This is a genomic window from Proteiniphilum propionicum (genome assembly GCF_022267555.1).
GTDB classification, from domain to species: Bacteria; Bacteroidota; Bacteroidia; order Bacteroidales; family Dysgonomonadaceae; genus Proteiniphilum; species Proteiniphilum propionicum.
Genome location: NZ_CP073586.1, coordinates 173,015 through 230,685 on the forward strand (window position 1 = coordinate 173,015; position 57,671 = coordinate 230,685).

42 protein-coding genes (1 of these 42 cut by a window edge) are annotated in these 57,671 nt (G+C 42.5%); 25 read left to right on the top strand and 17 right to left on the bottom strand.

The genetic code is table 11. The features are described 5' to 3' along the window. Positions 1-70: 70 nt before the first annotated feature. From KDN43_RS00590 to KDN43_RS00605, 4 genes are all read right to left on the bottom strand, one after another. Positions 71-1,369, bottom strand: coding sequence for a M23 family metallopeptidase (locus KDN43_RS00590; protein WP_238867768.1), 1,299 nt, complete (start codon positions 1,367-1,369; stop codon positions 71-73). Between the two features lie 463 nt (positions 1,370-1,832). Next, positions 1,833-3,188, bottom strand: a complete 1,356-nt coding sequence (locus KDN43_RS00595) for an alpha-amylase family glycosyl hydrolase (protein ID WP_238867769.1) — start codon at positions 3,186-3,188, stop codon at positions 1,833-1,835. A gap of 53 nt (positions 3,189-3,241) precedes the next feature. Further along, positions 3,242-4,771, bottom strand: coding sequence for an MFS transporter (locus KDN43_RS00600; RefSeq protein ID WP_238867770.1), 1,530 nt, complete (start codon positions 4,769-4,771; stop codon positions 3,242-3,244). Between the two features lie 59 nt (positions 4,772-4,830). Continuing rightward, a complete protein-coding gene (locus KDN43_RS00605; RefSeq protein WP_238867771.1) occupies positions 4,831-5,883 on the bottom strand; it encodes a LacI family DNA-binding transcriptional regulator in 1,053 nt (350 codons plus the stop codon). A 170-nt stretch (positions 5,884-6,053) separates the two neighbouring features. On the opposite strand from KDN43_RS00605, the gene KDN43_RS00610 reads away from it, so the two are divergent. Then, positions 6,054-7,319, top strand: a complete 1,266-nt coding sequence (locus tag KDN43_RS00610; protein ID WP_238867772.1) for an arginine deiminase — start codon at positions 6,054-6,056, stop codon at positions 7,317-7,319. Here KDN43_RS00610 and KDN43_RS00615 read toward each other — a convergent pair. The 5 genes from KDN43_RS00615 to KDN43_RS00635 form a co-directional block, all read right to left on the bottom strand. Next, positions 7,309-8,001 carry a YjjG family noncanonical pyrimidine nucleotidase gene (locus KDN43_RS00615; protein ID WP_238867773.1) on the bottom strand — a complete coding sequence of 231 codons (693 nt, stop codon included), beginning with the start codon at positions 7,999-8,001 and terminating at the stop codon, positions 7,309-7,311. The genes KDN43_RS00610 and KDN43_RS00615 overlap by 11 nt on opposite strands. A gap of 62 nt (positions 8,002-8,063) precedes the next feature. Continuing rightward, positions 8,064-8,924: a Cbp1 family collagen-binding glycoprotein adhesin gene (locus KDN43_RS00620; protein ID WP_238867774.1), complete on the bottom strand. Its 861-nt coding sequence runs from the start codon at positions 8,922-8,924 to the stop codon at positions 8,064-8,066. A 328-nt stretch (positions 8,925-9,252) separates the two neighbouring features. Further along, positions 9,253-9,921: a 16S rRNA (cytidine(1402)-2'-O)-methyltransferase gene (gene rsmI / locus KDN43_RS00625; protein ID WP_238867775.1), complete on the bottom strand. Its 669-nt coding sequence runs from the start codon at positions 9,919-9,921 to the stop codon at positions 9,253-9,255. A 15-nt stretch (positions 9,922-9,936) separates the two neighbouring features. After that, positions 9,937-10,728 (bottom strand): hypothetical protein, encoded by a 792-nt coding sequence (locus KDN43_RS00630; protein WP_238867776.1) that lies wholly within the window; start codon positions 10,726-10,728, stop codon positions 9,937-9,939. A gap of 79 nt (positions 10,729-10,807) precedes the next feature. Next, positions 10,808-12,235: an ATP-dependent DNA helicase gene (locus KDN43_RS00635; RefSeq protein WP_238867777.1), complete on the bottom strand. Its 1,428-nt coding sequence runs from the start codon at positions 12,233-12,235 to the stop codon at positions 10,808-10,810. A gap of 115 nt (positions 12,236-12,350) precedes the next feature. On the opposite strand from KDN43_RS00635, the gene KDN43_RS00640 reads away from it, so the two are divergent. The 5 genes from KDN43_RS00640 to KDN43_RS00660 all read left to right on the top strand — a co-directional run bounded on the left by KDN43_RS00640 (position 12,351) and on the right by KDN43_RS00660 (position 18,004). Further along, positions 12,351-13,055, top strand: a complete 705-nt coding sequence (locus KDN43_RS00640; protein WP_238867778.1) for a hypothetical protein — start codon at positions 12,351-12,353, stop codon at positions 13,053-13,055. 22 nt (positions 13,056-13,077) lie between these two features. Beyond that, positions 13,078-13,893 carry a DUF3822 family protein gene (locus KDN43_RS00645; RefSeq protein WP_238867779.1) on the top strand — a complete coding sequence of 272 codons (816 nt, stop codon included), beginning with the start codon at positions 13,078-13,080 and terminating at the stop codon, positions 13,891-13,893. Further along, positions 13,884-14,417: an RsmD family RNA methyltransferase gene (locus KDN43_RS00650; RefSeq protein WP_238867780.1), complete on the top strand. Its 534-nt coding sequence runs from the start codon at positions 13,884-13,886 to the stop codon at positions 14,415-14,417. Before KDN43_RS00645 ends, KDN43_RS00650 begins: the two co-directional genes overlap by 10 nt. Positions 14,418-14,604: 187 nt before the next feature. Then, positions 14,605-16,647, top strand: a complete 2,043-nt coding sequence (locus tag KDN43_RS00655) for a TonB-dependent receptor plug domain-containing protein (RefSeq protein ID WP_238867781.1) — start codon at positions 14,605-14,607, stop codon at positions 16,645-16,647. A 460-nt stretch (positions 16,648-17,107) separates the two neighbouring features. After that, on the top strand, positions 17,108-18,004 hold the full coding sequence (locus KDN43_RS00660) for an NAD(P)-dependent oxidoreductase (protein WP_238867782.1): 897 nt from the start codon (positions 17,108-17,110) through the stop codon (positions 18,002-18,004). A gap of 69 nt (positions 18,005-18,073) precedes the next feature. Here KDN43_RS00660 and KDN43_RS00665 read toward each other — a convergent pair whose 3' ends face one another. Then, positions 18,074-18,862, bottom strand: a complete 789-nt coding sequence (locus KDN43_RS00665; protein ID WP_238867783.1) for an aspartate dehydrogenase domain-containing protein — start codon at positions 18,860-18,862, stop codon at positions 18,074-18,076. Positions 18,863-19,052: 190 nt separating this feature from the next. On the opposite strand from KDN43_RS00665, the gene KDN43_RS00670 reads away from it, so the two are divergent. The 12 genes from KDN43_RS00670 (at position 19,053) to KDN43_RS00720 (ending at position 36,819) form a co-directional block, all read left to right on the top strand. Continuing rightward, positions 19,053-19,595, top strand: a complete 543-nt coding sequence (locus tag KDN43_RS00670; RefSeq protein WP_238867784.1) for an RNA polymerase sigma factor — start codon at positions 19,053-19,055, stop codon at positions 19,593-19,595. 277 nt (positions 19,596-19,872) lie between these two features. Then, positions 19,873-21,057, top strand: a complete 1,185-nt coding sequence (locus tag KDN43_RS00675; RefSeq protein WP_238867785.1) for a FecR family protein — start codon at positions 19,873-19,875, stop codon at positions 21,055-21,057. 193 nt (positions 21,058-21,250) lie between these two features. Next, positions 21,251-24,646: a SusC/RagA family TonB-linked outer membrane protein gene (locus KDN43_RS00680; RefSeq protein ID WP_238867786.1), complete on the top strand. Its 3,396-nt coding sequence runs from the start codon at positions 21,251-21,253 to the stop codon at positions 24,644-24,646. A gap of 15 nt (positions 24,647-24,661) precedes the next feature. Beyond that, positions 24,662-26,371, top strand: coding sequence for a RagB/SusD family nutrient uptake outer membrane protein (locus tag KDN43_RS00685; RefSeq protein ID WP_238867787.1), 1,710 nt, complete (start codon positions 24,662-24,664; stop codon positions 26,369-26,371). A gap of 20 nt (positions 26,372-26,391) precedes the next feature. Next, a complete protein-coding gene (locus tag KDN43_RS00690; RefSeq protein ID WP_238867788.1) occupies positions 26,392-26,841 on the top strand; it encodes a DUF5018 domain-containing protein in 450 nt (149 codons plus the stop codon). A gap of 55 nt (positions 26,842-26,896) precedes the next feature. Next, a complete protein-coding gene (locus KDN43_RS00695; protein WP_238867789.1) occupies positions 26,897-28,354 on the top strand; it encodes a DUF5018 domain-containing protein in 1,458 nt (485 codons plus the stop codon). A 12-nt stretch (positions 28,355-28,366) separates the two neighbouring features. Continuing rightward, positions 28,367-28,594 carry a hypothetical protein gene (locus tag KDN43_RS00700; RefSeq protein WP_238867790.1) on the top strand — a complete coding sequence of 76 codons (228 nt, stop codon included), beginning with the start codon at positions 28,367-28,369 and terminating at the stop codon, positions 28,592-28,594. 29 nt (positions 28,595-28,623) lie between these two features. Further along, on the top strand, positions 28,624-29,943 hold the full coding sequence (locus KDN43_RS00705; RefSeq protein WP_238867791.1) for a family 10 glycosylhydrolase: 1,320 nt from the start codon (positions 28,624-28,626) through the stop codon (positions 29,941-29,943). A gap of 296 nt (positions 29,944-30,239) precedes the next feature. Next, entirely contained in the window at positions 30,240-32,516 is a 2,277-nt protein-coding gene (locus tag KDN43_RS00710) for a DUF6259 domain-containing protein (protein WP_238867792.1), read from the top strand. 121 nt (positions 32,517-32,637) lie between these two features. After that, entirely contained in the window at positions 32,638-34,122 is a 1,485-nt protein-coding gene (locus tag KDN43_RS00715) for a sodium:solute symporter (protein ID WP_238867793.1), read from the top strand. A 232-nt stretch (positions 34,123-34,354) separates the two neighbouring features. Further along, positions 34,355-34,480 carry a hypothetical protein gene (locus KDN43_RS16380; RefSeq protein WP_256448716.1) on the top strand — a complete coding sequence of 42 codons (126 nt, stop codon included), beginning with the start codon at positions 34,355-34,357 and terminating at the stop codon, positions 34,478-34,480. Positions 34,481-34,620: 140 nt separating this feature from the next. After that, positions 34,621-36,819, top strand: a complete 2,199-nt coding sequence (locus tag KDN43_RS00720; RefSeq protein WP_238867794.1) for a GH92 family glycosyl hydrolase — start codon at positions 34,621-34,623, stop codon at positions 36,817-36,819. Between the two features lie 7 nt (positions 36,820-36,826). On the opposite strand, the gene recG is transcribed toward KDN43_RS00720, so the two are convergent. Together recG and glyA are read right to left on the bottom strand one after the other, a co-directional pair. Then, on the bottom strand, positions 36,827-38,923 hold the full coding sequence (gene recG, locus KDN43_RS00725; RefSeq protein WP_407681799.1) for an ATP-dependent DNA helicase RecG: 2,097 nt from the start codon (positions 38,921-38,923) through the stop codon (positions 36,827-36,829). Between the two features lie 143 nt (positions 38,924-39,066). Beyond that, a complete protein-coding gene (gene glyA / locus KDN43_RS00730) occupies positions 39,067-40,347 on the bottom strand; it encodes a serine hydroxymethyltransferase (protein WP_238867796.1) in 1,281 nt (426 codons plus the stop codon). A gap of 202 nt (positions 40,348-40,549) precedes the next feature. On the opposite strand from glyA, the gene KDN43_RS00735 reads away from it, so the two are divergent. After that, entirely contained in the window at positions 40,550-41,932 is a 1,383-nt protein-coding gene (locus KDN43_RS00735; protein ID WP_238867797.1) for a tyrosine phenol-lyase, read from the top strand. 30 nt (positions 41,933-41,962) lie between these two features. Here KDN43_RS00735 and rfbB read toward each other — a convergent pair whose 3' ends face one another. The 5 genes from rfbB to KDN43_RS00760 form a co-directional block, all read right to left on the bottom strand. Next, positions 41,963-43,018 (bottom strand): dTDP-glucose 4,6-dehydratase, encoded by a 1,056-nt coding sequence (gene rfbB / locus KDN43_RS00740; protein WP_238867798.1) that lies wholly within the window; start codon positions 43,016-43,018, stop codon positions 41,963-41,965. A 63-nt stretch (positions 43,019-43,081) separates the two neighbouring features. Next, positions 43,082-43,618, bottom strand: coding sequence for a dTDP-4-dehydrorhamnose 3,5-epimerase (rfbC, locus tag KDN43_RS00745; RefSeq protein ID WP_238867799.1), 537 nt, complete (start codon positions 43,616-43,618; stop codon positions 43,082-43,084). A 15-nt stretch (positions 43,619-43,633) separates the two neighbouring features. Next, positions 43,634-44,506: a glucose-1-phosphate thymidylyltransferase RfbA gene (gene rfbA, locus KDN43_RS00750; protein WP_238867800.1), complete on the bottom strand. Its 873-nt coding sequence runs from the start codon at positions 44,504-44,506 to the stop codon at positions 43,634-43,636. Positions 44,507-44,635: 129 nt separating this feature from the next. Beyond that, positions 44,636-45,310, bottom strand: a complete 675-nt coding sequence (gene trmD / locus KDN43_RS00755; protein WP_238867801.1) for a tRNA (guanosine(37)-N1)-methyltransferase TrmD — start codon at positions 45,308-45,310, stop codon at positions 44,636-44,638. A 96-nt stretch (positions 45,311-45,406) separates the two neighbouring features. Continuing rightward, entirely contained in the window at positions 45,407-47,815 is a 2,409-nt protein-coding gene (locus KDN43_RS00760; RefSeq protein WP_238867802.1) for an outer membrane beta-barrel family protein, read from the bottom strand. A gap of 206 nt (positions 47,816-48,021) precedes the next feature. Between KDN43_RS00760 and KDN43_RS00765 the strand changes: the two genes are divergently transcribed. The 6 genes from KDN43_RS00765 to KDN43_RS00790 form a co-directional block, all read left to right on the top strand. Then, on the top strand, positions 48,022-50,598 hold the full coding sequence (locus KDN43_RS00765; RefSeq protein ID WP_238867803.1) for a CARDB domain-containing protein: 2,577 nt from the start codon (positions 48,022-48,024) through the stop codon (positions 50,596-50,598). Positions 50,599-50,731: 133 nt separating this feature from the next. Beyond that, positions 50,732-52,306: a right-handed parallel beta-helix repeat-containing protein gene (locus KDN43_RS00770; protein ID WP_238867804.1), complete on the top strand. Its 1,575-nt coding sequence runs from the start codon at positions 50,732-50,734 to the stop codon at positions 52,304-52,306. Positions 52,307-52,513: 207 nt separating this feature from the next. After that, positions 52,514-52,963, top strand: a complete 450-nt coding sequence (locus tag KDN43_RS00775) for a hypothetical protein (protein ID WP_238867805.1) — start codon at positions 52,514-52,516, stop codon at positions 52,961-52,963. A 38-nt stretch (positions 52,964-53,001) separates the two neighbouring features. Then, complete coding sequence (locus KDN43_RS00780; protein ID WP_238867806.1) at positions 53,002-54,168, top strand: glycoside hydrolase family 27 protein; 1,167 nt, start codon at positions 53,002-53,004, stop codon at positions 54,166-54,168. A 44-nt stretch (positions 54,169-54,212) separates the two neighbouring features. Continuing rightward, the gene (locus KDN43_RS00785; RefSeq protein WP_238867807.1) at positions 54,213-56,555 is read left to right on the top strand and encodes an alpha/beta hydrolase family protein; all 2,343 of its coding nucleotides are present in this window, start codon (positions 54,213-54,215) and stop codon (positions 56,553-56,555) included. Positions 56,556-56,592: 37 nt separating this feature from the next. Beyond that, positions 56,593-57,671 carry the 5' end (the start) of an alpha-amylase family protein gene (locus KDN43_RS00790; RefSeq protein ID WP_238867808.1) on the top strand. 1,165 nt of this gene lie beyond the right edge of the window, so only the first 1,079 of its 2,244 coding nucleotides appear in the window; it begins with the start codon at positions 56,593-56,595; the stop codon falls past the right edge of the window.

Sequence of the window (57,671 nt, forward strand, 5' to 3'; positions counted from 1 at the left end):
GAGAGTGGTATTTCCCTAACTATGTAGTAGGAATTATATTATGTTTAAAATTACAATTCATGTTGTATAATCAGGAACGGGACGATGCAAGGATCAGCGAGTCTCCTTTCAATGCTAAAACCTGTTGTGCGCTTTGCAGGCTGTCCAGTTGAAGCATCACCCGTTGCTGAACAACCCGGAAGCTATCCATCAGCTCCTGTTTCACAGGTCGACTGGGTGGTGACTCTATTGTGAGAGGGTTCACCGGACGGTTGTGCTTATGTACACGAAAGTCGAGATGAGGCCCTGTTGACAATCCGCTTGATCCTACATAACCTATAACCTCTCCCTGCTTCACGGAACTACCCCTGCCGATTCCTGAGGCAAATCGGCTCAGGTGCATGTAGGTGGTAGTATAGGTTGAATTATGGCGTATCTTTAAATAGTTCCCTGCCCCACCGGACTGATACCCTTTTTCTATAACCAGTCCATCGCCTATTGTTTTGACGGGTGTACCCCTGGGCGCAGCATAGTCCACCCCATGATGAGGCCGGTACCGCTTGAGTACCGGATGATAACGTGAATTGGAAAAACGGGACGAAATACGAAAAAAATCGAGTGGCGCTTTCAGAAATTCTTTCCGCAAGCTGTTTCCACTCACATCAAAATACTCCCTTGTGGAATCCTGTTCGAACGGAATCGCCGGGAACATCTCACCCCTATGCGTGAAGACAGCACCCTCTATTGATGATATTTCCACCATTGTGGTATCATCGATGTATGCTACATCGTACATCAAACGGAACGAATCGCCCTTCTTAATATCAAAAAAATCGATCTGCCAGGCGTACAAATCAGAAAGCGCCAGCGCGAGCAATGCCGAAGCACCGGAATCTACTATGGCGTTCCACATGGAGGAGGTGATCACCCCTTCGGTATATTCCCGCCTGAGAGTCACCGGTTTTGTATCTTCATAGGCTACAATATCACTGGAACTGAGATCCACGACTGCATAAGCTGTCCGCGATTTTTCAAACACAAGGTACTGAATAGTTGCCAGAGAGTCCCGTGTGGTAATGGTTGCGTACTTGTTCCCTATTTGTAATTTTGAAAGAGGCAGAAAGGGTGAAACTACCTGTGTTATCTCCTCACTTTCTTTACCCGTAAATCCTAAATTTACGAGTATAGTGGAGAGCAATTCTCCTTTTTGAATGGTAAAATGGTTTACTTCCAGGGAATCCAAGCAGATCCCGTATTCGGATACCAAACATGTTTCTTCCGGAGTTTCTGTCTCCTGTTGTCCCTTGTCCCGTGGAACACAAGCACCTAAAGCCGCAACCAACCATATAAACGCAACCCAAACCGATGTTTTTCTTCTTCTCTGAAACATTATATTATTGCTTTTACCAAATTCCCGACTTTCAACTGGAATCAACTAATAATAAATGAGATACGATAAAATACATACCCCAAAAATCGGGAATAAAAATGACTTAAAACAAATCATTCTTGTTTAGAAATAGAAAATAACAAGTTCAAAGATGCAAAAAATTATCCGAAAAAGAGACAAAAAAACATTTTTTTCATTTCTGCGACTTTTGTTATATGTTAAAAAAACCTCCACTCTCTTTTTTTACCTCGAACGGACCTCTTTCCTCATGAACGAAATATATGCCAGTTTGAAAAAGAGAAGCGTTATTGCAAGCAAGCCAGTCAGCTGCGGCTACACCAACTGAAGGCTTTGATCCACAGAAGGCTTTGATCCAAGGGAAGCGGACAATCTGGCCAGGCATTGCCATGGGCTATGGCCCCAACAATTTTCCTGCCACGTTGAGATTGTAAGCCATAACATTCTACTTGGAGTAGATTCGGTATCCCCATGGCACTAACTCCATTTCATCAACTGATACCGCCTGACAGGCATCGGGAAAAGATGAGAATCCTTCTCCCGGAATTTTTTCGTTGAACTTTACTGTAACCGACTTGTTGCTGAAATTGAAAACGCATACCACCTCGTTTCCGTTGTTTACACGGCGGAACGACCAGACATGTATGGGACAATCGTTGGTTATCTCCAACATTTCACCATCATGCTCGGGCGCCATCAACGCATTGTTATCCTTTTTAAATGCGTTTAATCGCTTGTAAAAAGAGGTAAATCCCCCGGTATCGGCCCAATCGATTGAATCTTTCTCAAAGAACTGTAACCGGCGGTTCAAGCCCACCTCTTGTCCGCTGTATATCAACGGCATACCCGGAAGCATATAGGTTAGCACGGCAAATGTTTCTGCAGCATCGTCGCCCATACGCTCAAACTCAGTACCGTTCCAGGAATTCTCATCGTGATTAGAGGTGAAAAACATCGGGACAGCATCGGGTGAAAAACGGTTGTTCATTCTCAAAAGAGATAATCGCAGTGAGTCTGCATTCTCCTTGCCCTGTGCCACCATATTCATCTTATGATGAAAGTCCCATGCATAATAGGCATCAAAAACGGTCTCATTTAGTTCCGGCTTTTCGGCCTCAGCCAACAGAAAAATATCAGGATTCAGAGAGAGTAATGAATCTTTGGCCTCCTCCCAGAAGCCAGTAGGTACTTCGCCTGCCACATCGCAGCGGAACCCATCGATACCGGTTTCACGAACCCAGAACATCATCGCCTCTATCATTGCTTTTCGCATCTCATGTTGACTATAATCCAGCTGAGCAATATCGGTCCAGTCGTACATGATACTCAAGTCCCCCAGGCTGTCTCTCAAGTACCAGCCAGGGTTAGCCTCAACCCACACGGCATCGCGCGATGTGTGGTTTGCAACCCAATCGAGAATCACCTTCATTCCCATCTCCTGCGCCTGCCTTACAACCGACTTAAAATCATCAAATGTGCCAAACTCGCTGTTTATCTGAGTATAATCCCTGACAGAGTAATAACTGCCGAGAGTACCTTTTCGGTCTTTTTCCCCAATACTCTGTACCGGCATAAACCACAAGATATCAGCGCCCAGCTCCTTTAACCTTTGCAGTTGCCCAGAGAAAGCGCTGAATGTACCTTCCGGTGTAAACTGACGGATATTAACTTCATAAATGACTGCATTGTAAACCCATTCGGGATGCGCATTATTTATGGTTATTTCATTCTCCGCTTTATTTTTATTTCCACACGAAAGCAATAGTGAAAGCGTGAGAAGTGATAGAAATAATTTCTTCATATGATAATTCATTTTTCCTTTTTTTCTATTATTATTAGCCATGTATGGCCAGATTAACTTTTCTTTAACCTGTATACATCATCCCTATCCTGTACAAAAAAGATGCTAAATGCACCAAGGATAAGAGAAAAGCCCGCCAGAACCATCGTCTTTATAACTTGTCCCTCGAAAATCTCACTGGTAATATATCCAAGGATACTCGCCGCCAGGATTTGGGGAATTACAATAAAAAAATTGAAAATACCCATATATGTCCCCATCTTATCGGAAGGGAGAGAGCCGGTAAGTATGGCATAAGGCATAGATAGGATGCTGCCCCAGGCAAATCCTACGCCTATCATCGGTATAAGGAGCATGGTTGGGTCTTTGATAAAAAAGAGAGAGATAAAAGAGATTCCGCCTGAAGCAAGAGCTATTGAATGGGTAGACTTTCTGCCGATCTGTTTTGCAATAACCGGAAGCAGAAAGGCACTAACGGCAGAGACTGCATTATAAACAGCGAACAGTACCCCCACCCAGTTAGCTCCCTGATTATACAATTCTGATGAAGAATCGGTTGTTCCATACACATGTTGCGTTATCGCCGGAGTGGTATAGATCCACATTGCATAAAATGCCAGCCAGGAAAAAAATTGAACTATAGCAAGTTGCCCCATGGTACCTGGCATGTGAAGCAGGTCGTTCATTATACCTACCATACCTTTCGGTTCGGGCGATTTTTTAGTTATAAGTCCCGACAACAGCAAGATAATTCCAAAAACAAGAAGCAGGCCGCCAACAATGTAGAGTTGTTTATTCTGATCTGCTAATCCCGAAAACATAATAAGCAATGTGGCAGCAAGTCCCACAACCGTCCATATAAGCCCCTTTCTAAAAAACTGAGGAGATGTAACCGGTGGCTTCACTACAGCTTTAACACCAGTGGCCTCCTCTTTTTCTTTCTCAAATGCTGCCAGTTCTTCGGGGGAGTACTCTTTAGAGGTTAGTACAGTGTACAACACCGAAGCAAAAAGCACCACGCCACCAATATAGAATGACAGCTTGACCGATTGTGGGATAACCCCTTCCCCGGCAGTATTTGAAACACCAAACCAGTTTGTGAGAATGTAGGGCAAAGCGGAAGCAATTACGGCACCGGTACCAATAAAGAAACTCTGCATTGCAAACCCCATTGTTCTCTGCCCGGACGGAAGATTGTCACCTACAAAAGCCCTGAAAGGTTCCATAGAAATGTTGATTGATGCATCCATGATCCACAGCATACCTGCAGCGATCCAAAGATGTGGAGAGTTGGGCATAACAAACAGCGCCATCGTGGTAAAGATTGCTCCTATCATGAAATAAGGCCGGCGCCGGCCAAAACGGTTCCAGGTTTTATCACTAAAATGGCCGATAATTGGTTGAACTATGAGTCCTGTAATAGGTGCGGCAATCCAAAGGATAGGTATGTCTTCCACCCTTGCACCCAGGGTCTCAAAAATACGGCTTACATTTGCGTTTTGCAGAGCAAAACCGAATTGAATGCCAAGAAATCCGAAACTCATATTCCAGATTTCCCAAAAGGAAAGATGTCTCTTCTTCATATTAGAATATTTGGAACAAATATAGCGAGCATTCTACACTAAAACCATAATAACAGATATCAATAGCTTATTTTCCCACTGCAATCGAGTGCATTATCTGACGGCTGCCTGGTAGAGTCTTTAACCACCAGTTCGGTTTTAATCAGACGGCTGACAACACCTTGTTTTGTTTCTTTTCCTTCAATACGGTTGATAAGAAGGCGGGCAGCTGCCTTACCCATTGCAAAGCCATGCTGGTCAACTGTGGTAATCGTGGGATCAGTTACTTCAGTTATATAGCTATTGGTAAAACCGCAAACCGATATTTCTTCAGGGATAATGAATCCGGCAGACTTTACAATCTGCATGCAATAGGCAGCCACCTCATCATTTATGCAAAAAAAAGCATCGGGCACGGGATCAAGCCTCAGTAACTCCGGTATTATCTCCTTCGCCAGCTCAACAGTATCACACACCCTGCTTATGTTTTTATCTACAGGCAGTTTATGCTTAAGCAGTGCATCCTCATATCCCATACGCCGGTTGTTTGCAATAGGCAATGAATGTGTTGATCCCAAGAAGGCTATGCGCCTGCATCCTGTCATTATTAGATGCTCCACAGCATTAAATGCGCCCGCGTAATCATCAACCACCACTTTATCGGTATTGATCCCAGTACATATACGATCAAAGAAAACAAGATGGATATTATTATCAATAATTTCCTGAAAATGGTCGAACTTGTTGGTGGTTTTCGATTGCGATGCCAGAATACCGCACACACGGGCATCAAGTAATGTCTCAACACTTCTCACCTCTCGCTCATAATCCTCATTGGAGTGACAGAACAGAAGATTGTAACCTTCACTTTCCGCCTCGTACTGAATACCGGAAAGCACAGTAGAAAAGAAATAATGCACTATCTCCGGCACTATTACACCAATAGTGTTATTCCGGTTGGTGCGCAACAGCATGGCCAGAGTGTTGGGCTTGTATCTATGTTTCTTGGCATAATCTTGCACCAGCTTTCTTGTTTTCACGCTGATTGCAGGATTGTTTTTCATAGCCCGCGATACAGTGGACGGTGAAAGCTTAAGCGCATTAGCGATATCTTTTAAGGTAATCTGGGCCATTTTAAATTTCTTTTCTCAAAAATATAAAAAAATTGAGAAATAAACAATATTTAAGTAAAATTTTTACCGAATTGCTGTTAACTGTTTTCCCCAAAAAATGTTTCATGTAAAACAAACATTTTTACGAAGATATTTCCTACATTTGTCCCTATTAGTATCATTGAAATATTATGTCTGAAAACAAAAAATTAACCCTTAACATCCAATCGGAGATTGGTAAGCTTGATGCCGTATTGATTCATTATCCCGGTACTGAAGTAGAGAATATGACTCCCCGCAATGCTCAAAGGGCACTATACAGCGACATCCTGAATTTATCCATAGCCAGAAAAGAGTTCGACCAGCTTCAGGGTGTTTTACATAAAACCTCTGTTGTGTATGAAGTATCGGATCTGTTGACGAAAATTCTGGAACATGAAAATATGAAAGAGGGCCTTCTGCGAAAAATATGCGATATGGAACAGGTATCCGGCTATTTTAACTACCTGATGGAGCTCCCTGTATCCACTCTTGCAAAAATTTTGATTGAGGGGCTCCCTATGCGAATTAATACTCTGACCGATTTTCTGAGAGATGAGTATTATGCTTTGAAACCTCTCTATAATTTCTATTTTACACGTGATTCGTCGGCGATCATCGGTAACAGCACAGTGGTATGCAAGATGGCCAACACCGTCAGGATGAGGGAATCACTGATAATGGATGCCATTTTCAGAAGTGGACTCTTTTTCAACACAAACGTATTGAATGTATATGAATTATCACAAAACGACCCTTTGGTTAGGATTGAAGGAGGCGATGTGCTGGTGGTACGTGACGATATACTACTTATTGGAAACGGGACAAGGAGCAGTACACAAGGGATAGATCTGCTGGTTAAGGAGTTCTGCAATTCAGGCACAGGGAGAAAGCATGTTATAATACAAGAGTTGCCTGAATCGCCTGAATCGTTTATTCACCTCGATATGGTTTTCACACTGCTCGACACCAACAAGGTTATGATTTATAAACCCCTCATAATGAACAATACTCCATATCAGACAGTTCACATGCAGATTGATAACGGAAAAGTGGTCAAAATATCATCTGCCGGAGGAATACTGGGCCTGTTAAGAAAGCTGGGGCTCGATCTGGAACCGGTTATCTGTGGTGGAAAAGCTGACGACTGGGATCAGGAAAGGGAACAGTGGCACAGTGGCGCCAACTTTTTAGCTATTGCACCGGGAAAGGTACTATCGTATGCACGAAATATCCACACACTTGAAGAATTGGACAAGAACGGGTTTGAAGTGGTCACGGCCCGGGATGTAATCAACAACAGGTACGACCTGAATTCATCGAAAAACTGCGTTATCACACTCGAAGGATCTGAACTGCCACGGGGTGGCGGGGGGCCCAGATGTATGACAATGCCGTTGAGCAGGGCTATAATATAGCCTTTATCTCTTCGAGAGAATATACCGTAAAGGTTGGTTCAAATTCAAGTGCATTTTTTCTCATTGGATTGAACCATATCTGATCAATGCAGCTGTTGTATGCACCCACTATATCGGCCTCCCAGCTGTCACCAATCATCACTGTCTGGTCGCGTCTCGAATTGGTATTTGTCAACGCATGGGTAAACATACCGACGTGCGGTTTGTTAATACCGGCGTCCTCAGAAAGAATGATCTTATCAAAATAGGGCCTTAATCCTGAGTTTTCAATTTTTTTGTACTGCACCTCTCTGAATCCGTTGGATAGGATATGCATACGGTACCTTGGTTTCAGATACTCCAGCAGATCTATTGTGCCATCAATAAGCCGCGTTTTGCGTGTAGTCCTCTCCAGAAAATCGTCGCTCACTCTTTTTGCATATTCCGGATCATCAATTCCAAACTCTCTAAGCGGTACAAGGAACCGCTCTACAATAAGTTGATCTTTTTTTATATTACCCTTACGATACATTGACCAGAGATGATTATTGGAGGGCATATACACATCGTAATACTCATTAAATGTTAAGTAAAACCTGTTGTATCCATAATCATGATAGATCTCCTCAAGACACTCCTTCCCGTTGATATGTATATCCCAGAGCGTATCGTCGAGATCAATAAAAAGATTTTTGTATGCCATAATAAAAAATCACGGAGTGACTCTGAAACCACTCCGTAACTTATTTTTCCGGTTAAATAAACTCAGCTCACTTCAATAATCAGATACTTAGTCAGACTCCAGAAACGCTGTGTGTCAGTAATCTGAAAGGTTAGATTGCCATCGCCCCCCCTCACAAACTCATAGGTTCCTTCAGGATGGGTTGACCACAACTTCCCTTTTTTCGCATACAGAGGAATTTCAGTCACTTCTCTGATATCGATCTTTAGAAAATAATCTTTATTGAAGGTATCCTTCAACACACGTGTAGGTTGCAAAAATCCGCCGGATAGAATCTTCTGATCCTTCAGCTCATTTCCAGTCCCGAAAACATAGTATGCGGTATGCAGAGACCTATCTTGTTCCTTAATAGTTACCGACTGCTGTTCGGCTTCCTGTGCCAAAGAGGTAATATCCTGAGAAAGCTGAACAATCTGCTCATCCCTGAGTGCAAGCTGTTCCTGTAAGACAGTCAACCTGGAAGCACTCTCCTTCATTTCATTGTTTAACCGGTTAATGGTGTTTTTTAACGATGCAATCTCCTTGTTACTGCTACTGAATTTTTTATTCAGTTCATTCAATTGAGACTTGTTACGCTGAAGGATCTCATTGATCATCTTAAAATTCTCATTAACACGGTCCTTGGTAACCTGACTCATTTCTCCACCTTGTGCCGACTGTGTTGAGATATAGTTCTCAGCCTCTCTTATCTTGGCAAAATTTGCCTCCACCTCACTAATCACGGCCATCATTTCAACAGCCTCTGCCTCTGCGCCTGCCGATTGCATAAGCAAGGAATCACGCTGAGCCTGAAGCTCTTTATACTCTTTCGATTCCTTTACATTTGTACATGAAACGATAAGTCCCATTACAAAAAACGGTATTAACACTTTTTTAATTTTCATAACGATTGTTGTATTTTTTCTTTATATTGCATCTAACTTTTGCATTAAACGATATCACAGTAAAACTATTTACTTTAAAGGGTGCAGAAAAGTTTACCCCGAATTAATTATCATTGATAATCTTTTATTGTTCTAATCATTATCATACTCGTTTCATACGATTGATTACACTTGAGCCCACTTTAATGAATCGTTTTGTGAAAAATGATTCTTTATTTTCAAGTGATTATGATGTCTAATCTTCTAATTTGAGACTTTTTCAAGCAGACTCACACTTTAATTATTAAACGATTGAGAATATTAAATAGTTTGATCGTAAGCAATTTAATCATTTTCCACTTACTACAATTACAAATTCGCCCCTCGGCTCATTCTCTGTAAAATAGGATACCAGCTCAGAGAGCGTCCCTCTTACTGTCTCTGCATACATTTTTGAAATCTCCCTCGATACCGATGCTGCACGGTCACTCCCAAGATTTTCCGCCAGCTGGGAAAGTGTTTTCACAACCCGATATGGCGATTCATAAAAAATCATGGTCCTTTTCTCTTCCTCAAGCTGCTTAAGCCTGGTCTGCCTTCCTTTTTTATGCGGAAGGAATCCTTCGAAGCAAAAGCGTTCGGCTGGCAATCCCGATTCCATCAATGCCGGGACAAAAGCTGTAGCACCGGGAAGGCACTCCACATCTAAATCTTCCTGTATGCAAGCCCGTACAAGCAAAAAACCGGGATCGGATATGCCAGGTGTGCCAGCATCAGAGATAAGCGCAATGTTTTCACCTGTTTTCAGCCTTTCAACAACATGTGCAGCAGAATGATGTTCATTAAACTTATGGTGCGACTGCATATGTGTATCAATACCATAGTGCTTCAACAAAAATCCGCTCGTGCGTGTATCTTCAGCCAGAATAAGATCACACTCCTTCAGGACTTTTAGCGCTCTTAACGTTATATCCTCTAAATTGCCTACGGGTGTGGGTACTACATAAAGTTTTCCCATCGCTGCAATATTTTGTTACTCAAACACTATTTTTATAACTCTTAGAAACTCCTTCACGGTTTTATCCTCAAAATTCCATTTACAATTCTCCATCAAATACTTTTCGGCATCTTTGTAGTTTTTAAATTCATTCAGGGAGTTCATTATATCATTCATCTCATCACGGTTGTTGTTGAAAAGTTCTCTCTGGAACAAGAAACGATCGTTAAGGCTGATGCTCCGCTTCAGATCCAGAACAGTAGGTGGTGCCTTAATAACATCATTCAGGGAAAGAGGTGTCATCTTTTCATCAGATACTTTTTCTGAAGAAGATGGTTTTGGATCCTCAAAGGACTGTGTTGCACCAGAGGTGCGTGGATTTTTATACTCCGGAAAAACAATACCCTTTGCAAATTTATTACCTTCGCAAGGTTTGCTTTTCTCATTTGTTTCAAAAAAGTTTTTTCTGCTATCACCAGACTGGACTGCAGACTTATCCGAAGATATTTCTTCAGCAACAGTGCTATCCTTTAAAGAGTTTTCAAGCTTCTGTGCATCATCGCCGTTCTTTAACCCGCTAGCTGCATTTTTACTGCTTTCAGTTTCTGAGAGGAACAGCACCAGCCGCTCCATCTGGCTCTTCATCTCATCAATCTGCAAGAGCTCCAGCTCATGAATCATTCGTGACATCTTCTCCATCCTATTGAAAGATTCACTAAAAAAAGAAAAAGGCAGCGAATTACTGTCTCTGATGGACAGTACACTCTCCTCCAAAGCTCTCAGTTCGTTCAGAAGCCTCTCTGTATATTCTTTCCTTTTTTCCAACATTCGAAATTAATTTATCGAGAATTACCACTGAGAGTCAACTATTAGTGACTACCTCTGTTTATGATACATACAAAAGTAATCAATATTTAGAATGCTCAACAAAATCATCAGGTAAATTCACAAGATATAACTTTTGAGAACTCCGGGTTATGGAGGTGTAAAGCCATCGATAGAAGTTATCGCCCATATACGATTCCTGAATGTAACCCAGATCGAGAAAAACATTTTTCCACTCACCACCCTGTGCCTTGTGGCAGGTAACAGCATATCCGTACTTTGCCTGCAAAGCATTGAAGTAGGGATTTGATTTTACTTTCTTATATCTTAAACGCTTTTGCGGGATATCGGCATAGTCTTCAATTACACTTGAAAACAGCTGATCGCTCTGCTCGCGGGTAAGTCCCGGGACTTCAGTATGAAGTGCATCAAGTATTATCTTTGCCTCAAACTCCATATCGTAGTCGCGGTGATATAATAATGCATTGCAAAACCTAAGTCCATACATATCCTCCTCTCCCCTCACACGCACTACCTCAACAAACTCTCCGTTAGCTATAAAATCGAGGTTCTCGAAATTCTCTACCCAGTAATAGTTATTTCTTGTAATCATCAGAATATCTCCTGAAGATAGTTCGTTTTCACGGAAAAGGACTCTGCTCCTTATGCCATTATTATAAGCGTTTACTCTTTTATTTGAGCGGGAAATAATAATGGTCTCCTCAATTCCGTCTATACGATATGCATTTGATATCTCATCAATCAGTTCCATTCCTGTTATTCGCTTCACATCGGAAAAACCATCCACCCTTAGTTTTGGATATTCATCGGTGAGATGAAACCTCAATGCATTTCTCAACGCCGTGGCATTGCACAGTATACCCGACTCCTCCGTCTGCCGCACAATCTCAGTGAGTGTTGCCTCGGTGACCTGCAGCGAATAAGACTGCAACACATCTTTTTCAAGTGCGGGACTGTACTCCTGCTTTACCGGTGGCAGCTGTGCATTGTCACCTATAAGCAGCATCCGGCACCCTTCGGCTGAATAAACGTACTCAATAAGATCGTCCAATAACCGCCCTGTTCCGAATATCGAAAAATCAAAAGATTCATTATTAATCATTGATGCCTCATCAACAATAAAAAGCGTATGTTTGTGCAGATTATCCGTCAATGAGAAAAGAGGTGTTCCTTCAGCAAATTTCTGCTGGCGATAAATCTTCTTGTGAATGGTATATGTCTGCTGTTCTGAATAGTTAGAGAAAACCTTTGCTGCACGTCCTGTAGGTGCCAGCAGTACGGTTTTTTGCCCAAATTCCGACATTGTCTTCACAAGGCTGCCTATCAGGGACGATTTTCCCGTTCCTGCGTAGCCTGAAAGCAAAAATATTTGATCACCAATTTCAGAAAAAAGAAAATCTACAATCTTTTCCAAAGCATTCTGTTGGTCATTTGTGAAACTGAATGGGAAATATCCGCTGATTTTCTCAATAAAAAACCGTTTTATCATTTTTTTTGGTATTTTTTCCCGTAAAAGTAGCACAATTATCATTCTTTTTCTAAATTTGTAGTCTAAAATCAGATAATCAAAATTAAAACAGTATAAATATTAAAAAGAAAAGTCCATGAAAGTTGTGATGAAAGTGCTTCTAGCACTAGCCATTGTTCTTTTAGCGTACGTTAGCTGGAGGAGTATCCAGGGTCCTATTGAATTCAATGCCGAAGTTGCAAAACGTGACAGGGCCGTTATCCAGCGTCTAGTGGATATCCGCACTGCACAGGTTGCCTTACGTTCTCAGACAGGTTCTTACACCGGCAGTTTTGAAACACTTATTGATTTCGTAAAAGGAGGCAAAATAGCAACACTTGTGAAATCGGGCGATCTTACCGAGGCTCAGCTGGAAGCTGGCATGACAGAAGAAAAAGCCATGAAGATTATCAATTCAGGCAATGAAAAAGCAATCAAGGATGCAGGCCTTTGGGACGACGCAAAGAGTGGACCTCAATTAACAAGGGATTCAATTTTTTCTCCTGCAGTTGAAGTGTTGTATCCTAATCGCACTAGCTTCAGTGCCGACTCTTTGGCATTTGTTCCCTACGGAGAGGGGACAAAATTTGAAATGGGTGTTGATTCACTTATTACTGCATCGGGATATCACATTCAGGTGTTCGAGGCAAAAGCACCTTACACCGTTTATTTGGGCGACCTTGACAAGAAGCTGCTGAATCAGAAAATACAGGAAGTACTTGATCGCCCCGGGAAAAAATATCCAGGAATGCAGGTTGGCTCACTCGAAGTTGCTAATAATAATGCCGGTAACTGGGAATAATTGACTGTCCCTTCCAATAATTATGTTTTTACCGGAAAATATCGATTTAGCTCACTCCGAAAATTATAATTTATCCATTCGGTTAACGCCGGATGGATTTTCTTTTTCTATATACAACCCTTCCGACCCCTCAATCTTTTACTTTCAGGAGACAGGCCTGAGCTGTAAATTATCATTCATTGATAATATAAAAAAAGTAATCTTCGATCTAGGTTTTTTCAGTCAGGCATTCAATAAAACCACTGTAACCATGGTTACAAGGGACTATACAATTGTTCCTACACCATTCTTCGACAAAAAACAGGCAAAAGAAATATTCGATTTTAATTTCTACAACAGAGATGGTGCCATACTCACTGATACCTGCTCAAATGAAGAATATCATATTGTTTTTCAGGCCGACCGGGATGTTTATTCATTCCTGTATCGTAATTTGTGGAATCCGCATTTCCGTCATCACTGCTCTCCACTGTTGTCATTGTTCGAAAACTACCGGGACAAAGACAACAAAAGTTGCTGTTTTGTGAATTTTCACGATAGCTACGAAACCATAATATGTTACTCTGAAAATGGGCTTCTATCGGCAAACACTTTTCCTGCCGTTAACCATCACGACTCCACTTATTGCATCGCAAGTGTATGGGAGAGATTGGGATTGAATCAAACAACCGACAAGCTCTATCTCTCAGGAGATGCCGATTCTCAAAAAACAGTCACCGATATTCTAAAAAAGCTAATCCGGCACGTTGGCACTATTGAGTTGAATCCTGTTACAGTGCTAACCGAAGAGCAGAGAAGAACAATACCTACCGATATGATTGCAGACCTATGCGTATAATAAGCGGGAAATATAAATCAAGAAGGATTCAGGTGCCGCCCAATTTGAAGGCTCGTCCTACGACCGATTTTGCCAGAGAGAGTCTTTTCAATATTCTGAATAACAGGGTATACTGGGAAGAGACCTCTGCACTTGATCTTTTTTCCGGCACAGGAAGTATTGCCCTTGAACTGGTTTCCAGAGGATGCCCTTATGTTGTGAGTGTGGAACAGAATCAAAACCATTTCAACTTCATTTGCCGTACCCAGGAGATGCTTGGAGCAAAGGAGCTGTATCCAGTAAAAGCAGACGCTTTTAAATATTTACAGTCACTCGGGCAACAGTTTGATTTTATTTTCGCCGATCCGCCTTATGAACTTCCGGGTATCGACTCACTGCCTGCCATCATCTTTGAAAAAAAACTCCTTAAGCCGGGTGGCCTTTTTGTGCTGGAACATTCCAAAAAATTCAATTTTTCACTTCTACCTCATTTTAGTGAAGAGAGGGTGTACGGCAATGTACATTTTTCATTTTTTACATTTTAATCCTGCAATAATTTATCTTATTTTTGCAGCGCATTTGATAACAATTCGGTAAAAAATTAGAAAAACCTCATAATCGATCAGCTATATACAAAATAAACCTAGCAAAAAAGCTGCAGCTATTTTTGCTGATTGTAAAGGTGTTTAAAATATTTACCGAAATACTTATTTAATAAAAAATGAATTTATTATGGACAAAAAACAATTGAACGTAGCGAAGGTATTTCGTTTTAAGCGATTCGCCCGCAAGTCTTACAGCGTTTTCAACAGTCTCCACAAAACCGTTACAATCGGTGTTTTGTCGGGTTGCACTTTGATGAGCGCCCATGCAGTATCGGTGGAACCCATGGAACAGATTTATGTGGAAATGTCAACAGACTCCATTCCCCCGACTGAACTTGATGAAGTTGTGGTTACCGCATCAAAGGTTAATCTACCATTGAGCCTGGCAGCCAAGCAGGTAACAATTATATCAAGACAGGAAATTGAGCGGGCACCCGTTCGCAGTATAGAAGACCTTCTGAATTACGTAGCAGGCGTAGATATCCTGCAGCGCGGGCCGCACGGCGTACAGGCGGACATCTCTCTTCGTGGCGGATCATTCGATCAGACGGCCATCCTCCTAAACGGTGTAAACCTCACCAACCCCCAAACAGGACATTACAGTTTTAACATTCCGGTCAATCTGTCCGATATCGAACGTATCGAGATCGTGCATGGGCCATCATCCCTTGTGTATGGTGCCGGTGCATTTTCCGGCGGAGTGAATATCATCACCAAAAAAGATTCCAGATCTAACGGGATTGCAAAACTGGAAGGCGGAATGCATGGACTCTTCGGTGCAGAAGCTCGGGGTGCACATAAAACAAACAGTTCCTTCCATTCTTTATCGGCTGGGTACAAACATTCGGACGGATATATTAGAAACAGTGATTATAACATATTGAATCTTCTCTGGCAAAGCCGATTCAATATCAACGGCTCTCACCTTGATTTTCAAGCCGGGCTGAACGATAAGAAGCAGGGAGCCAACACCTTTTATAGTGCCGCATATCCCAACCAGTTTGACGACACAAGGGGTGTTTTCATATCGGTCAGGGGAGAGACGGCCGGAAAGCTGAAAATTATCCCACACCTTTACTGGAGTCGTCATTTTGATGAATTTCAACTAATACGTGAAGGTACTCCCGACATACCGGACTGGTATAAAGATCACAATTATCACAGGAGCGACGTTTTTGGTATGAACATAAATATGCAGTATGCCTCTCGTTGGGGTATCACAGGCTTCGGAGGAGAGTTCCGCAATGAAGGTATCATGAGCAGTGTGCTGGGAAGACCTATGGAAGAAAAGAACGGAAAATATACAAAATCGGATAACCGCAGCAACATCAGCTTTTTTCTGGAACACAATTTTATCTTCAACAAGCTCACCTTCTCGATAGGTGGTTTACTTAATCATAATACTGCTGTTATCAATAAATTCGACCTCTATCCGGCGCTGAACGCGTCATACAGGCCTTTTGAGCTGTTAAAGTTTTATGCCTCGTGGAATAAAGCTTCGCGTATGCCCACCTTCACCGATCTTTATTATACAACTAAAACACACATCGGCAACAGCAACCTTGCATCCGAACAGTCCGAAGCATTTGAAACCGGTGCAAAATACACACATCCTGTGGTAAAAGGGAGCCTTGCAGTTTTCTACCTGAAGGGGAGAAATATGATCGACTGGGTAAAACCTTCTCCCGATGCTTTATGGGAGTCCAGAAATCACACCAAACTAAACACAAAGGGTTTTGAAGCCAACCTTGGTCTGGATCTTAAGGAATTGTTAGGTGCTGATCAGCCATTTAGGTCCATCAATACCGGATATATGTATCTTTACCAGAATAAGGTTGAAGATGAATTGATATCCAACTACACGCTGAATCATCTCCGCCACAAATTCACTGCAACCCTTCATCACGAAGTGGTGAGGAACATCACCTTGTCGTGGAATTTCCGCTGGCAAGAGCGTGCCGGGTCTTATGTAAAATATGTTGCCCTTCAGCCGGGAGAACGGGTGGAGTTCACTCCATTCGCTTTATTGGATGTAAAGGCAAATTACACTCTCCGCAAATTTGATCTATTTGTCAACGCAAACAACATCTTCCACACCACTCATGTCGATTTCGGCAATATTCCCCAACCGGGATTCTGGTTGTCTGGCGGGGCAAGTGTTCAATTTTAAAATCAGCGTCTTTAAATATAATGCTTCGTTAAAACTTCATTTATAATACTGACAGTCAATAATTTATGCCAAATCTTCAGAAAGCGCCATAGTCTATTGATATTCAGTGTAATAGAAGAACTGTTTTAAAAAAATTACCGAAGTATTGATAATAAGAATTTAATGCTGTTACAGACTTATTGCCCCCGTGTTAAGGCAGGCAATCTGTGCTGTAGCAGCTTTTTTTTGATAAAACCTTAAAAGGACAAGAGTTGCCCAAACGCAATACCGTAAATTGCCTTTGGTAGAATAAGATCAAAATCGTATATTTGATCTTTGAGTCCTCTCCGAAAACCTCAAAACTCATTTTTATTGGTTTGCAACTTATTGAAAATCAATGTTCATATTGTGAAATTTTCAAGAAAAAAGACTTATCGGAGGAGACTCATCTTTCATCAATAAAAATCCAAACAGTACCGATATGTTTCAAAAACTAGTTGCGATAGAGCCTGTCAGTTTAATTCCTTCTGCAGAAAAAAAACTGCATTCATTCGCAAAAGAGGTTATCCTCTACCCCGATATTCCAAAAGATGATCATGAGATTGCAGCACGAATAGGAGATGCCGACGCAGTATTGCTTAGCTATACCTCCCAACTTGGGAAGGCCTCCCTTGAGCAATGTTCCAATGTGAAATATATAGGCATGTGCAACTCTCTTTACTCTCCCAAGAGCGCCAACGTGGATATCACTTATGCTAATAGCCGGAATATAACTGTTACCGGCATCCGGGATTATGGCGATGAGGGCGTGGTGGAGTATGTAATCAGTGAGTTGATACGATGCCTGCACGGTTTTGGCCAAACACCATGGGATGGTGTGGCAAGGGAGATTACCGGTCTGAAAGCCGGAATTGTGGGACTGGGTAAGTCGGGGGGCATGATTGCTGATGCTCTTCACTTCTTCGGTGCAGAGATATCATATTTTGCCAGGAGTGAGAAGGCTACAGCCAGAACAAAAGGGTATCGTTTTCTTCCATTAGATGAACTGCTTGAAGAGAGCGAATCGGTTTTTTGCTGTCTCAACAAAAATACAGTTTTATTACACGAGGCCCAGTTTGAAAAGCTGGGTAATAAGAAGATTCTATTCAACACGGGACTCTCCCCTGCATGGGATGAAACATCTTTTTTGAAATGGCTCGAAGGCGATAATATATGTTTTTGCGACACAGTAGGTGCCTTGGGAGGCGAACATCTAATCGACCACCCGAAAGTGCGCTGCATGCGGGTATCTACCGGACGTACCCGGCAGGCTTTCGACCGGTTAAGCAAAAAGGTATTGCAGAACCTTTCCGTCTATACCGGAATAGAGTTGCTATAAACGCCGGTCAAACGGATAGAAGCCTTTAATAAAAAAGCGACTGGCCGCTTCTCATCAACCTGTTCAAAATCAAAATACAATGGGAGAAGCAATGTTTTGCAAGGTGCTTACCACCGACCAGGCGGCAATTTCGGGAGTGGCACTAAATACATCAACCACAGCGTGCACCTGATCGTTCTTTATCTCCACCCGCTGCCTGTCGCCCGTGAAATCTGGAGTCGACTTCATAGTCACCTGTAAGTTCTCCGGCCCAACGGTCGCCAGTGAGGCAGCTACGGCCACATTCAAACCGGTGGGAAAAGTTTCAATTGCTTCACGGGTTGTACCGGAAAAAATAACCTTATTGCTTGTTTCCATATCAGGAGTGTAGAAGGAAGACTCTCTAAGTGCCTTCACCCCTTTCACATTCAGGAATCCGGCAGCTGCATTACCCATGAGGGTGGCTGTTCTGAGCACATCAAATCCTCCCGTAGCACCGGAGGCAATATAAACACGCGCACCGTAGTCTTTTGCAGTTCTCTTTACCTCCTCGCAAAAATGAGTATCAGCCAAAGCCCCGATAGATAGTGTAACGATAGACGTACCGTTTTTAAGTGTCGGCAATGCAAGCTCCTTCATTGCTGCTGGAGATGCAGCCTCCACCAGAAAATCTGGTTTTAAAGTGAGCAGCTTTTCCAGCGATTTGCATGCTTTGCACTTATACCCATGCTTCTCCATCTTTGCGGCAAGTCGATCTGCCTTTGCCGCCGTTCTCGAATAAACACCAATCAAAACATAGCCGGGCAACAAGCCCTTCAATAGCGCATCAGCCACAATATCCGCCAGATAACCGCATCCAACAATCACTAATTTTTTCATAGCTGCAAAGTTAGTGTCTTTTAGCTGAATGCCCAAACACCCTTCATGAGCAATCTACACATTGCCTGTCCATAAATATACAATATCACATTCTTTTTCAGTATTACAGCATACAAATTAAAATTTTTTATTCGAATCATTTTTGCTTAATTTGCATTTATATTTATTTTAAATACATTTTATAAATTTGGTGAAAATAGAGAATGATATTGCTTTAGTTTACAATCTCTATGTGGATGATCTGTTCACATACGGAACCTACCTCGGTTTTAATGGAGAGGTTGTAAAAGATGCAATACACGATATTTTTGTGAAAATAACTATTGATAGAGATATCCTGAACGACGTATCAAATATAAAGTTCTATCTTCTCAGATCACTAAAAAATAGGCTAATAGACATATACAAACGCCAGAAAGGACAGATTCCCCTTGAAGAGATTGATGCAGCGGTGGAAGTCCCATTCAACATACATGTAAACGTTGAGGACCTTATAATTGAAAGAGAGGAGAAGATACAGATAAAAGCTGATATAGAACAAATGCTCAATGCTCTCACCGACCGGCAGCGCGAAATTATTTATCTCCGCTATGTACAAGAGTATGACTATCTGCAAATTGCCGAACTTCTGCAAATCAGTGTTCACGGCTGCCGCAAACTTGTATCGAAAGCTATCCTCAGCCTCCGTGAAAAATTTGGATCCCTCACCCTGCTTTTGGCTCTCTTATCGTAATCTCATTTGGACATGACTTATATTTATTCTTTTGCCTTCATTCTGTAACTGCTCTGCTAATGATCCTTTCTTATTTTATCACCACACATCATAATATCAAGGAATTTGTTCTTCTTCTCGGATTTCATCATTTCCCAGCTACTTTTACCTGTCATTTTTAATCTTCGAATGTTAAATTTACAAGATTTTTCAAATACAAGGGGATAAATTTTTCCCGTAGTCGTCTATTTAATAAACGCGCTTCTAACTGGTATAAGCCGCATGAAATGAATTTACGATGCCAACTTATATACGATATACCGATTTTCTAAAAGACAAGCAGTTTATCCGGTGGCAACTAGCCCCGAATAGGGAGCTAGAAGCGCATTGGGAAGATTTTATCAAAAAAAATCAACACCTGAACTATGAACTTCAACAAGCGATTGATTACCTTAAAACAAACGGACTGAACAAAAGCACCTTAAACGAGGATGAACGGTTACGCTTGTTGAATGAAATTAAATCCACCGTCGAACGGTCGTTGAAAAAAACAAAACACCGCCGGCTTATCCAACTCTCCGTTGCTTCGTGCGCTGCTATAGCCCTACTTATTATTGGATTAAACCACTTTGTTTTTCAAGAAAAAGAAACCCGATTTTCACCGGAACAAGAACTCATAGTTGGAAATCTATTAAACAATGAAGATATTCAACTGATTACGGACGAAGATTCGTTGTCTTTTCAAAACGATGTACAGGTAGAATTCTATGAAAGCGGAAAAGTAAAAATCACACATGGTAACAATGAAGAAAAAACCGCAGAATTAACTGGAAGTAAACAAAATACACTAATCGTTCCGTACGGAAAACGCTCCACACTTACCCTTTCCGACGGTAGTAAAGTATGGCTTAACTCCGGATCCGTTCTCGAATTTCCAGCACAATTCGGCAGCAAAAAAAGAGAAATACGTCTTACATCCGGAGAGATGTACATCGAAGTGATACCCGACAGTCAAAAACCGTTTCACGTGCATACCTCCGATTTTAACGTAAAGGTGTACGGCACCAAATTCAACGTCTCGGCATACGCCGACTCCCCTCGATCGGTTGTGCTGGTGGAAGGCCGGGTGAGTTTGCAACCCGTGAATAAAAAGGAAACCTTTTTGTCACCCAGCGAACAGGCTGTTTATTCAGACAACGGAACCTTCAACACGCAAAAAGTAGACGTGACTCAGTTTATCAGCTGGAAAAACGGTTACCTGGAATTCGATAAAACCCCCATGACGGAAGTACTGAAACAGATCGGAAGATATTACAACCTCTCTTTTGACTTCGACAACGATGTGAATCTACAGAAACGCACCTGTACCGGAAAGATCTTCCTTTCAGAAAACCTGGATAACGTAATGACCACGGTAGGACTTCTTTCCTCAACCAAATACATAAAGGACAACAATCAAGTATTTATAATTAATGAACCCTAATTAAACTTTAAGCCTATGCACAAAGATAGATGATAATAAAAAAACAAAAAGCCGAACGATACCGTGAATATCGTCCGGCCAGATTGAATTTAATTACCTTGATTATTAATAATTAAAATCATACAAAGATATGAATAAACATTGTATTGAGGGGAGAGAACCCCTCAATAATTTAATACGCGTTCTAAAAATCATGAGAATAACCCTGTCCTTCTTGTTTTTTTGCATACTGTTTTCATCAGCGTCAAACAGTTATTCGCAAAAACTCACTTTTAAGCTAAGATCAACCTCAATAAAGGAGTTATGCAATGAGATTGAGAAAAAGAGTAATTATATCTTCGTTTTTTCCGATAATAGCGAAGAAGCATTGGAAAAAAAAGTAAACGTTGAAGCCAACTCAAAGAACGTAAGGGAAATTCTGGACGCAGTATTATCCGAGACTGGACTTACGTATAAGATTTTAGACAAACAAATCGTTATTTACGAATCTACAAAAGTTGCATCATCCAAAACTGTTAATGAAGCGAATGTCGTCACCCTGCAACAACCAGCTAAAAAACAAATAACCGGTAAAGTGGTGGATATACAAGGAGAAGCCATAATTGGAGCAAATATTTTTGAAACCGGGACAACCAATGGAACCGTTACCGATATAGATGGAAAATTTTCGCTAAGTGTGGAAGATAATGCTAAAATTCGTATTTCGTATATCGGATATTTAGGGCAGAGTATTAATACCGATGAAAGAACGAGTTTTAATATTGTACTGTTAGAAGATACACAGGCATTGGATGAGCTTGTGGTTGTAGGTTACGGGACACAGCGGAAAATTCATATGACGGGAGCTGTTTCCCAAATTACGAATAATGATTTAATGAAAGCGCCGATGCAAAATGTGTCAAATATGCTTACAGGTAAAATCCCCGGATTAACAAGTATCCAGCGCTCAGGCAAGCCAGGAGAAGATGGTGCCACTCTTTATATACGAGGTCTTAACTCGTTCACCGGGAACAATGGCCCAATGATTATAGTGGATGGCGTTCCCCGTCCGTTGGATTATATCAACCCCAACGATATTGAGTCGGTTTCAGTTTTAAAGGATGCCTCCGCAGCTATATATGGCGTTCAGGGAGCGAATGGAGTGATTGTAGTTACTACCAAATCGGGTGGAGAAGGACCTGCAACAATTGCATATGATGGCTCTGTCACATTTACACAAAACACAGCGATGCCCGAAATGTTGAATGCTGCGGATTATATGTACTGGCACAATAAAGCCCGGTCAATGGATGGCCTTACGCCAATCTGGACTGCTGATATTCAGAACAAAGTGATGAGGAATGATCCAAACAGTGTTTGGGGTGAGACTGACTGGTTAGACAAAATATTCAGACTCGGCGTCATGAATCAGCATAATTTATCTGCAACAGGAGGAACGGAAAGAACGAAATACTATGCAAGTCTTGGAATCATGAATCAAGAAGGTACAATGATCAATACAGATTTTACTCGTTATAATATCCGCACCAACCTGGATGTGAAAGTCGCAAAAAATATGAAAATGACAGCCAGTATCGCTGGTTATCGTTCCGACCGTAATTGGCCCGGGACTGCCATTAGCATTCAGGGGGAATTCAATCCGGTTAAACAGACTATCCATTCCGTTCCGGTATTAAAATCTGATTTTAATGGTTATCCGGTAGCATGGAACGGTTCAACCTATCTGGTCAACGGTTATGCTGCGCTAACAGAGTCAGGATATAAACGACAAAACCGATGGAATATTGATTCAAATGTAAAACTTGAATATGATTTCTCGGATCTGGCAGCTGCCTTAAAAGGATTAAGAGTATCCATATTTGGAACCTATAATTACCAGAATACCGTTGATTCTAATTATGACCGTTATTATGAACTCTATTACGTGAACCAAAAGTTTGATGAGGGTGTCGGTGGTGCCAGTGGATTTCTTCCTGGCAATGGATATGCCAAGTCTGCGTCGTGGGGTGACACCTGGCTTGTTCGACCACGACTGGACTATTCTCGTGACTTCGATCAACATTTTGTAGGAGCTATGATCTCATATGAAGCCAAAAAGAGCTATTCAAATACCATGACCGGTATAAAAAGAGGTTACTATAGTGATAATCCGGTTGATTTGTCTCTGGGTACAATACTACCGGAAACACCTATTACCGGTTCACATGCTTTTTCAGGCGGTCAACTCTCCTGGCTGGGTCGTTTCAACTATGCATACAGTGCAAAATATCTGGCAGAAATGGCATTCCGTTATGACGGATCTTACATTTTTGCACCGGAAAACCGATGGGGGTTCTTTCCTTCGATTTCATTGGGTTGGGTTATTTCAGAAGAAGATTTTTTCAAGAGTTCACTACCAATGATAGATTATCTGAAAATAAGAAGTAGCTACGGAAGAAGCGGAAATAATAGTGTTTCACCTTTCCAGCATTTTTCGCTCTATGCCCTGGCCAACAACAGCATGGTCCTGGGGAACCAGGCAATCTCTCAATTTTATTCCACCAACCCCTATGTATACCATGATCTTACCTGGGCCACAACCAACAATTACAACGTGGGCATTGACTTCGATATGTGGAACCAAAAGTTAGGTATGGAGTTGAACCTGTTTTATAAACTGACCAAAGATATTCTGGAAGAACAAAGCGGCAACTTCCCTTCTTCACTGGGAGGCTTCTATCCGAGATTCAAAAATTCCGGGAAAGTGGAAAACAAAGGTTTTGAACTCACACTCAAACATCACAATCGGATAAACTCCGATTGGAACTACTCTGTAAGAGCTGACTTTGCTTATGCGCGCAACAAGGTGCTTTCCCGCATCATCAGTGACAACAGGCCAAATTACAGAGCTATCGTCGGCGAATCAATCGGAGTCAGATACGGTTACAAAGCTCTGGGACTCTTTCAGGATTACGAGGAGATTGAGAATTATCCCTCAGCCCCGTCCGGATTTCTCAGACCCGGAGATTTAAAATATTTGGATGTGAACGGCGACGGAATCATCAACGCTCAATATGATTACATCAAAACCGGTTATGGTCCCATACCTGAAATAAACTTTGCTCTGAACATGGAGATAAACTACAGAAACTTTTATGCGACTATGTTATGGCAAGGAGTCACTCACACCGACTATGAGCTATCCGGTGTATATGATACAGGGGTGACATCATCCACGGTTTATACCGCGCCTTTCAGCGCAAACGGGAACTCCCCCTACTATCTTGTCGTGGATGCTTGGACTCCCGAAAACAGAAATGCTAAATACCCGCGTCTTAGCACCGTGAGCAACGGAAACAATGCGTGGCAATCAACATGGTGGGTAGTGAATGGAGAATATTTACGACTAAAAAATGCCAATATCGGGTACAACATTCCTAAGACATTGTTGAAAAATACTCCTTTTAGTCGCATCAATATTTATTTAGCCGGCACTAATCTGCTCACATTTAGTCATTTTAAATATGTTGACCCGGAAAGTCCATCTGTTAGTAACGGATACTATCCGCAACAAAAAACATATGCAATGGGGATTAATATAACATTTTAAAGGAAGGAGAAAAAAATGAAAAACAGATCAATTATACTTATCATCACTATTGCCATCCTGGGATTTTATCTCTCTTCCTGCGTCGAAGACGTACTGGACATCGATGACACAAAAAACCTTTCAGATCTGGCAATATGGAGCACCGAGGGTGCAGCTGAAATGTATATCACAGCTGCATACAAAACATTTACAGACGTTTCTCAAGTTGCAAATAGCCGCCATCAATTTTTTGACAGCTATTCAGACATCATGAAATCCACCTCTTGGGATATCTACGGCCACCCCTACAACAAATCATTGTTACAGGCAAGTGCCTTTACAACTGGCAGTGCCGGGGCCTTTGAATGCTGGAGTCATGTTTATAATGACCGGATTCGCCGTGCAAACGTTCTTTTGACAGAGATCAAACGATATGGCGTTGAGAAATTTGGAGAAGAATGGAGCAATGTAAGAATGGCTGAGGTTCGTTTTGCACGCGCTTTCTCTTATTACCGACTGATCCGGGTTTATGGGGGAATCATTTTGCGTACTGATATATCGGGTACCAACGGGGGGGTAGATGATGGAGCTTATCAGGAAGATATTCATCGTGCCCGAGCAACAGAATCAGAAAGCTGGGATTTTGTGATCAAAGAACTGCTCTGGGCTGCCGAACACCTTCCGGAACAGTGGCCAGACAAATGGGACGGACGAGCCACAAAAAAAGCAGCATATGGCTTACTATCGCGCATGGCTTTACATGCTGGGGAATGGGAGACAGCTATCGATGTTGCACAAAAGGTGAAAGAACTGGGTGGTGCACTGGCACCGGACTATGCCAAAGTATTTCAGGTGGATGGTGGACAAGATAACACTTCCGAAATATTGTTCTCTTTGAACTTCTTAAGTGGAAGCGTTACACATCATTTTGACAGTTATAACCGACCATTTGGAGACAGAGCTGTACACAACACTTCAGCGATCTATGCGGAACATGTCCCAACAGGCGATCTGGCTGATCTTTACGAATTTTCCGACGGGACGCCTTTTTCTTGGGAATCCTACCAAGATCAATATGCTGACCCATATACTAATCGTGAACCTCGTTTTCACGCTACCATCCTCTACAATGGCAGTCAATGGGAAGGACGGGAAATTCAAACATATATTGGAGGCAGTGATGGTTTTGTTGCTTTCGAACAATCAGTATCAACGGGTGCTCATACATGCACAGGATATTATTTACGAAAATATCTGCAGGAAGGGAATACAGATTTTGTCACCAAGGGCAGTTACCAGTATGATGCCGTTTTACGCTACGCAGAAGTGTTACTGAACAAAGCGGAAGCGTATGCACAGCTTGACTATGCAACCTACCAGTCAGAAGCTCTCTCCGCGTTGAATGAGGTAAGAGCAAGAGTAGGGCTACCCCCAATAAAAGCAACAGATGCACCAAATAAAGACGCATTTATGGCATTTCTACGCAAGGAGCGATGCGTAGAGTTGGCAGGAGAAGGTTTTCGCTATTGGGACCTGCGTCGTTGGAAACTGGCAGAAAATGTAATAAACGATAAAAACGCACACGGTGTGAAAATCACAAAAAACGAAGACAATACGCTTACTTACGAAAAAGTAACTGTTGACGGAGGATCCAAACGCATTTTCCTTGAGAAATATTATTATTTTTCTCTACCCACTTCTGAAACAGCCAACAACAATCTTTGTGAAAACAATCCTTATTGGTGATCATAACAATAAAAAGAGATATGATGAAAATTATTGATAAAATAGGAATATTGATTATTCCTTTTGCATTGGCACTTTCATTGTGGAGTTGTGCCGAAGTGAATGACGAATATGTATTTATTCATGATACAAATACCATCTCACAGATGGTATGCAGAGCTTCTCACTCATCAGGTGAATACAGAGGCGAGATCACTGAATTTGACAAAGATGACAACATTGTTGAAGGTCCATTCAATCAGGAAGATATTGAGGGCGGATATGGCCTAATATTGTTTAAAATTCCCAAAACACTGGAGAAAGATGTGGATCTGACAAATGTTTACCTTATTGCAACGGTGACATATGATGTATTCATCACACCGTCACTAACCGGAAAACATGATATTACCAGTGATGGAATAATCATCACAGTGAAGTCAGGTGTCGGAACCACTCGTCAATACCGGGTAAGAGGGTATTATGAATAGAAAATTCATTGAATCGTTACTGGTTCATATTACAAACAATAAAATTTTCTTCGTAATGAAAAAAAATAAGATAAAATTACATAGTATATTACTCATTCTTGTTTTGGGACTTCTGAGTGCCTGTGACCAGGAAAAACTGTGCAACGAAGCAGCAATTATTCACTCATTTTCAGTAGTGGGCAAAGATAACACATATTACAAGGCACTTATTAACGATGACAACACGATCACCGTGAAAGTATCTCCATATGTCGATGCATCTGTTGCATTAGACTCAGCTAAGGCCACGTTTTATCTTTCTAAGGGTGCCACGGTATCTCCTGACCCATCTATTCCGCAGAATTTCGCACAAGAGGGAGGAATTAAATACACAGTCACTTCAGAAGATAAGAAAAACAGTCAAGATTATGTCATTTCGTGGGATATTTCAGATCACCTACCCTCGGGAGCAGGATTTAGTTATGCAGAAATTGGCCCCAGAAAATATTTCGATGAACTGGGCTACCCGGGAAAAGTGAGAAATTTCGGTTTTGCAGACTCTAAAATGTATGGTGACTTAAAAATGTACCACGCCTATTGCGGTGACTTTATTGTAATGCTGTCACGTGCATATATTGAAGCTGACCCGAACTCCCCCTATGGAATAAAGGTGCTAGATAAGAACAGTTTAAACGAAGCCGGATCTCTGAATCTCGGTTCAATAGCGATGATTGACTTAAAGGTGATTACCTCGGACTACAAGGGAAATATGGTAGGGATGGTAACAAAAGATGGGGAAACAGAACTTTTCTACTGGTCCACGCCCACCGATGCACCTATATCCATTGGTAAAATCGCCATAAACATGGCATCCACCAGTGACGGATCAAGCAATTTCCAGGTAGCAGGAGATGTCACATCAAACGCATGGATTACCGCAATGGCACCGCGTAATGTGAAGGGAGAGCATTATCGCGCAAAAATTTCTGCCGGAAAGTTGTCATCCAACTATTCAATTGTGGAAACTGGTTATCGGAGCGATGATTGTACTGGTTTTCAGATGATCTCACCTCTTGACAATTCTGACGAACCAAGTTTTGTTGTGGGTGACAGTGAGGGTACGGCAAATGCCGCAAATTCTAACCACGCTTACATAAATACATACGCTGGCTCAACAGTATCAGTTATGCCGGGACTTTGGCAGAATATTCTTCGATCCTGGTGGGTTGGCACCGGCTTTTCCACAGCACGCATGGGTGGCCGTTCACCGGTTGTATCTGCATTGGTCATCAACGGGAAAAGCTACGTGGTGGTTACAAGTGGAACAGCATGGTGGCACGCAGCCGCTGTGCTATCGCCTGACCTACAGACATTGGCACATGAAAATCTCAATATTGCTGACAGCGTTAGCCGTGGTTGGAGTTTGGGAGCCTGGGTCGATTGGTACTGGAATGAGGAAGACAAAGAAGCCTATCTGGCCGTTTGGTTTGAAAGGCTAGGTTTATATACGTACAAGCTGACCTGTTTTGAATAAATTTCTTTATAAATGGAGAGATGTATTACAGCCTCTCTCCATTTAAGGAATCTGAGCCGATCAATTGTTTATAGCTTTAACAATGAATACATTGAATATGCCATCAAGAGAGCAAATCGATATATTGGCGATGAATGCTCGGTTATTGGTACCATATATGGAGAAAATAATGAGTTCAATAAAGAGGATGCCGTATATGTATGCCTTACTGAAAACGATTTTAGAAAAAACCATCCATAATAAAATTTCTTTTACAACAACAATAAAAAATGAAGAAATACATATTTTTGCTAATAATACTGGCAGCTACCATCTTTACCGGCTTTACCGATTGTAAAAAAGATGAAGTGAGTAACTGTGAGAATAAACATGAGATTCCAATCGATATTGAGAAGCCCGATATAGTGATGAAACCCATACAAATGTGGATTGATGCACATGCAAATCTGAGTCGTTTTTCCCAAAAATCCAGTATTACCTCCTACCTGAAGAAAATGAAAGAAACCGGATTCAACGAGGTCTATGTCGATGTAAAACCGGGAATCGGATATGCGCTCTACAATAGTGATATACTCCCCCCACTCACAAAATGGGGCGATGTAACTGTTGAACGTGATTGGGATTACCTGGCTTACTGGATTGAAGAGGCCGAACGACTCGATATGAAGGTAATTGCAAGCTTATCGGTATTGGGATATGGTTATACCAAAACCAAAGAAGGGCTGGTTTATGAAGATGACAGGTGGAATGGAAAAACCCAAGAGGAAATGCCGGATAGCAGCAAACCTGATTTGCTCGTGGATATGCGTGACCAAACGAATGTGGACGCTGTAATGCTAAATCCGGCCATTCCCGAAGTACAAGTCTTTATCATCTCAATCATTGAAGAGATTGCTACCAAATATCCGAAACTGAAAGGAATCTGTCTCGATTATTGTCGCTGGTATGGCGGAAGGTATGGCTTTGGAGATGCAACCATTGCTGCATTTGAAGCCTACAGTGGAGTTAAAGTTAACGATAACAACCAAATTATCACCAGTAATGGAGGTGTCGGCCCGCTATACAAACATTGGATTGAATTCCGCTCCATGACAATAACCAATTTCATCACAAACATCAGTTCGAAAGTAAAGGGTGTTAATCCAGATCTAGAACTTCATCTTTGGGCATCGGCTGATTGGAGATCGCGATACATTGTGGGACAAAATTGGGCCAGCAAAAAATACAAACCAGCCGGCAGTAGTAGTATATATACAGATTCGTATAGCAAAACAGGTTTTGCCGATCAGATTGATGTCTTCTCGTTGGGAGCTTATACAAAGAAAATTTGGATCAAAGAAGATCCCAATTCCGTCTGGACCGTTGAAAACTTTGTGACCACCTATTCTGACTTTACCAGGGGTGACTGTGATGTACATGGTTCATTCGCTTCATACGCCTACGGAAACGATCAGGAGAAGATATCGGATGTAGTCTATCTCTGTCTGAAAAACACCGATGGTCTGATGGTATTTGAGATATCGCATGTTATCAACAACAATCAATGGGGTGCGATCGAAGATGGCATTAACCGTGTTTATAAAAAATAGAAAAATAAAATTAACCTTCCATTTATTGCTCAAATAACCAATCCAATTGACAATAAACTATTTCAAAACAATACAAAGATCGTTGAGATTGACATGGAATCAAAATCTACAGTGCTATTGCGAATTGATCCTCTTTAATTCATATATTAAAATTAATGCTTAGTTAAAACTTCATTTATAATACTGACAGTCAATAATTTATGCCATGCCCCTAAAAAACGTCATACTCAATTGATATTCAGCGAATTATAAGAACTATTTTAAAAAAATTACCGAAGTATTGTAAAATTAGAAAAATGAAAAAAAAATATAACTTTATCTTAATAACAATTTTCACTTTTTTTACTATTACTCTATTTTATCAATGCAAGAGTAGTAACTCAGACAATATTGTTTTTATTGAAAATGGAAAAATTAAATTGGGGTTCGAAAAAAAGACCGGTAAATTTTTAGTTTTTAACGACTTGATCACCGGGTATGAATTTATTGATCAAACCTTGGTTCGCAAGTTACCATGGGAAATAAACACTCAATCATCGGCAGACAATTCTTCTACAGTAAAAGAATTTTCACCTGCAAAATTCTCTTTTTCAAAGGTTGATCCATTTACTCTCATTTTGAAATGGGAAAAATTTGAAAATATGAACAATTTAAATGTAAAGGCCGAGATATCACTAGACAAAAATGATTCTTTTTCCTATTGGAATATTTCTGTGAACGGATTTGACAATGCTATAATCTCAAATGTGGTTTTCCCCAGAATTGAAGGAATAAAAGACATGGAGAATGAAGAATTGGTTATTCCTACATGGATGGGGAGCCTGATGAAAGATCCGAGAGCAGTTCTCTCAGGTGGAAATGGCAGAATGGAATGGCGTTATCCTGGCTCTTTGTCAAGTCAAGTCATCGCAGTTTATAATGCAGATAAAAATGGTTTCTACGCATCTTGTAATGACTCTCTATCATATGCTAAAAATTTTTCATTAAATCTCGACACATTAAATACGCTAGTATATGAAATGATAAATTATCCGTCCTCTTCCAATCCCAAATCAGACACGTATACTCCAAATTACAAAGGGGTAATAGGTTCTTTTGAGGGTGACTGGATTGACGTTGCAAACATATACAGCAAATTTGCTTTAAACCAAAAATGGGCAAAAGAAAGTAGGTTTAAAAATGGGTTAACCCCTTCTTGGCTTGAAAAAACAGCTTTATGGGTTTGGAACAGAGGGAAATCCGCTAACGTTCTTGAACCTGCTATTGAACTAAAACAGGCCCTGGGGCTACCCGTAAATGTTCTCTGGCATTGGTGGCACAATTGCTCATATGACGATAACTTTCCTGAATATCTACCTCCAAGGGAAGGCAAACAGCCATTTATTCATGCAGTTAGATCAGCACAAGATGCAGGTGTAAATTCAATTGTTTATATGAACGCAATTCAATGGGGAGAAGCAACCGAAGGATGGAAATCAGGCGAAGTTAAGCCCTACACAGTAAAAGATATAAATGGAAATGAACGTTCACATGTTTTTAATATATTCTCCGGTAAAGCCCTGATAAACATGTGTATCGGTACAAAATTCTGGAGAGATCATTATTCTTCATTATGTGATAGTGTTGTCAACATCTATGAAACGAATGGGGTCTATATGGACCAAACTTGTTTGAGTGTGATGTGTTACGATAAGAGCCATAATCACGATATTGGAGGAGGAAACTACTGGGTGGAAAATTCAGGAAAACTCATTAACCAAATTCGTTCCAAGGATTTCGGGGTAAAAAAACCCATTTTCACCGGAGAGGGATCCTCTGAAAATTGGCTTCCACATCTTGATGCTTTTCTAACCTTACAGGCAAGCAAGGAAAGATATGCAGGTATTGGCAATACTGAAACAATTCCTTTTTTTCAGGCCGTTTTTCATCAATATGGAATTACTTTTGGTAGCTATTCGTCCTTAGTTACTCCTCCTTATGATGAATTATGGCCAAAAAAATATGCTCCAAGCAACACAGAACAGCCATTAGATGAAATGTTTAATAAACAATTTTTAATGGAACAAGCAAAGTCTTTTGTATGGGGTATGCAGCCTACAATTGCAAATTACCATAGTTTTCTTGCATCAGAGAGAAGAGAAGAAATTGATTATTTAACAGAAATAGTCAAAACAAGATACAATGCCTTAGATTACTTGTTGTATGGTGAGTTTTGCAGAAATCCTGATTTGAAAATTCCCAGAGAAAATATAAAAATTTCCAAGCTTTCCATATATGCTGGTAAGACCGAGGAAAGTGTAACTACCTTTGAAAAAAATGTTCCATCACTATATGTTGGAACATGGAAAGCTAAAAATGGAAATATCGCCGTTGCTTTAGCAAGTATCAGTGATGAAGTTATTCCTGTAGATTTCACAATTGATCCTGAGAAATACAATATCTCTGCAGAAGGGGATGTCAACATAATTAAGGCAAGCGGGAAAATGCACTTGGAAACGTATTTAAATAATATTCACATTGAGATGAAATTGAATCCTAAAGATATAACCATAATTGAGATTGTGCCACAATAAGAACCATTTTAAATCAATATTTAAAAAATATCAAAGTCAACAATCCTGATAATTGTATATCTAATAAATATTTTAGTAATAATACGATTATCAGGTATTGTATACTATTTATAAAAAGATCATGCAGTCGGCATTTATATTGATAGTAATAGCAGTGTACTTCTCTGTACTGATGCTTATCTCTTATTTTACCAGCAGGAAAGGGTCGGGTAATGATGAGTTCTTCCGTGCAAACAAATCATCGAAGTGGTATGTGGTAGCAGTAGCGATGATAGGGACATCGATCTCGGGAGTGACCTTTGTATCTGTCCCCGGGATGGTGAGGAACCTTGATATGACCTATATGCAGATGGTGTTCGGGTTCTTTTTCGGGTATCTGGTTATCGCCTTTGTGTTGCTGCCTCTTTATTATCGGTTGAACCTGACTACCATTTATGGCTACCTGGATCAACGATATGGACCGAAATCGTACAAGACGGGAGCATGGTTTTTCCTTATATCAAAGATTGTGGGAGCTGCAGCAAGGCTTTACCTGGTCGCTTTTATACTGCAGTCACTGGTGTTCGACTCGTGGGGAGTGCCTTTCGTGGTGACGGTGACAGGTATAATATTGGTGATATGGCTCTATAGCCACAGGAGCGGGATTAAGACTATTATATGGACGGATTGGCTGCAGACGATACTTTTTATTACTGCACTTGTACTTATAGTGTGGCAGGTGGGCATGAGGATGGACCTTAATGTGGCGGGGATGGTGAAGACCATAAGGGAGAGCAGCCACTCCCGGATTTTTGTGTTCGACGACTGGGCATCGACGCAGAATTTCTTTAAACAGTTCTTCAGCGGGATGTTTATTACTATTGTGATGACGGGGCTGGATCAGGACCAGATGCAGAAGAACCTGACAATCCGCACGCTGAGGGATGCTCAGAAGAATGTGGTGTCGTATGGGCTTGCATTTATGCCGATAAACTTTCTGTTTCTTTGCCTTGGGGTGCTGATGATTATTTTCGCCGGCCAAACCGGTATTGAGCTGCCGGAGGTGTCGGACAATATACTGCCGGTGATAGCGAGCGAGCATCTGGGGCCGGTGGTGTTGGGTATTTTTGTATTGGGAATTGTGGCTGCTGCTTTTTCGAGCGCGGACTCGGCGTTGACGGCACTCACCACCTCGTTCTGCGTAGATATTCTGAATATGAAGGCTGTAAGGCAGTCCGAAGTGCAGGCGGAGAGGGATGTGAAAATACGGCGGAGAGTGCATGTAGGAATAAGTGCAGTGTTTGTGCTTATAATCCTGTTGATAAAGGCGATCGGCTCTGACAGCATAATAACTGCAATATATAAGCTTGCATCATACACCTATGGACCGCTGTTGGGACTATATTTCTTTGGGCTCTACTCAAGGGTGAAGCCTGAGGACAGATATGTGCCTTATGTGGCTTTCTCAGCCCCGGTGCTATGCTTTGTTATTGAGACGCTGATGATGCACTTTTTCAATTACAGGGTGGGGTATGAGCTTCTGCTTATGAACGGGCTGCTGACTGGGATTGGGCTCTGGCTTATTAATAAGGGTAAGAGACAGCTAAAAAAATGTATAAGAAAATGAAACAGAAATAATCAAAATTATTTCAGCCCTTTGTTCTGAAAATCAAATAAGAATAAAAAAAACATGCCAAATTCAAGCAGAATTTTTTTAAAATAGCTGCAATTACAACATCTGGTATCACAATTGCACCCAATTCCATATTGGGTAAATCACACGGTCACCTATCGCAAAGCGATAAATTAAACATCGCAGGTACCGGTTATACGGATTAGAAACTATTGAGTCGGATGAAATGCCGGCATTACATACACCCATCACTGGTGATGTCGGATGTTACATCAGGACCGGCAAACATGATGTGACGGAGTACGACTGGGAACGCCATCTGGATTCTGCCGACAAATGTTTCAAAAACTAATTTGTTTTGCTTATTTTCGCTGGTGAATCCATTTTTGGCAGATATGAAAGGGAGCTCATTCTTTATCTAATATTGGAAACATGAGGTTTTCCAGACTGTCAAATTAAACAAAATTGAATTTTGAAATTTCAGCAAAAAAAATGAAATTAATTTATCCGATTACTTTTTTGTCGATCGTTTTATTCGGTTGCACAGGTACAGCAGAGAAAAAACTCACTGACTATGTAAACCCTTTCTTAGGTACAGCCACCCTATGGGAACCCGAAGATCTGGGATATGTACGTACCTGGAAAAATCGCACCTGGGGAGCCGAGGTCTTTCCAGGCGCTTCACTACCCAATGCAATGGTGCAGCTAAGCCCGGTAACACAGTTCAGAAGCGGTGCCGGTTATCAGTACGAAGACACGGTAATCTACGGATTTGCCCACACCAACAAAGGTCACTGGAACCTGTTGCATATTCCCCTGCTGCCAGTCACGGGAGAGGTCACGCCTGGAAATTATGCTTCCGCTTTCAGTCATGATAACGAATCGGCTCATCCGGGATACTACCGGGTATTTCTCGAAACATACGGTATCGACGCGGAACTGACCTCCACACTGCGTTGCGGGTTTCATCAATATACTTATCCAAAGGGAGCAAAAAAGAAGTTGATTGCCGATATGGCACGTTCCAACAACCGGGTGAAGGATTGGAAGATTGAGAAGGTGGGCAAGTACGTCTTTTCCGGTTTCCAGGATGCTGAAGGGAAAATGTATTTCTACGCGATCTCCAATTATCCCATAGAGGATATTCGAACTCTGAAAGACAAACGGCATGAGGTCTCGTTGGTGGAGTTTGAAGAGAATGAAAACTTTGTTGTGTCGGGTGGAAATAATAAGAACAAAGGGAGAGGAAAAGATAAACCGCTGGAACTAAAAATAGGATTTTCCTTTGTGAGCGTGGAAAATGCAAAGATGAACCTGGAGAAGGAGATGATCGACAAGAGCTTTACGCAGGTAGCGAAGGAGGCTGATAAAACATGGGAGGAATTATTATCACATATTAAGGTTACAGGAGGAACAGCACGTGAAAAAGGGATTTTTTATTCTACCCTTTACCGTTCATTCCTATGGCCTGCACTACGCAGTGATGTAAACGGTGACTTCACCGACGAACGGGGAAACGTGGTAAATGAAGGGTTCCGCTATTATACCAATCCCTCGTTTTGGGACGACTACCGGAACAAGCTTGTGCTGCTGGGAATGATCTCTCCGGATGTCACGACGGACATCATCAAATCAATCACCGATAAGGGTGAGAAAAGAGGAGGCTATATGCCCATCTTCTTCCATGGCGACCATGCTTCGTTGTTTGTAGCCGGAAGCTGGTTACGCGGCATTACAGGGTTTGATCTGGAGCGTGCTTATAAATTGCTGCTCAAAAATGCAACTGTTCCCGGTCAGGGTGGAAGGCCCTATCTCGATGAATATCTGAAGCGGGGATGGATTGCAGAAAAAGATACTACCCACGTCCCCACCTGGGACGAGTACAAGGCGGCCGTCACCAAAACAGTGGAATATGCTTATGACGACTATGCGACAGCATTGATTGCCAAGGAGCTTGGGGATCAGGAGAATCATAACCTGCTGATGCGTCACTCCGGAAATTACAAAAACCTGTTCGACCCATCAACCGGCTTCTGGCGTGGCAAGATAGAGGATGGCACCTGGATAGCCGATTTCGATCCCTACTACCCCTATTTCGCCTATATGTACCGGGAAGCCAACGCCTGGAACTCACTCTTCTTTGCTCCCCACGATCCGGAAGGGATGATTGCTCTCTATCCTGATCACAAGGCGGTGGAGCAGAAGCTCGACTCACTCTTCACCGAACCATGGCGGGGTTATGAAGCGCACAACATGACCGGCTTTATCGGTAACTACTGTCATGGCAACCAACCCTCCCACTCGATTCCATACACCTACTACTTCATCGGGAAACAGGAGAAGGCGCAATGCGTATTGGACAGCATCATGGACCGATTCTATGATATGGGAGAGGAGAAGCTGGCTTACGCCGGCATGGACGATGCGGGAGAGATGTCAGCCTGGTATGTCCTCAATGCGATCGGATTATATACCTACTCACCTGCTAACCCGGAATACATCGTGTCGGTGCCGCTTTTCGACAGGGTGACATTCACCCTGGGTGACAATACCACTTTCACCATCCTGAAAGAAGGAAATGGAAAGAAGATCAGACAAATCAGATATGATGGTGATGTAATAAACGGGTGGTTTGTCACGCATGATCAACTCAAAAAAGGCCGGAAGTTGGTGATCACAACCACCGAATAGGGTTTTCTCAACTGATCCGGCTCCAGTCGTAACGGTTTCCGCTCAAGCGGCTTAACTGCTGTTTCAGGACCAGGTGCCCCGGCTGTTCCAGCTTTGGATCGTCACCAATGACACTTTCAGCTATCTCACGGGCGCGATAGAGGATGGCATTGTCGCGCACCAAGTCGGCAATACGCAGGTTGAAGGGGATACCACTCTGCTGTGTACCCTCGAGGTCTCCCGGGCCACGAAGCTTCAGGTCAGCCTCAGCTATCACAAAACCGTCATTGCTTTCAGTCATTATCTCAATCCGCTTACGAGTATCGGTAGATAGTTCGTAGGGAGTGATAAGTACGCAGAAAGACTGATCAGCCCCACGCCCTACCCTGCCCCGTAGCTGATGAAGCTGTGAGAGTCCAAAACGCTGTGCACTCTCAATCACCATCACACTCGCGTTTGGCACATTAACCCCTACCTCGATAACAGTGGTGGAAACCATAATCTGCGCATCGTTGCTCACGAACTGCTGCATAACCTCATCTTTCTCGGCGGGCTTCATTCGTCCATGCATCTTACAGACGCAAAATTCTGGAAATATCTCTTTTACGTGCAGATATCCCTCTTCCAGATTTTTCAGATCGAGTTTTTCACTCTCTTCAATCAACGGATAAACGATATATGCCTGCCGGCCTTCATTTATCTGATCACGGATAAACTGATAAAGAGCGCCACGTTTATTATCGTAACGGTGCAATGTATGTACAGGCTTTCTGCCAGGCGGCAGCTCGTCTATAACCGAAACATCAAGATCGCCATACACCGTCATAGCCAGCGTACGGGGGATAGGAGTGGCAGTCATTACCAGCACATGCGGGGGCCTGCAGCTTTTGGTCCACAATTTTGCACGCTGCGCCACACCAAAGCGATGCTGCTCATCAATCACCACAAATCCCAGTTTACTGAACTGAACCACATCCTCAATAAGAGCATGTGTGCCAATTAGTATATCAATCACTCCCGATTGCAGTTCTTTATGCATCACCTCGCGCTCTTTTTTCTTAGTAGAACCTGTAAGAAGAGCCACCTTCACCTTCATTCCTGAAAGCATTTTCGTAAAAGTCTCGAAGTGTTGTGATGCAAGAATCTCGGTAGGCGCCATCAGGCATGATTGAAACCCGTTATCCAGGGCTATCAGCATACACATAATAGCCACCAGTGTTTTGCCGCTTCCCACATCTCCCTGTAACAAGCGGTTCATCTGCTTCCCTGAAGCCGTGTCTTTCCTGATCTCTTTAATCACACGCTTCTGTGCACCTGTCAACGGGAACGGGAGCTTATACTTATAGAATGAATTGAGATGGTTTCCCACTTTACGGAAGACAAAACCGTTAAGTTTCATTTTCCTGTCGGAAGCATACCGCACAATACTGAGCTGTATATAGAAGAGTTCCTCAAACTTGAGGCGAAATTCAGCATCACGAAGGAGTGCCTGCGTTTTTGGAAAATGAATATTCTCAACCGCATCATGAAACGCCATCAGCTTTGCTGTCCTCACAACATCAGATGAAAGTGATTCTGGCAGCCTCTCCCTGATCATACCGAAAGCACTGCCTATTATCTTTTGCATTGCCTTAGAGTTAAGATAATGGTTTTTCATCTTCTCCGTGGTGTTATACATCGCCATCAGCCCCTCGGGGCGGGCAGAATCGTCCATGAAAGGGTCTATATCAGGATGGGCGATATTCCACCTTCCGTTGAAAAGGCTTGGCTTTCCAAAGACAATATACTCGGTGTTCAGCTTATATTTGCTTTCAATAAAGCGAATTCCCTGAAACCATACCAAATCAACAAAACCGGTTCCATCGGTAAAATGTGCTACTAAACGCCTTCTTCTTCCTTCGCCAAAGGTCTCAAACGCAGTGATACGTCCTTTCAACTGGATGAATGCCACAGAGTTATCGATCTCGTGCACATAATATATGCGTGATCTGTCCACATACCGGTAAGGGTACCAACGCAGAAGATCACCAAGCGTGAACACATCGATCTCCTTGTTGAGGATCTCGGCTCTTTTGGGTCCCACGCCGGGAATAAACTTTATGTCTGTCTGAAGTATATTCATTATACAATACTTGGCACTCGTTCCGGATAGCGAGTCTTGTGCAAAAATATAAAAAAATGAGGAACAGGTCAACCATTCCTCATTACATAAATCAAACACATCCCCGTAACCCTAATCACGGGATATCCATGGGTGAAAGCAGTTGCTTACCACGCGAAAAGCGGATATTGCTTCATGGTTGCATTCACCTTTCCCCGGACTGATGAAATTATTTTATCATCATCGGGATTAGAAAGCACCGTATCTATAAATTCCACAATTTCGCCCATAAGCTTCTCCTTGGCTCCACGAGTGGTGATAGCAGGCGTGCCGAATCGCAGGCCCGATGTTTGAAATGGAGAGCGGCTATCAAAAGGTACCATATTTTTATTGGCCGTGATATCGGCTTCTACAAGTACTTTTTCGCCCACTTTGCCAGTCAAGGCAGGGAATTTGGTGCGTAAATCTACTAGAACAATATGATTGTCAGTGCCTCCGGAAACAACTTTATAGCCTTTATCAATAAAGGCCTGTGCCATCACAGCTGCATTTTTCCTCACCTGTACCTGATAGGTTTTGTAGTCAGGCTGCAGAGCTTCATAAAAGGATACTGCCTTAGAGGCTATCACATGCTCCAGCGGCCCTCCCTGCATTCCCGGGAATACTGCTGAATCGAGCACCGCCGACATCATTTTCACTTCTCCTTTCGGTGTTGTCAGCCCCCACGGATTTTCAAAATCTTTACCCATCAAAATGATACCTCCCCTAGGGCCTCGCAACGTTTTATGGGTAGTAGATGTAACAATATGCGCATATTTAAGTGGATTCTCAAGCAATCCGGCGGCGATCAATCCTGCAGGATGCGCCATATCAACCATAAAAATAGCTCCTATCTCATCGGCTACCCTGCGGATACGTGCATAGTCCCACTCACGGGAATAGGCAGAAGCCCCGCCAATTATCAGTTTAGGCCTCTCTCTGCGGGCAACCTCATCAAGCTGATCATAATCTACCCGTTGATCATCCTCATGCACATTATATTCCAACGGCTGAAACATTATACCGGAAAAATTTACCGGAGAACCGTGTGAAAGATGGCCTCCGTGCGAAAGATTCAATCCAAGGAACTTATCTCCAGCCTTAAGGCATGCAAGAAACACTGCTGCATTGGCTTGTGCTCCGGAGTGCGGTTGCACGTTTACCCACTCTGCTCCGAACAATTCCTTTAACCTGTCGATGGCGAGCTGTTCGCTCATATCAACCACCTCACAACCTCCGTAATAACGTCTGCCAGGATAGCCTTCGGCATATTTATTAGTCAGCACAGACCCCATAGCCTGCATTACCTGTTCACTTACAAAATTCTCAGAAGCAATCAGCTCAATACCCTTCAGCTGCCGATCCCTCTCTTTTGCGATAATCTCAAAGATTTGTGTATCTTGATTCATTCAAACTGTAAATTTATTTTTAAAACAGAATGCAAATGTAAGAAGATTAAGCCAAAAAACAGTGCATTTTCACTAACCAATGTGATAAGAAAACGAAAATTGGAAAAAAAATTCATAAGCATAAAAATATCTCTCAATTTCTATGAGGAAACATAAATTTTATATACATTTGTAAAGGGAAAACCATCAAAATGATATTACTATGAGCCTAAACAAATACCCGGCGGAACCTTTCCGCATCAAATCGGTAGAAACCGTAAAGATGATCTCTCGCGAAGAACGTGAAAAAGTAATTAAAGAAGCAGGATATAACACATTCCTGATTAAAAGTGACGATGTTTATATTGACCTGTTGACTGACAGCGGGACCAACGCGATGAGCGACCGCCAATGGGCAGGAATGATGATTGGCGATGAGTCGTATGCCGGCAGCATCAACTTCAGGCATCTTGAAGAAACTGTACAGGATATATTCGGCTTTAAACATATTGTCCCCACACATCAGGGAAGGGGTGCCGAAAACCTGCTTTCACAGATTGCCATTAAACAGGGGCAATATGTTCCAGGGAACATGTATTTCACTACCACACGCTATCATCAGGAAAGAAACGGTGGCATCTTTGTGGATATTATCCGGGATGAAGCTCACGAAGCATGGATGAATATCCCTTTCAAAGGAGATATCGACCTGAATAAGCTGCAGAAGCTGATTGATGAAAAAGGGGCAGAAAACATCGCCTATGTGTGTCTTGCCGTCACTGTAAACCTTGCCGGCGGACAACCAGTCTCAATGAAAAACATGAAGGAGGTACGCGAACTGACACGCAGGCATGGCATCAGGGTATTTTATGATGCCACCCGGTGTGTTGAGAACGCCTATTTCATTAAGGAGCAGGAGGAGGGTTACACTGGCAAAACCATCCGGGAGATTGTACATGAAATGTTCAGCTATGCTGACGGATGCACTATGAGCGGAAAGAAGGATTGCCTGGTAAATATCGGCGGATTTTTATGCATGAATGACGATGATCTTTTTGCAGAGGCTAAGGAGCTGGTGGTAGCTTATGAAGGTATGCCGTCGTACGGTGGCATGGCTGGCCGTGATATGGAGGCTATGGCAATAGGGTTGAAGGAGTCTCTTCAATTTGAATATATAGAACACCGTGTGAAGCAGGTGCGTTATCTTGGCGACCTTCTTCTTAAAGCGGGAATACCCATTATAGAACCCACCGGCGGCCATGCTATATTTCTGGATGCCAGGCGATTTTGCCCGCACCTACAGCAGGACCGTTTTCCAGCCCAAAGCCTGGCAGCAAATCTTTATCTTGAATCGGGAGTGAGAAGTATGGAGCGTGGTATAGTTTCAGCGGGACGAAACAAATACACAGGGGATCATCACCGGCCTAAACTGGAGACGGTGAGACTAACCATTCCACGCCGTGTTTATACATACCGTCACATGGATCTGGTTGCCGAAGCAGTTATTTCACTGTATAAAAGAAGGGAGTCCATAAAAGGACTTCGTTTCGTGTATGAGCCGAAACAGTTACGCTTCTTCACAGCCAGGTTCGAAGAGACAGATTAAAAAAACATGTAATGTTTCCGAAAACAACAATTACATTTTATACATCTCCCGGTAATAATTTTGATACTCACCACTGGTAACGCTATCCAGCCAATCCTGATGATCGATGTACCACCGGACGGTCTTTTCAATCCCCTCTTCAAACTGGAGGGAGGGTTGCCATCCAAGTTCATCCTTTATCTTCGATGCATCGATGGCGTAACGTAAATCATGTCCGGCCCGGTCGGCTACATAGGTGATTAGTTTCTCCGACACACCCTCTTCCCTTCCGAGTAAACGGTCTGTAGTTTTAACAAGAAGGCGAATCAGATCGATATTTTTCCATTCGTTAAAGCCACCTATATTGTATGTATCGCCTTTTCGCCCATTATGAAAGACCAGGCATATAGCTCGGGCATGGTCCTCAACATAAAGCCAGTCGCGTACATTTACTCCTTCTCCATAAACAGGCAACGGCTTATTCCGGCGAATATTATTGATGAAAAGCGGAATCAGCTTCTCCGGGAACTGGTAAGGCCCGTAATTATTTGAGCAGTTGGTAATAACAACCGGAAGGCCGTAGGTATCGTGATAAGCTCTGACAAAATGATCGGAAGATGCCTTGGAAGCGGAGTATGGACTATGGGGATCGTAACGTGTCTCTTCAGTAAATAGTGTATTATCAAATTCCAATGCTCCATAAACTTCATCTGTGGAGACATGATAGAAAAGTTTATTCTCGAAGTTATCCTTCCAGCACTCCCTTGCAGCCTGTAACAGGTTAAGGGTGCCCATGACATTGGTTTCGGCAAAAGAAAATGGATCTGTAATTGATCGGTCCACATGACTTTCGGCAGCAAGGTGAATGACATTATCGATCTTGAATGTTTTGAAAACCTCTTTTATCTTATCAAAATCGCAGATATCGGCTTTCACAAAAGTGTAGTTAGGCTTATCCTCTACATCCTTCAGGTTAGCCAGATTCCCCGCATAGGTAAGTTTATCAAGATTTATGATATGATATTCCGGATAACTGTTCACGAACAGCCGTACAACATGTGAGCCTATAAAACCGGCTCCTCCGGTAATAAGGACATTTTTTTTCATAACAACTATTTTACTTTGATTAACAGACATTTATCAGAACATGAAAGCAGAATTGCCGGATATTTACAAACTGGATAAACAGGGATTTTTCTTATCTTTTTCCGACAGAATGATATCGTTAAACGGCAGCCCCCAATCGATATTCAGCTGCGGATCATTCCAGATTATAGCCCCTTCATAACCAGGCGCATAGTAATTGTCACATTTATACTGAAAGATGGCTTCCTCACTCAGTACAGAATATCCGTGCGCGAATCCGCGGGGAATAAAAAGCTGTTGTTTGTTTTCATCTGACAATTCTGTTGAAACATATTTCCCGAATGTTGGGGAGTCTTTTCTAATATCTACCGCCACATCAAGGACGCAGCCTTTTACAACACGCACCAGCTTAGCCTGCTCAAAAGGGGGCTTTTGAAAATGCAGACCCCGCAACACTCCATAACATGATTTACTCTCGTTATCCTGTACAAAAAGAGTCCTGCTCACCTTCTCTTCGAACAGCCTATGGGAAAATGATTCAAAAAAGTATCCACGTTTATCAACAAACACTTTAGGTTCAATTATCACAACTCCCTTAATATCGGTTTCAATAATATTCATATCACATATAAAATTTCAGTCCATCAGCTTAAGAAGATATTGTCCGTAAGGATTATTCTTCATCGACTCTCCGATCCTCTTCAGATCATCATCAGAGATCCAGCCGTTACGCCATGCTATCTCTTCAAGACAGGAGATTTTGAGTCCCTGCCGTTTCTCCAGCACTTCTATAAAGGTAGATGCTTCCGAAAGTGAGTCGTGCGTACCGGTATCGAGCCATGCAAACCCCCTGCCAAACAGTTTTACCTGGAGCTGTTTCTCTTTTAAAAAAGCCTGGTTAATTGAAGTAATCTCTAACTCACCACGTGCAGAGGGCCTTATTTGCTTCGCGATCTCCACAACACTGTTAGGGTAGAAATAGAGTCCTGTTACAGCCCAGTTCGATCTCGGGTTTACAGGCTTCTCTTCTATACTGATCACCCGTCCGGCGTCATCGAATTCAGCAACACCATACCTCTCTGGATTATTCACGTAATATCCGAACACTGTAGCCAGCATATTTTCTTCCGCACTTTCCAGAGCTTCCCTTAATAGTGCAGGAAACCCGTTTCCATAGAAAATATTGTCGCCCAGGACAAGGCAGACAGCATCGTTACCAATAAACTCTTCACCAATAATGAACGCTTGCGCCAAACCGTCGGGAGAAGGTTGTACTGCATAACTGAAACTCACGCCATAGTCGGACCCATCACCAAGTAAACGCTGAAAACCAGGCAGATCTGCTGGTGTGGAGATAATAAGAATATCTCTTATCCCTGCAAGCATTAAAGCGGAAATTGGATAATATACCATTGGTTTATCAAAAATGGGGAGTAGCTGCTTTGATATACCTTTAGTGATAGGATACAGCCGCGTTCCTGAGCCTCCGGCTAAAACAATTCCCTTCATATGATTAATCTATAATTTTTCAATTCAAAACTTACAATAACAATCCAGTTGTGCAGAATAAACTTATATACTACTTATGCACGATTCGTTATTTCACAAAAATATACAAATTTCCGCAAAGGCAACCTGTTATTCTGTTAAATCGGGCCTTAGCCGTTTTGTTCTTTCAATAGACTGCTCCAGTCGCCACTCCTGTATTTTTCGTTCATGCCCCGACAACAGTATATCGGGTACTTTCCACCCTTTGTATTCGGCGGGACGGGTATAAACTGGCGGTGCCAGCAGTCCATCCTGAAACGTATCGGAAAGTGCAGACTGTTCATCGCCTATAGCCCCTGGAATAACTCGCACAATAGCGTCTGCAATCATTGCAGCCACAAGCTCTCCGCCTGTAAGCACAAAATCGCCGATGGAGATCTCCCGAGTGATAAGATGTTCTCTTACACGGTAATCAACACCTTTGTAGTGGCCACACAATATAATAATATTTTGTTTAAGAGATAGCTCGTTGGCAGTAGCCTGAGTGAACTGTTCCCCATCTGGAGAGGTGAAAATCACCTCATCATACCGGCGCTGCGATTTCAAATAAGAGATAGCTCTGTCAATCGGTTCAATCTGCAACACCATTCCTGCTTCCCCGCCAAAAGGGTAATCATCTACCCGTCTATGCCTGTCGAGGCTGTAATCACGTAGGTTATGAAGGCCTATCTCTACAAGCCCCTTCTCCTGTGCCCGCTTCAGTATGCTCGTATAAAACGCACCTTCGATAATCTCTGGAAGCACTGTTATTACATCTATTCTCATTTTATCCGTAGGTAAAAGCCTTTCTGTTATTGTTTAGTTTCTATAATGATTATGCGCAAAAGATCAAAGATATTGTAATCGTCTCTCTACTATTGTTTAGTTTCCCCCTGCAGGAGGTGTAGTTGTATTTTGCTGCGATCCTTCACCTTGCATTAGATCTTCGTTAGAGATAGTCCTTTGTACCTTTTTCATAGATGCTTTCAGCTCACCGAAGCGATATGACACACTCAGGCGGATGCTCCGCATCGGGTAATGAAAAATATTTTCCTGCCAGAATCCTTCACCTGTTGTAGTTGAGGATATCTTCCGGTTTTTCGATAATACATCCTGCAGGTTGAGAGAAAGATCAAGTTTCTTGTTAAGGAAGCTCTTCATTAGGCTGAAAGAGTAGAAATAGAAGGGAGACTGCTTTGTCTGAAGCTGAATACGATTAAGAAACAAGCCGCCATTTGCACCAACTCTGAAATCACCGGGAAATGTAAAGGTAAGCCCTCCAAATGCTCGCCCGGAAAAACCGCTGTTCCGCAGCTCACTTTTTTCGGTACTCCGGATATCGGTATAATTTATACCACCATTCAGATATGTACGAACAACTTGGGTAGGCGTCCAGCTCACATACAGGTTTGTTCCCACCGTCTGATTTTTCCCTATATTGGCATAAGTATTGTGTGTAACGCCATTTTCAATAAAGCTGTACCCTGTCACCGCATTTCTGGCAAAAGCATAACTGAGCGTAACGTTGAAATTGAGTTTCTGCGAAAAGGCCCCGTAGTTAATATTGAAGTTATGCTGCTTTTCTGCGTCGAGATTGGGGTTCCCATAACTGATATTGTTAGGATCTACATCGTTCACATACGGATTCAGGTACCATATACCTGGACGGGAAATACGCATGTTGTAGCCGCCACGCAATGTACGGGTCATTCCCAGCTGATAGGAAAGTGTAACCGAGGGAACAAGATCAAAAAAATTGGTCTGCACTATCGTATCCAGCTGGCTACCCATAAAGTGGATCTCCTGTTGAGTATATTCGCCTCTAAATCCCAGCTTCACCCCTGTTTTTCCCGATTTAAACCCGTAGCCGGCATATCCTGAAGTAATATTTTGCGTATGATCGAGATCATTTTTACGGCTTACATCTGGTTTCCATACACCCTCCTCCGTATCGAAGAATGTGTGGTCGGCGCGACTGGTATTATCGCGGAATATATATTTTAATCCAGTCTCGATGCTGTGTTTTCCGTTCAGCGGATTAACATAGTCCAACTGTCCCGTATGCTCTTTTCCTCCTGCATTATTAACACTTCTCAGTTTATAACCGTCAGTGTAATAAAATACTCCTGTAACATTCTCATACTCGCTGTCGTACTCGCTATCATTCGGATTATCCTCAAACCGGTATGAGATGGTAAGCATCTCACCCTTCCGTTTAAAACTTCTCTGATAATCTGCCGACAGGCTCATTCCGCCATATTCAACAGTACTATTGGAACGAGTGTTGTAACTGTATGGTCTTGCTCCTGAGGATAGCGCATCCTGCATAGAGTGTGATTTGAATTTTCCGCCATATCTTGAACCCGACAGGTTGAACAGATTCAGTGTATCGGGTTCAAAGCTGAGTGCACCGCTAAGGAACAGCCCGCCTCCATCGCTCTTATTTTTACCATTTAGGGTCAGTAAATTCTGCGGGCTGAACTCTTCCCTGGTAAAACCCGATTCCGACTCGGGCCGTTCATGATGGAAGTATCCTGCGTTACCGGTAAAACCAAACTTGCCGTATTTTGTAGCCAGATAAGCATTCCCTCCGTAGCCTCCGAAATTATCGCCGTTAGCTCCAACAGATCCGGAATAGCCGTCATCGACACGCTTATCGGTAACAATGTTGATAATGCCTCCAACCCCTTCTGCATCATACTTAACACCTGGATCCGTAATCACTTCTATATCCTTTACGCTGTTGGCAGGCATACTCTTCAGTACCTGCGATGGGTTACCTGAAATCATATTTGATGGTTTTCCGTTCAGATATATTTTAAAGTTGCTTGAACCTTTCAACTGAATTTCATCTTCACCGTCCACTGTAACAAGCGGTACTTTACGTAACAGGTCTAGTACGTTTGAGGTTGATGATTCAGGATCGTCCTTTGCACTGTAGGTCAGCTTATCTATCTCAACCTTCACCAAAGGCTTTTGAGCGGTCACGCTCACCTCTTCGAGTTCAATTGAGCTCTCGTCCATTGCAATCTCTCCCAGGTCTAGCGGATTCTGAGAAGTGGATACTTCAACAAGTTTCTTCAGGCCGTTCATCCCAACAAAATGGAAAATAAATATGTATTTTCCGGGGGTTAGCGCAGTGGAGAAGGTACCGTTCTCTTGTGTTGCCAGCCTTTTTACTGTATTGGCCGGATTAGACTCACGTGCAACCGAGATGGTAACATATGGCAGTCCGGCCTTGTCATCAGCCGAAACCAGTTTACCTTTTACGGTGACATTTTGAGCAGTCATACTCATTGATATGACACAGAATAGAACTAAAATCTGAAATAGTTTCATTTAGTTTTTATGATTATGTGAAATTTAAAAAATTACAAAAGATGAGAGCCATTATAAAGATTCTAATTGGATGCCTTATTTGTACTTGTTATTGCTTTGTATCTTCATGCACAAACTATACAGAGCAAATTCCCGAAAACCAAGATACTATAACGGCAGTGAAAACCCGCGCTACACAAATATTATGGATTGCGGCAAATAATAGCAGTACAGCCGACAAGGTATCAGCCAACTATGTATGCGACGGAGTCAATGACAATCAGGAAATTCAAACTGCACTTGACGCCCTGTCATCAGGTGGAATTGTCCACCTGTTCAATGGTACATATAATTGTACTGGGATCATCAAACCCAAGGCAAGTACAACTCTTGAAGGAGGAGGTGAATCGGGAACCTCTCTAAAATTCACAAATGATGGACGTATCAACGTTGACCATGAGTACGTGACTCTGGATGGCTTTAACATACAGGGGAGTGGGTACAGTATTGGAGTCAAATGGTTGGGAGTGATAACCATCCGTGCAAGTCATGCAAAGATCCACAACATTAAGGGTACGGCGGATGCTAGCATCCAAGCTGTATTCCTCCTTCTCCATGATCCTGCGGTGTATAACCCTGTCCTCGAAGACGTAGAGTTCATAAATTGTAAAGCCATTGATACCGGAACCTATGGATTTATACATAATGCGTGGGGTACAACAAATAAAGAGATTAATAATATCCGGTACGAAAACTGCCAGGCTATCAATTGCGGCAGGTTTGGAGCATTTAACCCTTGGGTAACCGGATTTGACTTCGCAGAACTCAATGACATCAAAGGGCTCCGGGTAAAAAATTGTCTTGCCGAAGGCACACTTGAATCCGGATTTCATTTCGAGTTTGATCCAAAGAAAGTGGATTGTATACTTGAAGACTGCATTAGTCGTAACAACGGAAAGAAACCTTATCCGACGAAACCTTACAACCCAAGTGATATGTCAACCCACTACTTCGGATGTGGTTACTACGCACCAAACGCCGACGTGAAGTTTATCCGCTGCACTGCTGAAGGCAACTCCATGAATGGGTTTCTATCAACCAACGGGGGTAAGCTCTACAACTGTATTGAGAAAACGACCGGTGCCGGAAAGACAAATTATGACTACAGAAAGCCGGCAGGATACTATGCCCTCCCATGTCGGACAACCAATCCATCCTTGGTGATGGAAAATTGCACAAGTATTGATTCCTATGCTTACGGAATATGGATCAACAATGCATCAAATATGCAGATCCTTAATTTTCATCTGGTAAACCCGGCAGGGGTCAACGGGAAAGGAACTTGTCTGGGCGGCGAACAGTTCGACAATGCCACGATAAGCATCTACGCCTCAGGAGAACGTGCGGAAACACTGATCTGGGCTAAAAACCAAAAAAACACTGTCTTTTCAGGCCAGATAGTCTCAGATTGTGCAAAACCCTTCCTGATCGAGGGCACACGTACTTCCAACATGCTCGTTAAAAACATGGAAATTGTTTCAAATACCCTGCCTCCCGGTCCGGGTGGCGTTACTGTTGCAAGCGATGTTACAGCCGGTCAAGTAACACTCCAGAACGTTTATGTAACTCCCCCATCGGTACCTACAGACAAGCCTGATCTGGTGATTACCGATATCTCCTGGGAACCGGCAAGTCCGGAAAACGGAAATGCAGTAATCCTGAGGGCAACAATCAAAAATCAAGGTAGTGTATCCACACCTGCGGGGGTGATACATGGCGTGCTTTTTACGTTCGATGACGGAGCAGCCGGGCCGGGAGTCTGGTCAGACACCCATACCGGTCCACTCGCACCCGGTGCATCAGTTACACTGACTGCCAACGGCGGTTCGGCCGGAGCAACATGGACGGCAGTCGATGGCACCCACACGGTGAAAGCTAACGTAGATGATATTAACCGGATAACGGAGAGTGATGAAACAAACAATATCATGAACAAACAAATTGTTGTCAGTCCTGGAAAGCCTGATCTGGTGGTTACCGACATCTCATGGGACCCTGCGAGCCCCGCAAGTGGTTATGCGGTGACCATGAGGGCAACAATCAAAAATCAGGGCAGTGTATCCACACCTGCGGGAGTGATACATGGCGTGCTTTTTACGTTCGATGACGGAGCAGCCGGGCCGGGAGTCTGGTCAGACACCCATACCGGTCCACTCGCACCCGGTGCATCGGTTACGCTGACTGCCAACGGCGGTTCGGCCGGAGCAACATGGACGGCAGTAGCCGGCACCCACACGGTGAAGGCTAACATAGACGATGCCAACCGGATAACGGAAAGCAATGAGACAAACAATATCGTGAGTAAACAGATTGTCGTTGGCTCCGGAAAGCCTGATCTGGTAGTTACCGATATTTCCTGGGAACCGGCAAGTCCGACAAACGGAAATGCAGTAACCATGAGGGCAACAATCAAAAATCAGGGCAGTGTATCCACACCTGCGGGAGTGATACATGGCGTGCTTTTTACGTTCGATGACGGGGCAGCCGGGCCGGGAGTCTGGTCAGACACCCATACCGGTTCGCTCGCACCCGGCGCATCGGTTACGCTGACTGCCAACGGCGGTTCGGCCGGATCAAAATGGACGGCAGTAGCCGGCACCCACACGGTGAAGGCTAACGTAGATGATATTAACCGGATAACGGAAAGCAATGAGACAAACAATATTATGAGCAAACAGATTGTCGTCGAAAACTAGGAATTATCGCCTAAGGAGAAATGACAAAAATACAACAACAATAATTATCGTTGTATTATCATGATCCCGTTGAACTGACACATAAACAGTGAACATATCAATTATTTTTAATTACTAAAAAAAGATGAAAAATATGTCATCAATCCTTTTTGTTATTCTCTTCATTTTTACATTATGTTCAGAAAATGGTATCACGGAAAGACCTCCTGTAAACAGTGAGCCTGATGAACCTAAAAAACCGCCAGTGTCCAATGTGTTATGGGTAGCGGCCAGTAACAGCAGCGCGGCAGATAAGGCACAGGCTGACTACATATGTGACGGGAGTAATGATCAACAGGAGATACAATCAGCGCTAAATAAGTTACCGCCATCAGGAGGTGTGATCAACCTGCACAGTGGTACGTACCACTGTGCAGGGATCATCACCCCTAAAACAGGATCAACTCTGAAAGGAAAGGGTGAATCTGAAACTTATCTGAAGTTCACCAATGATGGACGTATCAACGTGGATAACGAGAATGTTACTCTGGATGGCCTCAATCTTCATGGGAGTAACTATAGTGTAGGTGTTAAATGGCTGGGCGTATTAACCATACGTGCGAGCCATGCGAAAATTCACAACATTACAGGAACGGCAGACGCAAGCATTCAGGCAGTATTTCTTCTGATTCACGATCCTTCGATTTACTCTCCTACTCTCGAAGATGTAGAGTTCATTCATTGTAAGGCAACAGATACAGGGACTTATGGATTCCTTCATAATGCCTGGGGAACGGAGAATAAGGTGATGAAGAACATCCGCTACGAAGACTGCCAAGCAGTCAACTGCGGTAGATTTGGGGCATTCAACCCCTGGGTGACCGGGTTTAATTTTGCTGAGCTCAACAGCATTGAGGGGCTCCGTGTAAAAAATTGCGTTGCTGAAGGTACTCTTGAATCCGGATTTCATTTCGAGTTTGATCCCGCAAAAAAAGACTGCATTCTTGAAAATTGTGTGAGTCGTAATAACGGCAATAAACCTTACCCGTCTAAACCTTACGACAATAGCGATATGTCAACCCACTACTTCGGATGTGGTTACTATGCACCAAATGCCGATGTAACATTCATTAATTGCACGGCAGAAGCCAACTCTATGAACGGATTTTATACGACGAATGGCGGTAAGCTATACAACTGTGCGGAGAAAGAGACCGGGGTCGGGAGAACTGATTTTTCTTATCGGGTACCTGCCGGTTTCTATAGTCTTCCTACCCGTTCGGTAAATCCCTCTCTTGTGATGGATCACTGCAAGAGCATAAATTCGAATGGCTACGGAATTCAGGTAGATCTCGCGAATAACGTGAAAATTATAGACTTTCAACTGACTAATCCTTCCGGGCATAATGGAAAAGGTTCAAGCTTTGGCGGCACGCATAATGTGTTTGACAATTCAGAGGTAAATATTTATGCATCGGGTGATCGGGCGGAGACATTGATATGGGCAAAAAATAATATAAACACCGTTTTCTCCGGAAAGATCATCTCCAATAGCACTAAGCCTTTTCTAATCGAAGGTGCTCGTACTTCCAATGTCCTTGTTAAGGATATGGAAATTATTTCAGATGTGCTCCCGCCCGGCCCGGGAGGTATCACTGTTGAAAATAGTGTTCCGCCAGATCAGGTGAATCTCCAAAATGTGTATGTAACACCTCCTTCTGCTCCTTAAGAGATGTTAGACTTCCTGATATGGACATTTCCCCAGGAGAATTTATATAAAATTAAACGTGGCAATGCTATGCAGTTATCAAAAAATAATTCAGAGACTATTATATATTTCCTCTTTTTGAGTTTGTTCCCTGTTTTACAACCTTTAACGTTAAAATCCCAGTCTTTAAATAGTAACCGGGTTATTAAACTTTCATCTAACGGGACATTGGAGATCAAGAATATTGATGTGAATTCAAACCGGATTGGCCTGTATGAAAAGTTTGAAATTACGCTCGATTTTGACGATGGTACCCCTTTCTTTGGAGTAGGCATGGATCGGGAGCAAGGCAACACCTATCCCAATGAACAGATTTATTGCTGTTTTGCAAACACGGGTGGAAACTTTAACCGCCTGTTTCTGACAAACGGGACGCTTAACCTGGGAGAGATCAACCCAAACAATCCACAGCCCGACCGTGGAATAGGGAAAATAAACCTTGAGGGTACATGGCACCTCGATCAGGTAATGGAGGCAGGAGAAAGACAGGGAATATACCATATGCTATCATTGACCAACCAATGGACCTTTAACCAGAGATGGAAAAATCACTTTACTGAAGATCGGGAAAAAATGCAATTCAGGATGATGGAAAAAAACAAGAGCTACTATTATTGATAAAAATCATCTAATGTATAAATTTAAAAAAGTTAAACATGAAAAAAATAATTATTGCTGTGTTATTATTCATAGGGATATACTGTTATGGGCAAAAGTATGAAGGATTGGCGTTAACTCCTCCTATGGGGTGGAACTCCTGGAACATATTCAGGTGTGATATTAGTGAAGATTTAATTAAGGATATTGCCGATAAGTTTGTTGAATCGGGAATGAAAGATGCCGGTTACGAGTACATCGTGATTGATGACTGCTGGCAAATAAACAGAGATGAAAAAGGAAAGATAGTACCCGACCCGGAACGATTTCCTTCGGGTATAAAGGCTCTGGCAGATTATGTCCACTCAAAGGGACTGAAATTTGGAATTTATTCGTGTGCCGGAACAAAAACGTGTCAAAATCGGCCCGGGAGCAATGGGTATGAGATAATTGATGCCAATACCTATGCTGAATGGGGCGTTGATTATTTAAAGTATGATTGGTGCAATTCCGAAGGTATCGACCCACATAAAGCATATATCGATATGAGTAAAGCCCTTGCAGATACAGGCAGGCCAATAGTTTTCAGCATGTGTGAATGGGGCAACAGCCGTCCCTGGAGTTGGGCGCAAAATGTGGGTCATTTATGGCGTACAACAAACGATATTTTGGATTGCTGGGATTGCAGGCGAGAATGGGGAGGTATGGGCTGGACAATCATCCTTGACTCACAGGTAGGTTTGGAAAAATATGCCGGCCCGGGACATTGGAATGATCCTGATATGCTTGAAGTGGGAAACGGGAAAATGAGCTATAATGAATATGTAGCACACTTCAGCTTTTGGTGTTTGCTTGCTGCACCCTTAATGGCAGGAAATGATCTTCGCAAAATGGATGCTAATATAAAAGAGATTCTTCTGAATAAAGATGCCATTGCCATCAATCAGGATACTGCAGGGATTCAGGGGAAAAAAGTATATGATGAAGGAGACTTTGAAATATGGCAAAAAGAACTCGATAACGATGATATTGCCGTGATATATTTTAACAGGAATCAACGCTCCTTCACCTTTCCCACTCTCTGGGAAGAGATTGGCATTGCTGGTGATATGAGCGTATATGATATTTGGAAACATGAGAATATCGGTGAGGTTAATCAGTTAAAGAATCTTGAGATAGAGGGACACTCCGTTAAATTCTTTCGGTTATCCGGTTCGGCAAAATGATGAATCTCTTAATATAATAAACTCGATAACAGAGATATGATTCTATGAAGATACAATACATATGTCTCATCCTGATTATGCTTATTGGTTTATCAGACCTGGGTTTTTTACAGGGACAAAACACAATAATTCAGGAACAAAACTTAACGGGAGAAGAATATTTAAAAGATACCAAGCCTCTGGAACTGGAAAGTATCGAAGTGCTCCGTTCCGAAATGATTGGAGGGATGTTCAGCTATTTTTCCAAGGTGTTAGAATCGGGCAGTCTGAATAAAAATCAATATTGGAACCAAAATTATTCTTCTACACATGAGTATGAAGCATCAATTGCCTCCAACAGGGAAAGGTTTAAAAAAATTACCAGGATAGTAGATGGGCGTTTACCATTTGACGGGTTAGTTCTATTGGAAAGCACAGCTCATAAAGCACTGGTAGCACAAACAGACAACTATTCGGTTTATCGCGTAAAATGGCCAGTCTTGGAGGGTGTTACAGGTACAGGTTTGTGGATTGAACCTCACAAAAACGTTCAGGCACAGATAGTGGTTATACCTGATGCAGATCAGTCGCCCGAAATGTTGATGGGGTTAAATCCCGGAATCCCGGATGAATCCTTGCTTGCACCGCGACTGGCGAATGCCGGTTGCAGACTGATTATACCGCTGATAATCGACAGGGACGATACTTGGTCGGGAAACCCTGAGGTAGTCATGACAAACCAGCCTCACAGGGAGTTTATTTATCGGCGTGCTTATCAGGTAGGAAGGCATATCATCGGATATGAAGTTCAGAAAGTGCTGGCGGCTGTTGATTGGTTCAAACAGCAGGCACCCGAACTACCCGTAGGCGTAGCCGGATATGGTGAAGGAGGGCTATTGGCATTTTACAGTGGCGCCGCAGACACCCGTATTGACGGTGTGTTGGTAAGCGGTTATTTTCAAGAGCGAGAAAAAGTATGGGAAGAACCTTTATACAGAAATGTGTGGGGTTTACTGGAAGAATTCGGAGATGCGGAAATTGCCGGCCTGATAGCTCCCAGGTTATTGGTGGTAGAGGCCTGTCAAGGTCCTGAAGTGAAAGGCCCTCCCAACGCCGTCGGCGGTCGAAAAGAGGTTGCAGCTCCGGGTCGTTTAACCACACCTCCATTAAACTCGGTACTTAATGAAGCTCACCAGGCAGAAGAACTATTTCGCAAATTGGGAATACCTTCAAAATTTCAATTGATAGTAAATGATAAAGGAAGGGGAATTCCTGGCTCAATGGCTGCTACAGAAAAATTATTTACCGGCCTCGGAGTCAATGCAGAGATATCAACCGGACCGAATCAACGCCCTATTCGTTTAACCACAGGTTTCAATTTCGATACTCGAATGCAGCAACAATTTTATGAGTTGATGAATCACATTGAATTGCTTGTAAAGAAGAGTCCAAAACAGCGGGAAAAATTCTGGAGCAAGGCAGACCCTTCGTCAGTGGAAAAATGGGAAGAATCAACTGAGTTTTACAGAGATTATTTCTGGAAAGAAATTATCGGAAAAATGCCTTCACCTGATCAGCCATTTAACCCCCAATCTAAACTGATATACGAAAATTCCAAGTGGAAAGGCTACCTGATAAAGCTGGATGTTTGGGAAGGGATACCCGCGGGTGGAATCATGTTGATCCCGAATAACCTGAAACAGGGAGAACAGTATCCTCTCGTGGTACTTCAGCATGGTCTGGGTGGACGTGCCGAATCTTATGTAAATTCTGAAAGGGACTCATTCGGATCTAAATTGATCGATATGGGCTACATTGTATATGCCCCACAGAATCCTTACGGTTTGGAAAATTTCAGAATATTTCAGCGAATGGCCAATCCTTTGAAACAATCGATCTTTTCAGTCACTATCGGTCAACACGACCAGACGTTACAATGGTTAAAAACGTTGCCTTTCGTAGACGAAGATCGTATCGGGTTTTATGGATTATCTTATGGAGGAAAAAGCGCCGTCCGGATACCGGCTGTTCTAAAAGATTATAAAGTAGTAGTTTGCTCAGGAGATTTTAATGAATGGGTATGGAAGACTACCTCATTGGATTTTCCTGCCAGCTATATGTTCGTGGGGGAATATGAGGTGTTTGAGTTTAACCTTGGGAACAGGGTAAATTACGCGGAAATGGCAGGGTTGATTGCCCCAAGAGCGTTTATGGTTGAACGGGGGCACTGGGACCCGGTTGCACCCGATGAGTGGGTTGCTTACGAATATGCCAAAGTCAGAAGGCTGTATACACAATTAGGTATCGGGGAGTGTACTGATATCGAATTCTTCGACGGAGGACACAAGATTAACGGAGTGAAAACCTTAGAGTTCCTTGAAAAACACCTTAAGAAAATAGCAGAATAAATGATTATCATTACTTCCGCACACAAAAATAGAAAAAATGAGGAAAAGAATAATTTTAAAAAAAACGGCAGTGCCGGTTATACTTATAGCGCTTATCTTGAGCGCAGTAGGATGCACTAACAACAGTAGAGCAGAGGATAACGACATAGTTATTGAAAATAGTGAGTTAAAACTCATTTTAAGCAGTAACGGAACCGCGAAAAGCCTTATTCATAAACCAACCCAACAGGAATGCTTATTAAGAGGGGCTAATCTGCCGGTCTTCTCAATCAGGCAGGAAAGGCCCTATGATAATGAGCATCAGCTGGCTTATCCGGCTATCAGCAAAGAGTTCTCTTCAGATACGATATACCAGGTGGATGATCAACTTGTCGTCGGTTTCGAGTTGATAGATTATCAAGCATATATTGATCTGAAAATAACGGATCACTATATTGGTTTTGCTCTTGAGAAGCTGGAATATCACATGGACGATATCGGCATAAAACGAAAGACTGAAATAGATGAATTCACACTCCTGCAAATTCCATTGAAAGAGAGAAGCAATTTTGGGGAGTGGCTGAACGTGATGTGGGACGAAAATGTGGCAGTAAATTTACTGGCTGCCAATCCCACAACTAAAATTGAATCAAAAACAAGAGACGGTTGTAAAGTTGTCCGTGCAGGAGGTGTTGCAGAAGTACAGATTGAAGGGATAGAAGCTGTACTGATTGCCACGGAAACTGCTGCACTTCTCGACCGTATCGACAGGGTCGAACGTGACTACGGCCTCCCTTTGGGGGTTGAAAGCAGGCGCTGCAAAGAATATAAAAATTCATATTATGAACTCAGAAATGTCACCACGCAAAATATAGATGAGCACATATCCTTTGCAAAGCAGGGAGGATTCAAGCAGATGGTGATTTATTATACTGATTTTGCTGCATCTATGGGGCATTTTCCGTGGAAATTCCAATATCCGGGAGGGATGAAGGATTTACAGGAAATTGTGAAAAAGATTGAGGATGCCGGCATGATCGCCGGACTCCATCTTCATTATAATAAAGCAGGGATAAACGATTCCTATGTTACTCCTATCCCGGATTCCCGGTTAAACGTACGGAACGTTTTCACACT

Coding starts and splice junctions, on each gene's coding strand:
- KDN43_RS00655 (WP_238867781.1), top strand. CDS start 14,605: ATGGACAAAAAACAATTGAACGTAGCGAAGGTATTTCGTTTTAAGCGA.
- KDN43_RS00770 (WP_238867804.1), top strand. CDS start 50,732: ATGTCATCAATCCTTTTTGTTATTCTCTTCATTTTTACATTATGTTCA.
- KDN43_RS00680 (WP_238867786.1), top strand. CDS start 21,251: ATGAGAATAACCCTGTCCTTCTTGTTTTTTTGCATACTGTTTTCATCA.
- rsmI (WP_238867775.1), bottom strand. CDS start 9,921: ATGGGAAAACTTTATGTAGTACCCACACCCGTAGGCAATTTAGAGGAT.
- KDN43_RS00615 (WP_238867773.1), bottom strand. CDS start 8,001: ATGGCATACAAAAATCTTTTTATTGATCTCGACGATACGCTCTGGGAT.
- KDN43_RS00665 (WP_238867783.1), bottom strand. CDS start 18,862: ATGAAAAAATTAGTGATTGTTGGATGCGGTTATCTGGCGGATATTGTG.
- KDN43_RS00635 (WP_238867777.1), bottom strand. CDS start 12,235: ATGATAAAACGGTTTTTTATTGAGAAAATCAGCGGATATTTCCCATTC.
- KDN43_RS00600 (WP_238867770.1), bottom strand. CDS start 4,771: ATGAAGAAGAGACATCTTTCCTTTTGGGAAATCTGGAATATGAGTTTC.
- KDN43_RS16380 (WP_256448716.1), top strand. CDS start 34,355: ATGCCGGCATTACATACACCCATCACTGGTGATGTCGGATGTTACATC.
- KDN43_RS00760 (WP_238867802.1), bottom strand. CDS start 47,815: ATGACTGCTCAAAATGTCACCGTAAAAGGTAAACTGGTTTCGGCTGAT.
- KDN43_RS00605 (WP_238867771.1), bottom strand. CDS start 5,883: ATGGCCCAGATTACCTTAAAAGATATCGCTAATGCGCTTAAGCTTTCA.
- rfbB (WP_238867798.1), bottom strand. CDS start 43,018: ATGAAAAAAAATGTCCTTATTACCGGAGGAGCCGGTTTTATAGGCTCA.
- KDN43_RS00695 (WP_238867789.1), top strand. CDS start 26,897: ATGAAAAAAAATAAGATAAAATTACATAGTATATTACTCATTCTTGTT.
- KDN43_RS00685 (WP_238867787.1), top strand. CDS start 24,662: ATGAAAAACAGATCAATTATACTTATCATCACTATTGCCATCCTGGGA.
- KDN43_RS00595 (WP_238867769.1), bottom strand. CDS start 3,188: ATGAAGAAATTATTTCTATCACTTCTCACGCTTTCACTATTGCTTTCG.
- KDN43_RS00630 (WP_238867776.1), bottom strand. CDS start 10,728: ATGTTGGAAAAAAGGAAAGAATATACAGAGAGGCTTCTGAACGAACTG.
- glyA (WP_238867796.1), bottom strand. CDS start 40,347: ATGAATCAAGATACACAAATCTTTGAGATTATCGCAAAAGAGAGGGAT.
- KDN43_RS00780 (WP_238867806.1), top strand. CDS start 53,002: ATGAAAAAAATAATTATTGCTGTGTTATTATTCATAGGGATATACTGT.
- KDN43_RS00710 (WP_238867792.1), top strand. CDS start 30,240: ATGAAAAAAAAATATAACTTTATCTTAATAACAATTTTCACTTTTTTT.
- KDN43_RS00700 (WP_238867790.1), top strand. CDS start 28,367: ATGGAGAGATGTATTACAGCCTCTCTCCATTTAAGGAATCTGAGCCGA.
- KDN43_RS00650 (WP_238867780.1), top strand. CDS start 13,884: ATGCGTATAATAAGCGGGAAATATAAATCAAGAAGGATTCAGGTGCCG.
- KDN43_RS00715 (WP_238867793.1), top strand. CDS start 32,638: ATGCAGTCGGCATTTATATTGATAGTAATAGCAGTGTACTTCTCTGTA.
- KDN43_RS00705 (WP_238867791.1), top strand. CDS start 28,624: ATGAAGAAATACATATTTTTGCTAATAATACTGGCAGCTACCATCTTT.
- rfbC (WP_238867799.1), bottom strand. CDS start 43,618: ATGAATATTATTGAAACCGATATTAAGGGAGTTGTGATAATTGAACCT.
- KDN43_RS00620 (WP_238867774.1), bottom strand. CDS start 8,924: ATGAAAATTAAAAAAGTGTTAATACCGTTTTTTGTAATGGGACTTATC.
- KDN43_RS00675 (WP_238867785.1), top strand. CDS start 19,873: ATGCCAACTTATATACGATATACCGATTTTCTAAAAGACAAGCAGTTT.
- KDN43_RS00610 (WP_238867772.1), top strand. CDS start 6,054: ATGTCTGAAAACAAAAAATTAACCCTTAACATCCAATCGGAGATTGGT.
- KDN43_RS00720 (WP_238867794.1), top strand. CDS start 34,621: ATGAAATTAATTTATCCGATTACTTTTTTGTCGATCGTTTTATTCGGT.
- KDN43_RS00660 (WP_238867782.1), top strand. CDS start 17,108: ATGTTTCAAAAACTAGTTGCGATAGAGCCTGTCAGTTTAATTCCTTCT.
- trmD (WP_238867801.1), bottom strand. CDS start 45,310: ATGAGAATAGATGTAATAACAGTGCTTCCAGAGATTATCGAAGGTGCG.
- KDN43_RS00735 (WP_238867797.1), top strand. CDS start 40,550: ATGAGCCTAAACAAATACCCGGCGGAACCTTTCCGCATCAAATCGGTA.
- KDN43_RS00690 (WP_238867788.1), top strand. CDS start 26,392: ATGATGAAAATTATTGATAAAATAGGAATATTGATTATTCCTTTTGCA.
- KDN43_RS00590 (WP_238867768.1), bottom strand. CDS start 1,369: ATGTTTCAGAGAAGAAGAAAAACATCGGTTTGGGTTGCGTTTATATGG.
- KDN43_RS00640 (WP_238867778.1), top strand. CDS start 12,351: ATGAAAGTTGTGATGAAAGTGCTTCTAGCACTAGCCATTGTTCTTTTA.
- rfbA (WP_238867800.1), bottom strand. CDS start 44,506: ATGAAGGGAATTGTTTTAGCCGGAGGCTCAGGAACGCGGCTGTATCCT.
- KDN43_RS00785 (WP_238867807.1), top strand. CDS start 54,213: ATGAAGATACAATACATATGTCTCATCCTGATTATGCTTATTGGTTTA.
- KDN43_RS00645 (WP_238867779.1), top strand. CDS start 13,078: ATGTTTTTACCGGAAAATATCGATTTAGCTCACTCCGAAAATTATAAT.